Raw genomic sequence first — 56,705 nt, 5'->3', positions numbered from 1 at the left:
CTTTCTGTTACTCCGGGTAAGTTTCATTCGCGGGCAAGCCTCGCTCCAACGGCAGATCCGGACGTTCCGGGTTCATCTGGCCTGGCCGCAATCGGCTTGGGCAGCGCAGTCGGGCGATGGCTGCGCACCGACTGGTGAGCCAGAGCGGTAAGGATCAACAGGGTCGAGCCGACCACCACGGCATACACGCCGATATCAAAAAACAACGCGCTGGCCACGTGAATCTCACCCAGCAGCGGCAGGGTCAGATGCGCGGTATGGGTGGTCAGGAAGGGGTAACCCATCAACATCGCGCCAATACCGGTAAACAGGGCGAACAGCAGCCCCGTCCCCATCCAGCGCAGCGGCCGCAGGCTCATTTTCGCTTCGACCCACTGGGTTCCGGCAACCATGTATTGCAGGATGAACGCCACCGACATGACCAGACCGGCGACGAAACCGCCGCCCGGTTGGTTATGTCCGCGCATGAACAGGTACATCGACACCACCAGGGCAATAGGCAGCAGCAGGCGTACCAGTACGGCCGGGACCATCATGAAGCCCAGGGCGGTATCGCTGGCGCTGCGCGGATTGACCAGGTCGGTGACCACATCCTTGGCCAGCAGGCGTTGCTGGGCGGGCAGGGCGATGCTCTCGCGGGGCGGACGGAAGCGGCGCAGCAGGGCGAATACGGTCAGGGCCACGGCTGCCAATACGGTAACTTCACCAAAGGTATCGAAACCGCGGAAGTCCACCAGCATCACATTGACCACGTTGCTGCCGCCGCCTTCGGGCAGGGCGCGGCTCAGGTAGAACGAAGAGATGATATTAGGCGTGGCCCGGGTCAGCATGGCGTAGGACAACAGCGCCATGCCGCCGCCGACCAGGGCCGACAGCGCCAGGTCGCGGACTCGGCGGGTGCGGGCGTTGAGGCGGCTGCTGATCGTTGGCGCCACCTCTTCGTTACGGCGCGGCAGCCAGCGCAGGCCAAGCAGGATCAGCACCGTGGTGACCACTTCCACCACCAGTTGAGTCAGGGCCAGGTCCGGAGCGGAGAACCAGACGAAGGTCACGCAGGTCATCAGGCCGCAGACCCCGACCATGATCAAGGCAGCGAGGCGGTGATATTTACCTTGCCAGGCCGCACCGAGGGCGCAGGCAATCGCAATCAGCCACAGACAGACGAACACCCCGGAACCGGGGATTTTCGGACGTTCGCCCCAGGTCAGGCCGCTGAAGTACATGGGAATGAAACCGGCAATGAGCGCGGCAAACACCATCATGAACAGCTGCGGTTGCAGGCGGCGCGTAGTGATCAGGCGTTCAAAACGCCGGGCAAGGCGCGTCATGATGACCAGACTGCGCTCGAACAGGCGCTTGCCGTTAAGCCGCGAAACCAGTGGCGGCCCGGCAAAGCGTTCGCGTTTCATGGGCCTGCGCAGCAACAGGAACAACAAAATGCCGCCGCCCATGGCGATCAGGCTCATGATCATCGGCGCGTTCCAGCCGTGCCAGATGGCCAGGCTGTACTCGGGCAGAGTGCCGCCGACCACCGGTTGCGCGGCAGTGGCCAGCAGCGGACCCACCGCTTGCGCCGGGAAAATGCCGACAATCAGACAGACCAACACCAACAGCTCAACCGGCGCACGCATCCAGCGCGGCGGTTCGTGGGGCGTATGGGGCAGGTTGCTCGGCTTGAGGCCGAAAAATACGTCCACGGTAAAGCGCAGGGAGTAGGCGACGCTGAAGGTCCCGGCCACGGTGGCAATGATCGGCAGGGCTATTTCGACCCAGGCGGTGGCCGAGATGAATACGGTCTCGGCGAAGAACATTTCCTTGGACAGGAAGCCGTTAAGCAGCGGCACCCCGGCCATGGAGGCACTGGCGACCATGGCCAGGGTCGCGGTGTAGGGCATCAGACGGATCAGACCGCTGAGACGGCGGATATCCCGGGTGCCGCTTTCGTGGTCGATGATCCCGGCCGCCATGAACAGCGAGGCCTTGAATGTCGCATGGTTGAGAATATGAAACACCGCAGCGACGGCGGCCAGCGGGCTGTTCAGGCCCAGCAGCAGGGTGATCAGGCCCAGGTGGCTGATGGTCGAGTAGGCGAGCAGGCCCTTGAGGTCATTCTGGAAGATCGCCGAATAGGCCCCGATCAGCAAAGTACAGGCGCCAGCCCCGCCGACGATCCAGAACCATTGTTCGCTGCCGGACAGCACCGGCCAGAAGCGCGCCAGCAGGAACACCCCGGCCTTGACCATGGTTGCCGAGTGCAGATAGGCAGACACCGGTGTGGGCGCGGCCATGGCATGGGGCAGCCAGAACTGGAAAGGGAACTGCGCGCTTTTGCTCAGGGCGCCGATCAGGATCAGGCTCAGCAACAGGGGATAGAGGGCGTGATTGCGAATCGCGTCGCCAGAGGCCAGCACCCGATCCAGATCGTAACTGCCGACCACGTGGCCCAGCAGCATCACCCCGACCAGCAGCGCCAGGCCGCCCGCGCCGGTGACCATCAACGCCATGTAGGCGCCGCGACGGGCATCGGAGCGATGGTGCCAGTAGCCGATCAGCAGGAAGGAGAAAACGCTGGTCAGTTCCCAGAAGAACACGATCTGGATCAGGTTGCCGGACAGTACGAGGCCGAGCATCGCGCCCATGAACGCGAGGAAAAAGGCGAAGAAGCGCGGCACGGGATCGTCGGGCGACATGTAGTAGCGGGCGTACAGTGAGACCAGAGTGCCGATGCCCAGTACCAGCATGGAGAACAGCCAGGCAAAGCCATCCAGGCGCAGGACGAAATTCAGGCCCAGGCTTGGCAGCCAGAAGAACTCTTCACGGATGACCCCGCCATGGGCGATTTGCGGATACCACAAGGCCATCTGAATGGTCCCGGCCAGGGCTATCACGCCTGCCAGGATGGATTCAGAGTTGCGTGCATTGTGTGGCAAAAGGGCTGCCAGACAGCTGCCAATAAATGGCAAAAGCAGTAGAACTATCAGGGACATAGGCTTCTAGTCTGCGGGGAAATGGCAAGAATCATACGTGCCATGGCGTAGATAGCCCAATGCCGTGGCTCGGATATTTCCTACAAAAAGTGTCAGGGGCAGACCAGTACTCTACACAACAATGCCTAAACGCCAGTTGCTCAATCCGTTTCGCCGGTGGCCTTGAGCGGATCTTCTTCTGCCTCGATCACCTTGCTGCGGCCTTTCATTTCACTGACGATGACCCCGGCGACGATCAGTGCCGCGCCCAGCAGGGCGATGCCTGGCAGGCGTTCACCGGCCAGGCGCCCGACAATCCCGGCCCACACCGGCTCACCGGCGTAGATGACCGTGGCGCGGGTCGGCGAAACGGTTTTCTGTGCCCAGTTCATGGCCACCTGAATCACTGCACTCATGGCCCCCAGGCCGATGGCGATAAACAACAATTGCCCGGAAAAGTCCGGCAGCCGCTCGCCGGTAGGGCCGACCATGAGGAAGGCCAGCACCGATGCGGTGGCCAGTTGCACCACGGTGACCCGGCGCACATCGACCTTGCCCGCATAGGCTCCGATCAGGATGATTTCGGCTGCAATGGCCACGGCGCTGACCACGGTGGCGATCTCCCCGGAACTGAACTGCAACGACGCACCGTTGGGTCCGGACAAGAGCATCAGCCCGATAAACGCCAGGGCAATGCCGATGCTCGGCATCAGGCCGGGGCGCCGCCCCAGCACCAGCCATTGCAACAGCGGCACGAAAGGCACATACAAGGCGGTGATAAACGCCGACTGGCTGCTGGGTATGGTTTGCAGGCCCACGGTCTGCAGGCCGTAGCCCAGCATGATGGCGGCGCCGATGGCGACGCCGGCCTTGAACTCGGCCAGGGTCAGGTCACCCAGGGTCTTCATGGAAAACAGCCCGACGAATAACGCTGCCGCCGCAAAACGCAGGCCGACGAAGAACATCGGGCCGCTGATGGTCATGGCATGTTGCACCAGCAGAAAGGTGCCACCCCAGAGGACAGTGATAAAGATCAGCACGGCTTCTGCTTTACTGATCCGGGGCACGAAGGCGTTGGTTTTTACGGTGTTCATCGGCTTGGGCCTTGCATAGGACAGTACGAGCGACGCAGAATGCGCCAAAAAGTGGGCAGTATACTGCGCAAACTATCCTGATGAGCAATATAGTGCACAAAGAAAATTCGCAACGCGCCCCGGTCCTGCAGCATGTCAGCCTCAATGTGCGTCGCCTGCGCAATGCCGCCGATCTCAGTCAGACCGCTCTGGCGGAAAAATCCGGGGTCAGCCGCCGCATGCTGGTGGCCATCGAGGCCGGAGAAACCAACGTCAGCCTGGCGACCCTCGACCGTGTGGCCGAGGCGCTGGAAGTGGCTTTCAGTGACCTGATTCAGGCTCCGGAAGCGAGCGATCACAGTCGTATCAACGAAGTGGCCTGGGCGGGTATCTCGCCGGGGAGCAAGGCGGTCCTGCTTTCCAAAGCCGTGGCGCGGCGGGAAGTGGAAATGTGGGAGTTTTCCCTGGAGCCGGGGGAGGCCTACAGCTCCGAAGCCGACCCCGATGGCTGGAGCGAGCAGATCTATGTGTTCACCGGTTGCCTGCATATCGAGCTGGCCGAGCAGATCCGTCAGGTTGGCGCGGGCGAGTTCTTCATGTTCCCCAGCAATCAGCCCCATGCCTTTCGCAATAACGGCCAGGTCGTCGTGCGCTTTGTGCGTAATATCGTGCTGTAAGCCTCATGCCAAAAAGATAGAGGCTTAGTACTTTCAGAGAGTTGCTGAACTACATTGATGACTTCAGGATTGCTGCCCTGATCGTCGCCCGGGAAAGGCCCTGTTAATGACTTTGAATGACGCTTCGTCCGCGCTTGTTGATGTCCTTATTGTCGGTGGAGGCCTGAGCGGCACGCTGCTGGCCGTGCAATTGCTGCGTCTCCCCGGTCGGCGGCGTATCGTGATTGTCGAGTCGCGCAGCGAGCTGGGCCGGGGCGAGGCCTATAGCGCCACCGAACTGGGCCATACCCTCAACGGCAATGCCGCGCGCATGAGCGTCGATCCCGACAACGCCGATGACCTGAGCCAATGGCTGGGTGAGTTCATCGCCGCCGGTGGCTGGCCCGAGTCGGACGAACAACACCTGCCGGTGGCAGAACTGTTTCCGCCGCGGGGTATCTTCGGCCTGTACGCGCAACAGCGTCTGGCCGAAGCTCAGGTAGTCGGTGCACAGTACGGTTCCACCGTGGAGCATGTGCGCGGTGAAGTGGTGGACCTCGAGACCCACGCCGGTCGTGTCGATATGCGTCTGGCCGATGGCAGCGCGCTGCAGGGCAAGGTCGCGGTGCTGGCTACCGGCATGTACGCCGCCGCGCGTACGCCGCAACGCCAGTCCAGCGGGCTGAATGCCGCCTCTGTCGACCCTTGGGACGTCGCTGCCATGCGCCGCCTTGACCCCGAGGCGCGGGTGCTGATCATCGGCTCCGGGCTGACCATGGTCGATGCCGTGGTGTCGTTGCAACAGGCCGGGCACCGTGGGTCGATCAATGTCTATTCCCGTCATGGCCTGCTGCCTCATGTCCGTCGTCAACCGCCAGCCTGGAGCGATTTCCTCGGCCAGGACCTGAGCATCCGCAGCACCCGGCAGCTGCTGCGCAAGGTTCGCGAGCAGTGCGAGCTGGCTATCGAAAGCGGCATCGACTGGCAGGCACCCCTGGACACCGTGCGCGTCCATATCGGCCGTCTGTGGAGCCAGGCCACGGATGTGCAGCGTCGGCAGTTCGTGCGCCATGTGCGGCCCTGGTGGGAAAGCCATCACCATCGTTCGCCGCCGACCAGCGCCGTGGTTCTGGCCCGGCAGGTCGAGCAGGGCCGCCTGACCATCGAGGCGGCCTCGTTGCAGGGCGTGGAAACCTTGCCCTCCGGGCAATTGCAGATCCGCCTGCGTTATCGCGGCGACGCGCAATTGAGCACAGTAGTGGGGGATGCCCTGATCAACTCCAGTGGTATCGAATACGACTGGCGCCGGGTGGACCGGCCATTGCCCCGGCAATTGCTGGTCAGAGGTTTGATCCAGCCCGGCCCCTTGGCGTTGGGAATTGCCGCCGATGCGGGCGGTGCCGTGCTCGATGCCCAAGGCCAGGCCGCCTCGCGGCTGTTTGCCCTGGGCCCGCCTTTGCGCGGTATGTGGTGGGAGAGTACGGCGGTGACCGATGTCGCCAGCCAGGCCAAGGCCCTGGCGGCGCGGTTGGTCGGGCAAGCCTTGCTGTAGGGCGCGATGTGGGACCGGCTTGAGCCGGGAAGACGCAGGCAGGAGCGATGAATTTTGCCGCCTGCTATCGTTTTCCCGGCTCAAGCCGGTCCCACAAAAAGCCATCCTGATTCCAACAAGTTGGCGCCTGCCCTTTAAGGGCGCGCCTCACTCCAGTAACTGCGGCCCCGCGCCCTGTTTGCCCAGTTCGTCGCCCCAGTTGCGCAACGGGCAGGCGTCCATGGACAGGCAGCCGCAACCGATACATCCAGTGAGTTGGTCGCGCAGGGCGCTCAGGCGGGCGATGCGGTCATCCAGTTCGGTTTTCCATTGCGCCGACAGTTTGTTCCAGTCCGCTGCCGTCGGGGTACGGCCCTGGGGCAGGGTCTGCAGTGCGGCATGAATCGACGCCAGCGGAATACCGAGTTTCTGCGCCACTTTGATCAGGGCCACACGGCGCAACATGTCCCGAGCATAGCGGCGTTGATTGCCGGCATTGCGTTGGCTGCTGATCAGGCCCTTGCTTTCGTAAAAGTGCAGTGCGGTGACTGCCACACCGCTGCGGGCGGCCAATTGGCCGACCGTCAGTTCGCGGCTGACAGGCGCCGAATCGGTGCTATTCATAGACGTCGTTCCCAATACATAACAATTGGATCAAGGAAAAGACGCTTGACCTCTAGTTAACTAGAGGTTTTACCCTCCGTGCCGCCGCATTGCAATGCCCGTCAACTATCAGAGGAAAACGTCATGACGATATCCGCCAGTCATCGTCCCTTCAACCAACTGGTCGAGTTTGCCGTCGCTCCGCACCATCAGGCCGATCTGGTCGCCGCCCTGATCGATCAGGCCGAACGCTTCACCTGCACCTATCCAGGGTTTCTCGGTGCCACTGTGCAAGCCAGTGAAGACGGCTGCCGCGTGCTCAACTACGTGCAATGGCAGGACCGCCAGGCGTGTCTGGATGCGGTCGCTAACGCAGAGCAGGGTGAGCAGGACATGCACGGCCTGATCCGTCGCTATCGGGCGACGTCGGTGACCTTTGGCGGGTTTGAGGTGATGGGGCGAATCGAACCGAACCGTTAGTTGGGTTTGGGCGAGTTCTGTGGGAGCGAATTCATTCGCGAAGAGGCCAGTATATCCGATGTATTTTCATCGATTGGAACACCGCTTTCGCGAATGAATTCGCTCCCACAATCATCTCCCGGATCGAACCTTACACCGACAGTTGCAAAGCCCGATCACCCTGCAGATGCTCGCCAGGACGGCGTTTGTTCACCGTCAACTCACCGATCCTGATCAGGTGGCTGCGGATGATATTGCGGCTCAGGCCCAGCAGGTTGGCGGTGTGTACCTGATTGCCGTGGCTGAAGCGGTAGGCGGCGCGTAGCAGGCTGTCCTCCACTTTCTCGTGAAGAGCGCCGGCCTGCTCCTCGAACAGGCGCTCGAAGGCTCGCGCCAGCAAGGTGTCGGCGCTGTCGTCGCTGGCAGAGGGCTGTTCCGTTCGATCCAGGCGCAAGTGGGACAGATGCAGGTCGTCGGGGCGGATCAGCTTGTCCCGGCAAACCAGCAGGGTGTGGTGGATCACGTTCTCCAGCTCACGGATATTGCCTGGCCAGCTATAGCCCTTGAGCCGGGCTTCGGCCTCGACGCTCAGTGCGACCGTGCCGTAACCCAGGCGCTGGCTATAGCGCTCGATGAAATGACGGGCCAGGGGCAGAATATCGCCGGGTCGCTCGCGCAGCGGGGCCAGGGGCAGGGTGACCACGCTCAGGCGGTAATACAGGTCCTCGCGAAAATGCCCGGCATTTATCGCTTGTTCCAGTTGCACATTGGTCGCCGCCAGTACCCGCACATTGATGGCGATGCTTTTGCGTGAGCCCAACCGCACCACTTCACGCTCCTGCAATACGCGCAGCAGCTTGACCTGGGTGGCCATGGGCAGGTCGCCGATCTCGTCGAGAAACAACGTGCCGCCATTGGCCGCCTCGAACCAGCCGGCCTTGGTCTGGGTGGCGCCGGTAAAGGCGCCTTTTTCATGACCGAACAACTCGGCTTCGACCAGGGTCTGGGCAAAGGCGCCGCAATTCACCGCCACGAACGGCTGGTCACGACGTTCACTCAGGGCATGGATATGCCGGGCCATCAGCTCCTTGCCAGTGCCGGTTTCGCCGATGATCAACACACTGGCTTCGCTCGGCGCCACACGCTGGACGTGGGCGAGCAAGGTTTGTGAGCGCGGATCTTCGAAAACCTGAGCCGTGGCCCTGATCGACGTCGCCAGGGCGGGCGAAGGGGCGAGGGTCAATAGCGACATGAGCGTTTCCCTTTCAGCGGATCACTTCTGTGGCGGCAGGTCGTTGGCGATCATCTCGCCGAATGGCCCGGTCAGGTTGGTGATGCCTCGTCCGGCCAGGCTGGCGTAGGGTTCGGGCAGCAGCGGGAAGACCAGTTCGGCGAAGCGGTAGGCCTCTTCCAGATGCGGGTAGCCGGAGAAGATAAAACTCTCGATGCCCAGGTCCGCGTATTCCTTGATGCGCGCGGCGACTTCTTCAGGATTGCCCACCAGTGCCGTGCCCGCGCCGCCGCGTACCAGACCGACGCCGGCCCACAGGTTCGGGGCAATTTCCAGATTGTCGCGGCGGCCATCGTGCAATGCGGCCATGCGTCGCTGGCCTTCGGAATCGAAGCGCGAGAAGGACTTCTGCGCGGCAGCGATGGTTTCGTCGCTGATGTGCTCGATCAGGGTGTTGGCGGCCTTCCAGGCTTCTTCGCTGGTTTCGCGCACGATCACATGCAGGCGGATGCCGAACTTCACCGTCCGGCCCTTGCGTGCCGCACGTTCGCGCACGTCGGCGAGCTTCTGTGCCACGGCAGCTGGCGGTTCACCCCAGGTCAGATAGACATCCACCTGATCGGCGGCCAGCTCGTGGGCAGCTTCGGACGAACCGCCGAAATACAGCGGCGGGTAGGGTTGCTGGATCGGTGGATAAAGCGCCTTGGCATTCTGCACTTGCAGGTGTTTACCTTCGAAGTCCACGGCTTCGCCTTGCAGCACCCGACGCCAGATCTGCAGGAATTCGTCGGTGACTTCGTAGCGCTCGCTATGGTCGAGGAAGATGCCATCGCCACGGTTCTCGTCGGGGTCGCCGCCGGTCACCACGTTGATCAGCAGGCGCCCGCCGGACAGTCGATCCAGGGTCGCGGCCATGCGTGCCGATACGGTCGGGGAGATGATGCCGGGACGGATCGCCACCAGGTATTTCAGGCGTTCGGTCAGGGGTACCAGGGCCGAGGCGATCACCCAGGAGTCCTCGCAGGAGCGGCCGGTGGGGATCAGCACGCCGTAATAGCCAAGGTCATCGGCAGCCTGCGCCACTTGCTTGAGGTAGTTCAGGGTCACCGGGCGGGCGCCTTTGCTGGTGCCGAGGAAGTGGCCATCGCCGTGAGTGGGGAGAAACCAGAAAACGTTCATCGCTGATCCTTTGGGCTGTCCAAGTCGTGTTGCTGGAGCAACAGTTTTAAATCCTGGGTCCCGTTATAAAGACTTCGATTTATTCCGTAAAAGAACCTTAATCCATATTTTTAGATCAATAGTGAATATATCCGGCGTGAAGGCTGACTTGGCCAAGTGCTATCCTGCGTCACCGGTTTAGCCCTTCCAACAAGAAAGAAACTGCATGAGTTCCAAGAAAGAAGCTGCGCCCTTGCCCGAGGATTTGCGGGTATTTCTCACGGTGATCCGCAAGGCCGGGTTCGCTGCGGCAGCTGACGAACTGGGCTTGTCGCCAGCCTATGTCAGCAAGCGCATCCAGATTCTGGAAAGCACCCTGAGCACGCGCCTGCTGCACCGCACCAGTCGCCGCGTGGCGCTCACCGAAGACGGCGAGCGGGTACAACGCTGGGCGGTCCGCATTCTCGAAGATTTCCAGTTGCTCCATGATGAACTCAGCGAAGCCCACGACGCCCCCCGTGGTCGTTTGCACCTGTGCAGCTCATTCGGCTTCGGCCGCAATCATGTGGCGCCTGCCGTATCGAAACTGGCGGAGCTGTATCCGGATCTGGAAATTCGCCTCGACCTGTTTGACCGCGTGGTGGATATCGTCAATGAAGGGTTCGATCTGGAAATTCGCGTCGGCGATGACATTCCCGGCCAGCATATCGGGCGGCAACTGGTGAGCAACCGCCGGATTCTTTGCGCGGCACCGGACTACCTGCAACGTCGCGGTACGCCTCAGACCCTGGCGGAGCTGGAACAGCACGACTGTCTGGTACTCAAGGAACGCGACAACGCCTTCGGTATCTGGCAGATGGAATGTGGCGATCAGCACGACAGCGTGCGGGTGCGCGGGCCGTTGTCATCCAACAGTGGTGAGATCGTCCTGCAATGGGCGTTGGACGGGCGCGGTGTGCTGCTGCGTTCGATGTGGGACGTCAAACCCCTGCTGGAGCAGGGGCGACTGGTGCAGATACTGCCGGACTACACCCAGAGCGCCAACGTCTGGGCGGTGTACCCGACGCGCCTGGCCAACTCCGGGAAGTTGCGGGTGTGTGTGGAGTTTTTGCAGGAACATTTTCGCCGGTTGTCTCTTTGATTACAGGGCTCATGTGGGACCGGCTTTAGCCGGGAAATCGCCTTCCCGGCTAAAGCCGGTCCCACAAGAGGGCATGGATCTGCGGAGCTGCGTTCAACTCAACCAGGGATTGGCCTGCAAATGCCGCTTCTCGAATTGGCGAATCTGAGCACTGCGCTGCAAGGTGCTGCCAATGGCATCCAGCCCCTGCGACAGTGCGTCCTTGCGTAACGCATCGATCTGGAACGGCAGGACGCGACCATCGTGCAGGCGGATTTGCTGGCGGGGCAGGTCGACCTCGATCTGCGCGCTTTCGGCCTCGCCCACTGTGCGTCCCAGTTCCTGAACCTGGTCCTGCTCCAGGGTGATCAGCAACACGCCGTTACGCTGGCAGTTGTCGTAGAAAATCCCGGCGAAACTGCTGCCGATCAAGGCCCGAATGCCCATCTGCTTGAGACCCCACACCGCGTGCTCGCGGCTCGAACCGCAGCCGAAGTTGGGCCCGACCACCATGAAACTTGCGCCCTGCCAGCCCGGCTGGTTGAGGATGAATTGTGGATTGGGTTCGCCTGTGGGCAGAAAACGCAGGTCGAAAAACAGTCCACGGTCCAGCCCGGCGCGGTCGATGCCCTTGAGGAACTGCTTGGGCATGATCACATCGGTGTCGATATTGGCCGCCAGCATCGGCGCGGCCTTGCCGCTGACTTGAGTGAAAGGCTGCAGGCTCATGGCTGGATGCTCTCCTGAAAGTGACGGACATCGGTCAAGTGCCCGGTAATTGCGGCCGCGGCGACCATCGCCGGGCTCATCAGGTGCGTACGTGCCCCGGCGCCCTGGCGGCCTTCAAAGTTACGGTTGGTGCTGGAGGCGCAACGATCGCCGGGGGCGAGTACGTCGTCGTTCATCGCCAGGCACATGGAGCAGCCGGACTGGCGCCATTCGAAGCCGGCATCGCGAAAGATCGTCGCCAGGCCCTCGGCTTCGGCCTGATCGCGCACTGCCGTGGAGCCGGGCACGATCATCGCCCGCACGCCACCTGCCACTCGCTTGCCACTGACAACTCGTGCAGCGTCGCGCAAGTCTTCGATCCGGGCATTGGTGCAGGAGCCGATAAAAGCGTGGCTGATGCGGATTTCACTCAGCGGCAGGCCAGCCTGCAAGCCCATGTAGTCGAGGGCGCGACGCATGTCCTGACGCAGGATCGGATCGTCGATGGCGGCCGGGTCCGGCACGCGCTCGCCGATGGCGGCGGCCTGATCCGGGCTGGTGCCCCAGGTGACCATGGGTTGCAGATCGCGGGCATCCAGATGCACTTCCTGATCAAAGTGGGCGCCGGGATCGCTGCGCAGCTCGCGCCAGACCGCCACGGCCTGTTCCCACAACTCGCCCCTGGGCGCGCGGGGTTTGTCCTTGAGGTAGGCGAAGACCTTGTCATCCGGGGCCATGAAGGCACCACGGGCACCGGCTTCTACGGCCATATTGCAGATGGTCATGCGCGCCTCGACACTCAGGGCATCGATGGTCGAACCGGTGAATTCAATGGCATAACCGGTAGCGCCGGACGCGCCGATGCGGCCGATCAGCGCCATGATCACGTCCTTGGAAGTCAGGCCGTGGCCGAGGGCGCCGTCGACGGTCACGCGCATGCTTTTCAGGCGCTTGTAGACCAGGGTCTGGGACGCCAGCAGGTGCTCGATCTCTGAAGTGCCGATGCCGAAACCAAAGGCGCCCAAAGCGCCATAAGTGGTGGTGTGGCTGTCGCCTGCGGCAATCACCATCCCCGGCAGGATAAAGCCTTGTTCCGGGGCGATCACATGTTCGATGCCCTGGCGCTTGTCCAATACATCAAACAGTTCGATGCCGAACTTCTCGCAGTTCTGCCCCAGGTACGACACCTGCAACGCGCCACCGGCGTCGGCCATGGCCGCGACCCGCAGCGGCGCCGTCGGGTTGACATGATCGACCACCGCCAGCGCCGTCTCCGGCCGCCAAACGTTGCGCCCGGCCTCGCGCAGGCCGCTGAAGGCTTGCGGACTGGTGTATTCGTTGATGACCTGGCGGTCGATATACAGCAGCACATGGCCCTGATCATCGAGCTGCGCCACGGTGTGGGAGTCGATGTGCTTGTCGTAGAGGGTTCTTGTTTTGGTCATGGCAACGCTCGCAGATAAATTCACAGGCTTGGTGAAGCATCTTAGGCGCGAGGCGCAAGCCATCAATGGCGGGACAGTGATGGCTTGGGTCATGGATCGTGTTTGATGGGCGACCACAGGTTTTGTGCTGGCTGCGCTACAACAAGCGGGCAAGAGATGAGCGCTTAGCTGTCCGAGGAAGCAAACACGCGCAAGCGGTGACCATCAGGGTCGAGGGCGACAAAGGTGTAGCCGAAATCCATCACTGTGGGGGCTTGCAGGATGGCCACATCCTTGGCTACCCAGCTGTGGTAAAGCGAATCTACCCCAGCGTTTTCGCCGATGCTGAAGGCAACCTCTCCCGCGACGCCGACCTGGGCAACACCCGGTTCTACCGTGTGTCTGGACCACAGGCCGAGCTTGAATCCCGAATCCAGGGCGAACATGGCGAAGGTCGGCGATAGCTCAATCGGCGCCTCACCCAGCAGATTGGCGTAGAAATCTGCGCTGGCCCGAGGGTTGTCGACGTACAGGATGAAGAAGTTGGGTTTGGTCATTTTGAGGCTCCTGAGGGTGGCTGGTTGCAGAGTTGTCTGCCGGTGCTGCCAATTCTAAGGATGCTGCTGCCAAAAAATGTCAGCAGTGATGACCGAAGAATCCATCTGTCTGGGCAAACTCAACAAATCGCCTGTTTGCCAACGACAGGTATTCATTCGCCCGCCAGCACAATCTGAAACTCATCACCTGCGCCGGTTTGAACGGTATGCCGACAAGCCCGGATTCAAGCTTCTGCACCGAGCGCAGCAGGGTTGAAATGCCCATGCCGTCATGAGTCGCCTGGGTCACCAGGGAGACGAAGTTGCTTTGCAGGGCGATGCGATAATTGACGCCCGCCGCCGCGCAGAACGCATCAAGCAGGTGGCGCTGCAGGAAGCTCTGGTCGAACACCACCATTTCGGCGTCCTGCAGGTGATGTGCTTCGAGGCAGGGTTCATGGGCAAGGGCATGATCCTCGCGCATGCACAGCACCATTTCGTCGCTCCCCAGCAGTACGCAATCCCAGGTGTTGGCGACCCTGCGGGATTCGAGCAGGGCAATATCGATCTCGCGATTTTCCAGGCGGCGACTGATGGCATCGGCGCTGCCTTCGACCACGGTCATGCTGATGCCAGGAAACTTCTGGCGGAAACTGCCAAGCAGGTTCGGGACATATTTGATGCCGAACATGGGCGGTACGCCGAGCTTTATTTCACCGCGCTGCAGGTGCGCCATGTCGTGCAGCTCCTGGCGTGCCATATCCAGTTCCAACAGGGCCGACTCGACTCGTGCCAGGAAGCACTGTCCTTCGGCCGTCACGGTGATTTGCCGGGCGGCGCGGTTGAACAGGACGACGCCCAGTTCCTCTTCCAGGCGCGTTACCGCCATGCTCAATGCGGGTTGGGCGATATGCAGGGTTTGTGCGGCCTTGGTGAAACTGCCTTGCCGGGCAATTTCAACGCAGCATTTGAGTGCTTTCAGATTCATTGCTGCGCGCCTCATGATTCATAACAATTTGTGATGGAAAATATAATAACAATATATTTCCCATTATCTGGCGGCGTTCCTAGTATGACGGCGACTGCCCGGGAGGCACTGGATATGAAAATTGCATTTATCGGCCTGGGCCAGATGGGGCGGCCCATGGCGATCAATCTGCTGCGTGCCTGGCCCGGCCTGTTGGTCAATAGCCACAGTGGCCGGGCTTACACCGAACTGGAAGGGTTGGGCGCAATGCCGACCGATGATCGTCGCGCCCTGGCAGCTTGCGATCTGGTGTTTCTGTCACTGCCCGATGACGAAGTGGTCAATAGCCTGCTGTTTGCCGATGATGGCATCGCACAATGGATGCGCCCCGGCAGTACGGTGGTCGATACCAGTACCATCGACTTCACGCAGACCCTGAATATCGCAGCAAGGCTGGCGGCCCTGGATATTCGCTTTATCGACGCCCCCGTATCCGGAATGGCTGCCCGGGCCATCGACGGATCACTGACTGCCATGTGTGGCGGTGATGAAGCGGTGTTCAACGAGATCGCCCCGTACCTGAAAGCCATGGCCAGCAACACGCTGTACATGGGCGCAACGGGGACCGGCCAGCTGACAAAACTCATCAACCAGTTGCTGTTCGATATCAACTGCGCTGCGCTGGCGGAAATTCTGCCGATGTCGGTGAAGCTTGGGTTGAACCCGGAAAAAGTAGCGGCCGTAGTGAACAGTGGAACAGGCCGTAGCCACGCTTCGGCGTTCTTTTTGCCGCACATTCTGGCCAACGAGTTCAGCAACGGTTATCCGCTCAGACATGCCTACAAGGATCTCGTCAACGCCGCGCGGTTGAGCGCCGGATCGGGCATTCCGCTTCCGGTTCTGGCGGCGGCTACGGCCACTTATCAGACGGCTTTGCTTCAAGGCCACGGCGACGAGGACAAGGGCGCGATGATCAAGGTGTACGAGCAGCTGCTGGATGTGAAATTTCGCGCGACACAAGCGCTTCTTTAAAAGGATATGCAGATGCAAACCACAGGATTTGACCCCGTCGCCACTTCAGCGGTTTTATTGCAGGCGTGGCGCAGTGGCGAGTTGCTCGATCATCTGCCTGCCGAGCTAAAGCCGGCAACGCTCGCTCAAGGCTATGACGCGCAGAACGCATTGTTCCAGGCTGTCGGAGGCGTTCGTGGTGGATGGAAACTGGGCGTCGGCAGCCCGGCCGCCATGCGCGCAGGCCAGCTATCGCGGCCATTGATCGGCCAGCTTGAACGGGCACGTCTGCACGGCAGCGGTGTCCACCTGCGACTGCCAGCCTGCACGCCGGTCACCATCGAATGTGAAATCGCCTTTGTGCTGGATCGCGACCTGCCACCGCTGCCTGGCCGGACCATTGACCCTCAGGATATTCGTTACACCTGCGTAACCTTCGAGGTGGTGCGCTCACGTTTCACTGACCGCAAGACCGTCGGCTGGCCCAGCTTCAGCGCCGATAACGTCGGCTTTGAGGCGCTGATCATCGGCGAGCCGGCATGCACAGGGCTCGACCTGAGCGTCCTGGGCGAGCTGGCGCATACGGCTGTGGTACATCTGGATGGCGCGCCGAGGGCAAAGGGACTGTTCGGTGACGCTGCAACCGATCCACTCAAGTCATTGGCCGCGCTCTATGAGCATGCGGCCGAGCGAGGAGAGACGCTGCGTGCCGGGGATATCGTGACCACGGGCGCGATGTGCGAGCCGTTTGATATTCAGGGGGAGGGCTATGCCCTGTCGGTGGAGTATTTCGGCAAGACGCTGGCGTTCTCGCTTTAACTCACGACACATCTGCACCCTGATGACTACGGCCCTTGATCGTCACAATCAAAATCCCCCCGACAATCGCCAGTACGCCCACCAGTAACGGCGTGGTCAGGGTCTCGCCGAGAAACATTACCGACATCACCAACCCCACTACCGGCACGCCGAGCATGGCCGAGGACATGCTGGTGGTGGACAGCCACATGCTGGCGGCATTGACCGCGCAGAAGCAGAAGGCCGTGGCCACAGGACCGACGAACAGGGCGACTTCCCAGAGGGTGCGGGAGTTGTCGCCAGTGAACGGGCCTTCGATGAGCCACGCCATGATCGTCAGAGGCACACTGGCCAGGAGCATCTGCCACGGCGCCAACTGGTAGGCGCTGGAACTGCCCTTGTAGTAGCGCAGATGCAGGATGCACAGGGCCCAGCAGAACGACGCGGCGAGGAGCATCAGGTTGGCTTTGATCAAGGTCCGGTTATCCCAATCCAGGGTCAGCGGATTGAGCAATACACCGACGCCAATCACCCCGAGCAAGGTGCCGATAAGCAGGCGGGCGGACAGGCGTTCGCCAAAAAACAGCAGGGCCGCCGGAGTCACCCACAAGGGGGTGGTGTAGGCCAGTACGGCCGAGCGCCCGGCCGGGATCTGGGTCATAGCAATGGCGCCAAGCACGGTAAAGGCCAGCATCTGCAACAGGCCGACACTGACGATCAGTGGCCAGTCGCGCCGGGATGGCAGGCGCAGGGTGCCGGTCACCCCTTGCAGGACAAACAGGCATACGGCGCCAAGGGCGAAGCGGGTGGCGGAGAACCAGATCGGGGTGATGTGGGCCAGGCCGGTTTTCATCACTGGCCAGTTGGCGCCCCAGATAACGATGGCTGCCAGCAACAGCGCAATGCCCTTGGCCTGGGGCGACAGCAGACCGCCGCGTCGTGTCGGGCTATCGAGGGTATTGCAGTCGGGGCCGTAATCCGCCATTGCGATTCTCCGGGAACAGAGGCTTCAAGTTGGGAAAATGTTAACCCTGTGCCCGGAGATTTATTTTCTGTTATTACTTGTTGGAAAGCTGGTTTGCAGATATTTATTCTTTATATTCGTATTTAGCGAGGGAATTTATCCATATGCGCAAACTTGATCGTACCGACATCGGCATCCTCAATCGTTTGCAGGAAAACGCCCGCATCACCAACGCCGAACTGGCCAAAAGCGTCAACCTGTCGCCCACGCCATGTTTCAACCGGGTCAAGGCGATGGAAGAACTCGGCCTGATCCGTCAGCAGGTCACGTTGCTGGCACCTGCGGTACTGGGCCTGCACGTCAACGTGTTTATCCACGTCAGCCTGGAAAAGCAGGTCGAAGATGCCCTGCATCGGTTCGAGGCGGCCATCAGCGAGCGCCCGGAAGTCATGGAGTGCTACCTGATGACTGGCGATGCCGATTACCTGTTGCGGGTACTGGTGCCGAATATCCAGGCTCTGGAAGGATTTATCCTCAATCACCTTACGAAAATTCCCGGTGTTGCCAATATCCGCTCCAGCTTTGCCCTCAAGCAGGTGCGCTACAAGACCGCGCTGCCGCTACCGGCCAATGGTTTGACGATCGGACTGTAAGGCTCAGGCAAAGCCTTGCTCCACGCTGGCAGTCAGCAGCTCATTGGCTTGTCGCAGGTTTCCCGGCCTGAGGGAATACGCTACCCAGATATCCACCTGCAGGGCAAAATCCCGGACCTCGACAATGGTCAGTTGGTCCTGCAGCGGGCTTTCCTGCAACAGCTTTTTCGGCAGCAGACCCAAGCCGAGCCCGGCGGCGATCATGCGCATCTGGATGGCTGCGCCGTGGGTGTCGATGCCCAGGCGCAGTTTTTGGCCGCGACCGCCCATGGCCGCTTCCAGCGCCGCGCGGTAACCGCAACCCCGGGGGTTGAGAATCCATTCGCTGCACGACAGGCTGTTGATATCGCTGGGCGATTCGACGATGGGGTGGTGCCTGCTTTGCACCACGACAATCTCCAGTGACGTGATCAATTTCCCCGCCAGCCCCTCGGGAAGCCGGCTCGGCGCAGGCAGGAGCAGGGTCGCCGCGTCGAGTTCGCCGCGACTGATCATCAGTTCAAGCTCCGAACTCCAGTGGGTTACCAGTTGCAGTTCCAGCTCGGAAAAGGCCTGGCGAATCCGCGTGACGGCCTCGAACACCACCACATCGGCTACCACCTGGGTAAACCCCACGCGAAATCGCCCGCTGGGCATTGCCGCTTCCTGGGGAATGCTCAGCAGATAATCCGCGTCGCGCAGCAGGGTCACGGCCTGCTCGTAAATCCGATGGCCCATTGCCGTCGGTAGCGGAGGGCGGCTGCTACGATCAAACAGGCTGGCATTGAGCGACTCTTCCAGGTGCTGCAGACGGCGGGATATGGCCGACTGGGTCAGGCACAGCTTTTCGGCTGCTTTGGTCAGAGAAGCACAGTCGATGACCGCGACAAACGCCTTCAGGTCTTCAAATAGCATGCTATTTACTCATTTAGTTTCTGAAAATTATGCGTTTGATGAATTATATGCCGAGGTCTAGGGTAGACCCAATACCCCACCCACCATCAAAAGGATCTGCACATGCCCTTAGCCCGAATTGATGTCGCCGCCGGCACCAGCGCACAAACCGTTGCGGCGATCAGCGACGTGATCTACGACGCCATGGTCAACACCGCCAACGTCCCGGCCCACGATAAATTCCAGATGATCAACCGCCACGCCCCGGACGAGCTGATTTATCCGGCGCAAGGCTATCTGGGCATCAACTACACCCCCGGCATCGTGTTCATTCAGATCACCTGGAATGCCGGGCGTACGGTTGAAGTGAAGAAAGCGTTCTACAAGGCCGTCGCCGAGGGTATCCACGCCCGGACCGGCCTGCGCAAGGAGGATGTCTGGATCAGCCTGATCGATGTGAAGCGTGAGGATTGGTCGTTTGGCAATGGGGAGATGCAGTACGCGCCGGTGGAGTGAGTTGTGTAGGGGTAAGGCCATTCGCGAAGGCGGATTGTGAGGCCAATGAATAGTTTGCATGCGCTAATAGGAAGCATTACTATTCGCGCCCTCCACCCCCCTCCAGCACACCGCCATGACTCTCAAGCTGCCAGGCAGTAAAGGCTTTCTTGAACACTATGAGGAGCTCATTGGCACATGGACCCGTCGCCTGAAGAGTCGTCATCAAGCGGAAGACCTGACCCACGATGCTTTCGTTCGTGTGCTGGAATCCGATCCTGAGGCTGTGCAGCCCCGTGCTTATCTGCACCAGACGGCGCGCAATATCGCAGTCGACACCTGGCGACGTGAAGACCGGCGGGCCTCGCTGGAGCTGGAGGCCAATGAGTATTGTGTCCCGCAGGCGGGGGATCCGGAGGCATTCATGCACGCCATCCAGCTGGCCGACTCCATCGAGCGGGCCCTGGCCGAGTTGCCCCTCAATTGCCGCAAAGTGTTCGTCTGGCAGAAGCTCGAAGGCCTGACCCAGCAGGAAATCGCCGAGCGCATGGGCCTGAGCAAGAACATGGTGGAAAAGTATATGATCCGCACCCTTCGTCATTTGCGTGATCGTCTGGATACCGCCAAGCCATGACTGCCCACATCCTCTCAAACCGGATCCTGCCATGACCACGGATCGTGATTGCGCCGACGCCGTGCGTGATGAGGCGGCCGCCTGGTTTGCCCTGAGCAGTGACCGGCCCCTTGATGTCGGGGAGCAGGCTCGTTTTGACGAATGGCTGGCTCAGGATTCGCGGCACGCCGAGGAGTTCCGGGCGCTGCAACAGATCTGGGGGGCGGCCGATCAGCTGTCGAAGGAGCGCTTGCAGACACTGCTGCGCGAAGATGCTCCAAGCCTCTTGCCATCGCGCTCGCAGCGCAAAAACACGGTGTTGCGTTACGCCGTGGCTGCCAGTGTGGTCGCGGTCGCTGTGAGTGCCGCGCTGTGGTTTGGTCTCCACTCTGGCAACAACTATGACGGGCAGTACGCCACTGCATTCGGCGAGCGCAAGCAGGTGACGCTGCCGGACGGTTCGGTGGTGGATCTTAATTCCCGAACGCAAATGGAGGTGCATTTTGTCCGTGGGCAGCGGCAGGTCCTGCTCAGCGAAGGCGAAGCCATGTTCAGCGTGCAGCACGACCCGTCCCGGCCGTTCGTGGTCGAAGCGGGCAAGGGCAGGGTAACGGTGACAGGCACCCGTTTCGACGTGCGCCGCGACCCGGCCCAGACTTTGATCGCAGTGGAGTCGGGCACGGTCAAGGTCAATGGCACGGACAGCGAGGGCGAGAGCGTCGTACTCACCGCTGGCCTGGGGTCCCGTATCGATGGCAGCGGCCGGGTGTCACCTGCCAGTGCTGTGAATACCGTCGCAGTCATCGCCTGGCGCAATGGCAAGCTGGTTTTCAACGACGCCCCCCTGAGCGAAGTGGTCGAGGAAGTCTCGCGCTATCGCCAGCGGCCGCTGCTGGTGGCCAATGGCAAGACCGCCAATCTGCGCCTGACCAGTGTGTTCAAAACTGATGACACAGACGCTCTGTTACGGGCCTTGCCGAGCATCCTGCCAGTGACGGTACGCACCCTCGGTGATGGCAGTCAGGAAATAATTTCACGCTAGATTCAGGTTTTTTTTCAGTTCTTCGTCTTCTTGTCCAACTGCGACTGGTTTGCATTACAGCCCGCAGACACAGCTCCGACTCTGGACCTCTCAGGACACCATTTGACGTGAACAACAATAAACCTGCCGCCCTTCAACCATTGCCTGCCGCGCCTTCGCGCTGGCTGCCGCTGTTTCTGGCCATCACCGTCGCCAGTGCCGCCGGTGCCGTCCAGGCGGCCGATACCTCGCTTGTCGTTCATATCCAGTCGCAACCGTTGGGCGCGGCCCTGAGCCAACTGGCCCAGCAGGCTTCGCTGCAATTGTTCTTCAGCCCGGAACTGGTGGCAGGCAAGCAGGCACCCGCAGTCGACGGCAAGCTGTCGGCGGAACAGGCCCTGCGTGCCTTGCTCAAGGGCAGTGGCCTGGAATACGAAATGTCCGCCGATACCGTGATTCTGCAACCCCAGGGCACCCGCGCCAGCACTACGCCGGGCAGCCTGGAAATCGCGGCTACCGACGTCAAGGTCGTGGGTGACTGGCTCGGCGATGCCGATCAGGCCGTGGTGCAGAATCATCCGGGAGCCCGCACCGTGGTGCGCCGGGAAAACATGGTCGAGCACGCGGCGACCACCGTCGGTGATGTGCTGCGTCGGATACCCGGCGTGCAGGTGCAGGAAAACAACGGCACCGGTGGCAGCGACATTTCCCTCAACGTCGGCGTGCGCGGCCTGACCTCGCGTCTGTCGCCGCGCTCGACGGTGCTGATCGATGGTGTGCCCGCGGCCTTCGCCCCCTATGGCCAGCCGCAACTGTCCATGGCGCCGATTGCCGTGGGTAACCTCGACAGCATTGATGTCGTCCGTGGTGCCGGTTCGGTGCGCTATGGACCACAGAACGTCGGTGGGGTGATCAACTTTGTGACCCGGGCCATTCCCAAGGACCTGAGCGGCGAAGTCAGTACCACGCTGGAGTCGAGCCGCTACGGCGGCGTGAAGAATATGGAGACCGGCTTTATCGGCGGCACCCTGGACAACGGCCTCGGTGCAGCCTTGCTTTACTCCAAGGTGGGTGGCGACGGTTATCGCGAAAGCAACAACCACAACGACATCAATGATGTGCTGTTCAAGACCCACTGGGCCCTGACCGACGATGATGATCTGTCGGTGAATTTCCATTACTACGATGCCACCGCCGATATGCCCGGCGGCCTGACCCAGAAGCAGTTCGACGCCAACCCGTATCAGTCGGTGCGCGATTACGACAACTTCACCGGGCGACGCAAGGACGTCTCGATCAAGTACAAGCGCCAGATCGACGAGTCGACCCAGTTCGAAGTGCTGACTTACTACTCGGACAGTTTTCGCGGCAGCAACATTGCCGCGCGCAACCTGCTGACCGAGGGCTCGTTCCCGCGCAGCTATCACACCTTCGGCATCGAGCCGCGGGTGTCCCATGTCTTTGACCTTGGCCCGACCACCCAGGAAGCCAGTCTCGGCGTACGCTACCTCAAGGAAGCGATGCATGAGCAGGCCAGCCAGTTGGCCCTGGTCAATAACGTGCTGACTCCAACCAAGGCGTCCGACGGCCATGTCTATCAGGACCGTACCGGCGGCACCGAGACGACGGCGGTGTACCTGGACGACAAGATCGATATCGGCAAATGGACCCTCACACCGGGTATCCGCTTTGAAAGCATCGATACCCACTGGCACGAACGGGCCGTCATGGGGCTGAACAATGTGCCCGTCACGGCCAAGGACCGCAGCGTCAATGAAAACGAGCCGCTGCCGGCCCTGAGCGTGATGTATCACCTGTCCGATAACTGGAAGCTGTTCGCCAACTACGAAACCTCTTTCGGCAGCCTGCAATACTTCCAGGTCGCCCAGGGCGGTAGCGGCAATAACACAGCAAACGGCCTGCAGCCGGAGAAGGCCAAGACTTACGAGATCGGCACCCGTTTCGATAACGGCATCTGGGGCGGCGAGCTGACGGCGTTCTACATCGACTTCGCCGACGAGTTGCAATATGTCAGTAACGACGTGGGCTGGACCAACCTCGGCGCGACCCGTCACGAGGGCATCGAGTCCTCGGTGCATTACGATCTGGGTAACCTCGACTCACGCTTGCAAGGGCTGACCGCCAATGCCGGTTTCACCTACACCAGCGCCACTTCCCAGGGTGATATCCCCGGCTTCAAGGGGCGCGACCTGCCTTTCTACTCGCGCCAGGTGGGTACGGTCGGGCTGCGTTATGAAATCAACCGCTGGACCTGGAATATCGACGGCTACGCCCAGTCGCAACAGCGCGCCCCGGGGACCGGCAGTAATGCCGACGGCAGCTTCAACGGCAATTACATCACCACCCCGACTGCTGATGGCCAGTACGGCAACATTCCCGGCTACATGACCTGGAACGTGCGTGGCGGCTATGACTTCGGTAAACAGCTGTCCAACCTGAAACTGGGCGCCGGAGTGAAAAACCTCTTCGACCACCAGTATTTCACCCGCTCCAGCGACAACAACGCCGGTATCTACCTGGGGCAGCCACGCACCTACTTTGTGCAGGCCAGCGTCGGGTTCTGAGGGTGTGAATGACGGAACTGTGGGACCGGCTTTCGCCGGGAACACGGCGGCACGGGCGCACTTTAATAGCGGCTGTTGCGGCCCTTTCCCGGCTAAAGCCGGTCCCACCATTGCACGATCGTTTATTTGCGTCAGCACAACGCAGGGACACGCCGGGATCTATAGCTAAACCGCCATCATTGCGCCTACCATAAAGCCACTCTCCGCATTCAGATATCACGCCATGATCAGAGCCAGCCTGCGCAGTCGCCTGACCCTCTGGTTTGCCGGCCTGTCATTGTTCACGCTGCTCAGCGTGGGCTTCTATGTGGGGCATATCGCCACTGAGCAAATGAAGCTGGCCAGTGGTAATGCGCTGCTGAACACGGCTCGCTCAGCGGCGGTGCTATTGGCTTCACAGTTTGCCGAGCGGCAGCTGGAAGTTTCCCAGCTCGCCCGTTCGCCGCTGTTTCGTCGCGGCAATCTCGACGATCCGGACATCCTCACCACCATGGATCTGCGCACTCAGTCCCGTGGCGAATATGCCTGGATGGGTGTCGCCGACGTCAATGGCCAGGTCAGACAGGCGGCCAAGGGCCTGTTGGTCAATCAATCGGTGAAGGCGCGGCCCTGGTTTCAGGCGGGGTTGCAGGGCAATTACTCCGGCGATCCCCACGAGGCGGTCCTGCTCGCCAAGTTGCTGCAAGGGACAAGCAATGGCGAGCCGCTGCGCTTCATCGATTTTGCCGCGCCGATTCGCAATGCCGAGGGGCAGGTTATCGGTGTGCTGGGCGCCCACGCTCACTGGAGTTGGGTGACCCGGATCGTCGAGTCGGCGGTGATGGAAAAAGGTCTGGCGCCGGGTGTTGAAGCCTTGATCGTCGATGCGGGCGGCAAAGCGCTTTATCCCGAACAGCTCGCCGGGCAGACAATGGATAACCTGTCGGCACAAATCAGATCGGGCTGGTCAGTGGGTGACGACGGCTATCTGACCAGTGTGGTGGTGGTGCCGACCCCGTCGAACTCCGGCCTGGCCTGGTATATCGTGGTACGTCAGCCGCTGGACATCGCCCTCGAGCCCGCGCACATCCTGTTCTACAAATTGCTCTTGCTCGGTGTTGTGGCCGCCATTGGCTTCGGCCTGGTGGCCTATTACCTGGCGTTGAGCCTGAGCCGGCCCATCGAGCAACTGGCCCGCTCGGCCAAACTGGTTCAGGACCAGCAACCCGGCGCGCAGTTTCCCCAGGATCATGCGATAACTGAGATCGCCCAGCTTGGCCATTCCATCAATGGCATGACCGACTCCTTGCTGGGCAAGGAGCGCGAGTTGCAAGAAGCCAACGCATCGCTGGAAGCCACTGTTGCTCTGCGTACTGCCGCGTTGACCCAGGCCAATGCCGAGCTGCGGCAACTGGCGACCCACGACGCCCTGACCGGTGTCTACAACCGCCGTCGCCTTGATGAAAAGCTCGCTGAGTGCAGCCAGCTGTTTCAACGTACGGGGCGGCCGTTTGCGTTGCTGTTGATAGATGCCGACCATTTCAAGCGCATCAATGACACCCACGGTCATGCCATAGGTGATGAAGTGTTGCAGCAACTGGCCCGGCTGATTCAGGCCAACATTCGCAGCACCGATTTTGTAGCCCGCTATGGCGGCGAGGAGTTCGCCGTGTTGTTGCCGGAGGCCAGCGCACCGTACAGCCCGGACTTTGTCGCCGAGAACATTCGCGCTGCCATTGCCGGAGCGCCGTTCGCTTCGGTTGGGCAGGTCACTGTCAGTGTCGGTATCGGGGTGGCGAGATCGGCTGACAGCAACACCATGGCCTTGATCAAACGTGCCGATGAGCAGCTGTATCAGGCCAAACACAAAGGCCGCAACCGGGTGGCCTGAGTGCTATCAAGCAACCGCCCGATGTTTTTAGCGATATCCTTTGCCTCACCCTGAACGAGGCGTCCCTTCATGCTGCATAAAAACCTCACTCGTCGCCTGGACCTGATCACCCTGCAACTGTTCGTGGCGGTGCATGAAGAAGGCACCCTGACCAAGGCGGCGGCTCGGGAGGCGATTGCGGTATCGGCAGCGAGCAAGCGCCTGATGGAGCTGGAGGATGCCCTGGGCATCGGCCTGTTCGTGCGCAACGCCAAAGGGATGGCCCTGACGGCGGCGGGGGAGACCTTGCTGCACCATGCCCGGCGCATGCTGTTCGATGTCGAGAAAATCGGCCTGGAACTGGGCGAACACAGTCAGGGCATACGCGGCTATGTGCGGATGCTGGCCAACCTGTCGGCGATCATCCAGTTCTTGCCGGAAGATCTGCATGACTTCGTCGAGGACCATGCCCAGGTCAAGGTCGATCTTGAAGAGCGGCCCAGTACCGGGGTGGTGCAGGGCGTGATCGATGGCGTGGCGGATATCGGCATCTGCTCGATGGACACCGACACTGCCGAGCTGATCAGCGTGCCCTATCGTCACGACCAACTGGTGGTGGTGATGCGCCCCGATCACCCTCTGGCCGGGCGCGAGCGGGTGGATTTTGCCGACACCCTGGACAGCGACCATATCGGTCTGCACTCGGCCAGTTCGATCAATATGCGCGCCCATGCGGCAGCCCGGGCCAGTGGCAAGGTCCTGCGCCTGCGCATTCATGTGCCCGGTTTTGATGCCGTGTGCCGGATGGTCCAGGCCAATATGGGCATCGGCATCCTGCCGCAGAAGGCCTTTGATCTGTTCGGCCAGTCCCTGGGGCTGACGGCGGTGACATTGAATGATGAGTGGTCGCGACGGACCCTGGTCCTGGTGATTCGTGATGAAGCGGCGTTGTCGCCGGTGAGCCGGTTGTTGTTTGAGCATTTGCGCCGCGAAATCTCGTAGAGCACCTGTGGGACCGGCTTTAGCCGGGAAGGCGTATTCCCGGCTAAAGCCGGTCCCACAGAATATTCCCAAGAAATCGAGCGTTCTCGTTTCGCGAACGCCCCTTGCCAACTGACGGTTGGCTTTGCCCGACGCTGTTCCTCTAGTCTTGGCCCAAATTCCAAGAAACATGAGGTACAGAAGATGACGGCGCCCCTGAGTGGTATCCGCGTGATCGAGATCGGCACCCTGATTGCAGCGCCTTTTGCTGCCCGCCTGCTGGGTGAGTTCGGTGCCGAGGTGATCAAGATCGAATCGATCGGGCAGGGCGATCCTCTTCGTAAATGGCGAAAACTCCACGAGGGCACGTCCCTCTGGTGGTACCTGCAATCGCGCAATAAAAAATCCCTGGCCCTGAACCTCAAGTCCGCCGAAGGCATCGCCATCGTCAAGCAACTGGCCGAAAGCGCCGATGTGCTGATCGAGAACCTGCGCCCCGGTGCCCTGGAAAAACTCGGCCTGGGCTGGGACGTGCTGCACGCCATTAACCCCAAGCTGACCCTGGTACGCATCTCCGGCTACGGCCAGACCGGTCCTTACCGTGATCGGCCGGGCTTTGGTGCCATTGGTGAGGCCATGGGCGGCATCCGCTACACCACCGGCACACCCGGTTCGCCGCCGGCACGGGTGGGCGTCAGCCTTGGCGATTCTCTGGCGTCCATGCACGCGGTGATGGGCGCATTGATGTCCCTGCTGCGGGTCAAGACCGGCCAGGGCGACGGGCAGATTGTCGATGTGTCCCTGGCCGAAAGCGTGTTCAACCTGATGGAAAGCCTGATCCCTGAATACGACATGCTCGGCCATGTGCGTGAGCGCAGCGGCGGCGCCTTGCCGGGTATCGCGCCGTCCAACACCTATCCTACCGCCGATGGCGCCTATGTGGTGATTGCTGGCAATAGCGACCCGATCTTCAAGCGTCTGATGCAGGTCATCGGTCGCGACGATCTGGGCGATAACCCTGAGTTCGCTCATAACGACGGTCGTGCCCGGCAGAGCGATCTGTTGGACCAGGCCATCGCTGACTGGACTTCCAGCCAGCCCATCGACGTCGTATTGCAGGCTCTGGAACAGGCGCAAGTGCCGGCCGGACGCATCTATTCGGTGGCCGATATCGTCGCCGACCCGCACTACCAGGCTCGGGACATGCTGCTCGATGCACAGTTGCCCGGCGGTGCCGCAGTGAAGATGCCGGGCATCGTGCCCAAGCTGTCCGAAACGCCGGGCCAGATCAACTGGCAGGGGCCGAGTCTGGGTCAGCACACCGACAGTGTGCTCAATGGCCTGGGCCTGACCCAGGGCGATATCGAACGTCTGAAACGTGCAGGGGTGGTGCAATGATCAATGACTTTTCCCAACGTCTTATCGTCCAGGAAGTCGCGCCACGGGACGGTCTGCAGATCGAGCCCAAATGGGTCGAAACTGCCGACAAGATCGCCTTGATCGATCAATTGTCCCTGGCCGGATTTTCCCGCATTGAAGCCGGTTCGTTCGTCTCGCCCAAGGCCATTCCGGCCCTGCGTGATGGTGACGAAGTGTTTCGCGGCATCCAGCGCCAGCCAGGGGTGATCTACGTTGCGCTTATCCCTAACCTCAAGGGCGCCGAACGGGCCATTGCTGCCGGGGCCGATGAATTGAACTTGGTGATGTCCGCCAGCCAGACCCATAACCTGGCCAATATGCGCATGCCCTGCGAACAGTCTCTGACCGCATTTGGCGATGTCGTCGCTGTGGCCCGTGACACGACTCTGAGCTTGAACGCCTCCATCGCCACCACCTTCGGTTGCCCCTTCGAAGGCAGGATCAGCGAAGACCGGGTGATGCAGATCGTCGATGCCTACCAGGAACTCGGCGTTGACGGCATCAGCCTCGCCGACACCACCGGCATGGCCAATCCGCGCCAGGTCTATCAACTGGTGCAGCGCGTGTTGAGCCAGGTGTCAGCGTCGCAACTGACCCTGCATTTCCACAACACCCGTGGCCTGGGCCTGAGCAATGTGCTGGCCGCTTATGAGGCCGGTGCGCGGCGTTTTGATGCGTCATTGGGCGGCCTCGGCGGTTGTCCGTTCGCCCCCGGCGCGTCGGGAAATATCTGCACCGAGGACCTGGTGAACATGTGCGAGGAGATGGGCATTCCTACCGGAATCGATCTGCCCCATCTGCTGGCGATGTCCCGTCGATTGCCAGCGCTGCTTGGCCACGAAATGCCGGGGCAGGTGGCCAAGGCCGGGCGTAACTGCGATCTGCATCCGGCGCCGGTTTCGGTTGCATGAATTAACCCTATGTAGAACACCCAACACGGATCTGTAGGAGCTGCCGCAGGCTGCGAAAGCGGTATGTCAGGTAGGCCCGATTCGCAGCCTTCGGCAGCTCCTACGAAATCTCATTCCAATTCAGACACGTTGTGTTTGATAGGAGCGAGATTATCCCTGCAACCCAGACAACAAAAACAATCGGACCCCCTCGGGAAGTCCGTCTGGAGACCACGCAATGACCATCTCTGCATTAACCGCGGACAGCACTCCCGCACAAGTCATAAGTGCCGAAAAAGCCCTGATCAGCAAAGTCGCCTGGCGACTGATGCCGCTGATCATGATCTGTTATCTGTTTGCCTTCTTCGACCGGATCAATATCAGCTTCGCCAAGTTCCAGTTGCAGGCTGACCTGAGTCTGAGCGACACCGCCTACGGCCTGGGCGCCGGATTGTTTGTGGTCGGTTATGTGCTGTTCGAAGTGCCCAGCAACATGATGCTGTACAAGGTCGGCGCGCGGCGCTGGATTGCCCGGATCATGATGTCCTGGGGCGTGGCCACGGCCTTGATGGTGTTCGTCAACAGCGAATGGCAGTTCTACGGCCTGCGTTTCATTATCGGCGCGATGGAAGCCGGTTTTGCCCCCGGCGTGCTGTATTACCTGACGCTGTGGTTCCCGCAGCACTATCGCGGCCGCATCACTTCCATGCTGTTCCTGGCCTCGGCTTTTGCCGGTCTGGTCGGTGCGCCTTTGTCCGGGCTGGTGCTGGGGCATCTGGATGGGGTGATGAACATGCGCGGCTGGCACTGGCTGTTTCTGCTCGGCGGCGTGCCGTGTGTAGGGCTTGGTCTGTTGGTGCTGCTGGTATTGAAAGACAAGGTCAGCGACGCCCATTGGTTGACCAGCGAGGAGAAAACCTACCTGGCCAGCCGCATCGCCCGTCATGAACCACACAAGGGTGGCTCGCTGTTGGCCGCACTGAAACTGCCGGGCTTCCTGATGCTGGGGCTGATCTACTTCCTTATTCAGGTGGCGTCCTACGGCCTGAACTTCTGGGCGCCGCAGCTGATTCGTAGCGCTGGTACCGAAAGCCCGGTCATCATCGGCCTGCTCACCGCCGTGCCCTATATCTGTGGGGCGATCAGCATGGTAGTGGTCGGGCGCCTGTCCGATGCCAGCGGCGAACGACGCAAGTTTGTCTGTGGTCTGGTGGTGATCGGTGCGATCGGCTTCTTCAGCGCCGGGATCTTTGCCCAGCACACGACCTTTCTGATCGTTGCCCTGGCCCTGATGGGCACCGGTATCGTCGCTTCCATCCCGGCCTTCTGGGCCTTGCCGCCAAAACTGTTGGCCGGCGCAGGTGCAGGCGCGGCGGGCGGGATTGCGGTGATCAATACCCTGGGTCAGTTCGGCGGGATTGTCAGCCCGGTGATGGTCGGCAGTATCAAGGACCTGACCGGCAGCACCACGCCGGCGCTTTATGTGATCGGTATTGCCAGTCTGGTGGCTGCGGCTTTGCTGCTGTGGGCGTTGCCGCAGAAGCTGCGCACTCTGGATAAGGTCGAGGGTTGATGGTCCTTGTGTGAGCGAATTCATTCGCGAAAGCTTTATTTCGGACGCCGCTAATGTGTTGGATGTACTGGCCCCTTCGCGGATGAATCCGCTCCCACAGATCCGACGATATGCACGCGCTACTGTGGGAGATTCTATGTTTGCTGTAAAGCCAGAGCAGCCTCTTCGCGAATGAGTTCGCTCCCACAGGTTGTTCGCTTACTCGTTGTTACGGCTTCCAGATCTGCACGTCCTTGGCATCCACTGCCTTGGGCAGCAGCCCCGCCTCAAAGAACGCATCGGCGATCTTCTGCTGTTCGCCCAACTGATCAGCCTTGACCGGTTCGACCTGATAACTGCGATGGGCGTTGGCAGCTTCGACTGTGGCCACGTCAAGGTTGCCCCACAACGGCCCCAGCACCTGGGCGGCGTCTTTGGGGTTGGCCTTGATCCAGGCGCCTGCCTGATGCAGCTGTTCATACACGCGCTTCAACACCTGCGGATGAGCCTTCGCGTAGTCATTGCTGGTCAGGTAATAGCGCTTGTAGCTGGCCAGCCCCGTGCCATCGGCGAGGGTGCGGGTTGGCAACTGGCGCTGCACGCTGGTCAGGAAGGGTTCCCAGGTGACCCAGGCATCGACCTTGTTGTTCTCGAATGCCGCCCGACCGTCAGCGGGTGACAGGTAGGCGGGCTGGATATCGGTGAACTTCAGCCCGGCCTTGGTCAAGGCGGCGATCAGCAGGTAATGGGTGCCCGCCGCCTTGGTCACGGCAACTTTCTTGCCCTTCAGATCCGCCAGTTGCTGGATCGGCGAATCCTTGGGCACGACGATGGCCTGGGCGCTGGGGGACGGCGACTCTTCGGCAAAGTAGGTCAATTTTGCCTGGGCCGCCTGGGCGAAGATCGGCACGGTATCGGCCACGTCGGCACTGATATCGACATTGCCGATATTCAGCGCTTCCAGCAGCGGCAGGCCACTGGCGAACTCATGCCAGGTGACGTCGATACCATCCTCACCCAGAGTCTTTTCCAGAGTGCCCTGGGCCTTGAGCAGGGTGATCAGAGTCGAAGATTTCTGGTAGCCAATGCGCAGGGTTTCACGGGCCTGGACCGGCAGGGCGATGGCGCAGGCCAGGGCGGTGAGCAGCCCGGCGCTGAACAGGCGGGTTTTTATAGTTCGAATGACGTTAGACATGGTGGGCTCATGGACAGAGGGTCGTGCCATCGATCATAAAGTTCTAAAAAATATTATTTAAATACCTTGTGCTTATTAGCTTATGCATTGACCACCCGTCGTCACCTTGGCCGAAACTTTGCTGCCCGGCGCCTTGTCATCCTTACACAGCTCAAAGGGAGTACAGCAATGGCGCGGGCAATCTGGAAGGGCGCAATCAGTTTCGGTCTGGTGCATATCCCCGTGGCACTGGTGTCGGCCACGTCGAGCCAGGGTGTGGATTTCGATTGGCTGGACAAGCGCAGCATGGACCCGGTGGGTTACAAACGGGTCAACAAGGCCACGGGAAAGGAAGTGACCAAGGACAATATCGTCAAGGGCGTGGAGTATGAGAAGGGCCGCTATGTGGTCATCAGCGAGGAGGAAATTCGCAAGGCTCACCCGCGCTCGACCCAGACCATCGATATCTTCGGCTTCGTCGACAGCAAGGACATTCCCTTGCAGAACATCGACACACCCTACTACCTGACCCCGGACAAGCGCGGCGAGAAGGTCTATGCCTTGCTGCGTGAAACCCTGCTGGATACCAAAAAGGTCGCGCTGGCCAATGTCGTCCTGCATACCCGCCAGCACCTGGCCGCAGTGATGCCGCTGGAGTCGGCCATGGTTCTGGTGATGCTGCGCTGGCCCGCCGAAGTACGCACCCTCGACAGCCTGGAACTGAGCGAGGCGGTGACCGAAGTGACCCTGAGCAAAAGCGAGCGGGACATGGCCAAACGCCTGGTGACCGATATGAGCGCCGACTGGCAGCCCGAGGACTACGTCGACACCTTCCAGGAAAAGATCAAGGAACTGGTAGAGACCAAGGCTCGGGAAGGCGAGATCGAGGACGTGGAAACCGAGGGTGGCGAAGAAGAGCGCAAAAGCGCCGATGTCATCGACCTTACCGAATTGCTCAAACGCAGCCTGGCGGGCAAGGCGGGCGTTAAAAAGGCACCGGCAGCGAACAAGGCCAAGGCGAAAAAGGCGCCGGCCAAACCTGCTGCGACTTCACGCAAAACCCGCAAGGCATCCTAGGCACGGAGGCAACTGATCATGGCCGGTACTGACAGTGAGTACACCCGTAAACGCAATTTCACCCTCACCTCCGAGCCGCCGGAAGCCCCGGCCAAGGGCGCGGGCAAGAACAAGTCGCTGAGCTTCGTGATTCAAAAGCACGATGCCAGCCATCTGCACTACGACTTCCGCCTTGAGCTGGACGGCACTCTGAAGAGTTGGGCGGTGCCCAAAGGCCCGAGCCTGGACCCCACCAATAAGCGCCTGGCCGTGCATGTGGAAGATCATCCACTGGGTTACGCCGGTTTCGAGGGTAGCATCCCCAAGGGCCAGTACGGTGGTGGCGACGTGATTGTCTGGGATCGTGGTATCTGGCAGCCCCACGGCGACCCTCGGCAAACCTACAAGGCCGGCAAGCTCAAATTCACCCTGATCGGCGAAAAGCTCAGCGGCGAGTGGGCATTGGTGCGCACTCATCTCAAAGGCAGCGGCGACAAGGAGCAGTGGCTGCTGATCAAAGAGAAAGACGAAGTGGCCCGACCCGGGGACGAATACGACATCCTCGTCGAGCAACCGCAAAGCGTGATCAGTGGCGCGCTGGTCGGAGAAGGCAAGGGCAAACCGAAAAACGCCAAAGTCTCCAAACCCAAACCCAAACCCAAGCCCAAGGCTGCTGCGCCGACAAAGAAGAAAGCCAGCGCCGTGCCGGAAACCCTTGCACCGCAACTGGCCACGCTGATGGACGAACCCGCCGGGGATGACTGGCTCTATGAAATAAAATTCGACGGCTATCGGCTGCTGACCCGTATCAAAGGCAAGGAAGTGCGGGTGTTCAGTCGCAACGGCAATGACTGGACCGACCGCCTGCCCATGCAAGTCAAGGCGCTGGCGGCCATGGGCCTGGAGGACACCTGGCTCGATGGCGAGATGGTCCTGCTCAATGACGACGGCCTGCCGGATTTCCAGGGGCTGCAAAATGCCCTGGATATCGGCCGCAGCAAGGACATTGTCTACTACCTGTTCGACCTGCCGTTTCTCAGCGGTCAGGACCTGCGCGAAACCCCGCTGGAACAGCGCCGCGATGCCCTGAAGAAGTTACTCGATCACCAACGCAGCCGCTTGTTGCGCTTCTCCGATACCTTCCGCGCCGGGCATCAGGACATCGTCGAGAGCGCCAGCGCCATGGGGCTGGAGGGGGTGATCGGCAAGCGCCCGGGCAGCGTCTACCAGTCCCGGCGCAGCCCGGACTGGATCAAGCTCAAATGCCGTCTGCGTCAGGAGTTCGTGATCATCGGCTACACCCAGCCCCAAGGCAGCCGCAGTGGTTTTGGTGCGCTATTGCTGGCGGTAAATGACGATGACGCGCAAGACGAACTGGTGTATGCCGGGCGGGTCGGTACCGGCTTCAGCGAAACCACCCTCAAGCAGCTGTTCGAGCAGATGCAACCGTTGCAGCGCGATTCTTCGCCCTTGTCCAGCAAACTCACTGCGGCCCAGAGCAAGGGCGTGCACTGGATCGAGCCCAAGTTGATCTGCGAGGCGGAGTTCGCCCAGTGGACCCAGGACAATATTATTCGCCACGCGGTGTTTATCGGCCTGCGCAGCGACAAACCGGTCAACCAGGTGAGCCACGAACGGCCATCCCGCGCCAAGCCCAAAGTCAAAGTGGCTGCAGCCAACCCGACCAACGCCAAGACCGCCCCCGCCGCCAGGCCTGTGGCCAAGGGCAAGGTCAGGGTGGCGGGCGTCGATATCAGCCATCCCGACCGGGTGATCGATAAGGAAAGCGGCGTGCAGAAGGTTGAGCTGGCGCAGTTCTATGAAGCCATTGCCGACTGGATCCTGCCGTTTCTCGATCAGCGCCCGGTGGCACTGCTGCGTTGCCCGGAAGGGGTTGGCGGGGAGCAGTTTTTCCAGAAGCATTCCGAGCGCCTGGCGATCCCCCATATCAAGCAACTGGATCCGGGCCTGGATCCCGGACATGCCCGGCTGATGGAGGTTGACAGCGTGCAGGCCCTGGTCGGTGCGGCGCAGATGGGCACCATCGAGTTGCACACCTGGGGCGCTACCCATGACAAGATCGAAACTCCGGATCAGATGGTCCTCGACCTGGACCCCGATCCCGACCTGCCATGGCGCAGCATGATCGAAGCTACGCAGATGGTGCTGGCGGTGCTGGATGAACTGGGCCTGCAATCCTTTCTCAAGACCAGTGGCGGCAAAGGCATGCACATTATCGTGCCCCTGGCCCGGCAGGCCGACTGGGACACCGTGAAGGGCTTCGCCAAGGCCATCGCCGAATTCATGACCCGCCAGTTACCGGAGCGCTTCACCGCCACATCAGGGCCGAAAAACCGCATCGGCAAGATCTTCATCGACTACCTGCGCAATACCCGTGGTGCCAGTACCGTGGTCGCTTATTCCGCACGTGCGCGTCCTGGGTTACCGGTGTCGGTGCCGATCAGTCGGGACGAACTGCCCGGGTTACGCTCGGCGGGGCAGTGGCATGTGGGCAATCTGCAGGAGCGTTTGCGGGGGCTCAAGGGCGATCCGTGGGCGGGATATCAGAACCGTCAGCGCTTGACCAAGAAGTTGTTGGCCAAATTGGGCTCATGAAATCAGGTGAACTGCAGTAAACAGATAGTGTGCGAGAGAATAATGTGGGAGCGAATTCATTCGCGAAAGCGGCATTCCAGGCGACGAATATCGATTGGATGTACCGGCCTCTTCGCGAATGAATTCGCTCTGTCTGCGTCAGGTGCTGCGGCCAGCGATTTACCTGACCGATTCAGGCTGCTGCACCGCCATCTGTTCTGATGAGGCGTAGATGTTGTGGGAGCGGATTTATCCGCGAAGAAGTGTGCACAATCACGACATTTTTCGCGGATGAATCCGCTCCCACATAATTCGCGATACCTCATACGCAACACTTAATGCAGACAGAGTCAATGAATTCGCCCCCGCAACGGGTTGCTGTAGGCTCGTCTTCTCCCTGCTTCAGGTGTGGTTTACAAAAGATCCGCCAACTCATCCTTCTCCAACGCCCGGCGCAACTTGCCGGGCGACAAGCCAAAGGCGCTCTGGAACTGGCGAATGAAATGCGGCGCGTCGGCAAAGCCGCATTCGAAGGCGATTTCGCCGATCTGCCGGTCCGAACTTACCAGCAGCCAGCGGCCGAACCGCAGGCGCACCTGGCGGTAGAACTGCGCCGGGGTATTGCGGGTTTCCACCACGAAGATCCGTTCCAGCTGGCGCTTGCTGGTGCCGACCAATTGCGCAATGGCCTCGATCTCCAGAGGCTCGGCCATGTGCTTCTCCATGAGCATCACCGCCTCGTGCAGGCGGCGGTTGGATGAACTGGCGTAGCCCAGGGCTTTGCGCCGGTCGACGAAGCTGCTGGAGGTGTTCTTGGCCACGGTCATCTGGTGTACCACCTTGCCCGCCCGGTCTGGTCCGCAGTGCAGGCCGATCAGGTGAATCGCCAGTTCCAGCACGGAAATGCCCCCGGCGCAGGTGATGCGATCCTTGTCGATCAGAAAGTCGCTGTTGGTGACGAAACGCAGGTTGGGGAAACGCTGTTTCCAGTCATCGCCATGATAGGCATGCACGCAAGCCGTGCGTCCTTCCATCAATCCATTTCGGGCTAATACGAAGCTGCCGGTGCACAGGCCGATCAGCGGCACTTTGGCCGCGACCGCCTGATGCAAAAAGGCGATATAGCTTTTGGGTACCTGATCCAGCGTATCCATCAGGCCGCCAATCACCGCGATGTAATCGAAACGCTCCGGCTGGGTCAGGTCACTGTCCACCGGCACGTCCAGGCCGCTGCTGGACGGCACGCGTTGGCCCGGTGTGCCCAGCACCTTCCACTGGCAGCGGATCGGCCGGCTCTGATCACCAATATCGGCGGCATGGCGCAGGGCGTCGGTCAGGCCGGACAACGACAGCAGGGGAAAGCGCGGCCACAGCAGGATACCGATGGACAGTTCGCTGCCGCCCTTGCGCTGGCCGCTGCCGCCAGGGCGGTCCTGATCCAGCTGGGCGACGAGCTTTTCCGGTGCGCCTTGCGGATGTCGCAAATGTTCAATCATTCGTGCAAACCGTCCAACCGTTAATGCCAGCGATCCTACTACGATGGGGCCACTGCCAAACGTCCTGTTGTCCATAAGAAATGATCGAGGAGCGGTTCATGAAAAAGTCCCCTGTACTAGGTTTCAGTGGTTTATGCGCCGGTTTACTGGTGTCTGTGCTGGCGTCGCTCCCCGCTTTTGCGGTGGAAACCGTGGAACCGGGCAGCCTGACCATTGCCTTTAGTGGCGATATGCCGGGTACCGGTTATCAAGATAGCAAGATGGTTGGCTATGATGGCGAGATCCTTCAACAAATTTCCGAAAAACTGGGGCTCAAAGTCAAACCGGCGTTGATGGAATGGTCCGGAACCATCGCTTCGGTGCAGGCCAGGCGCGTCGATGTCATGGCCGGCACCATGGGCTGGACCGAGCAGCGCTCGAAAATCATGGCCCTGAGCGATCCGATCCACTACTTCAAGAATGGGATCACCCAGACTGACAAGACCGACTGGCACAGCCTCAAGGACCTGGAAGGCAAGAAGGTCGGGACCATCACCGGTTTCTCCTTTATCCCCGAAATGCGCAAGATCCAGGGCTTGACGGTTTCCCTCTACGACACCTCGGACGCCGCCGTACGTGACCTGCTGTCTGGACGTATAGACGCGGTGATCGGCGATCCACCGGTCATGCAGTATGCCATCTCCCGCAACGAACAATGGCACCTGCGCTTCAACGCCTTTACCGATAACAACCCGGATTTCCCGCTGCTGACGGGCCTCGGTCAGGTGGTGTTCGGCTTCAACAAGGCCAACCCGGCCCTGGTGGCAGCGGTCAACGAACAGATCCAGGCCATGTGGAAAGCCTGCGAGATGCGCAAGATCGGCGCCCGCTACGGCCTGACCCAGGACGTCTGGTATGTGCCAGACGGCAAGGATCTGCGCCTTGGCGTTGATCGTCCTGCGGACTGGACGTTGCCGGGCTGTAAGTAAGCCATTGAATCGGTGAGGTTCCTCTGTAGGAGCTGCCGAAGGCTGCGAATGGTTTTCCTGACATACCGCTTTCGCAGCCTTCGGCAGCTCCTACGGGGTTATCGATGAATTCGAATTTATAAAAAGAGGTGAGCCAAGATGTCGATCCCGCCCGAACCGTCCTTGCTGCGCGTGCACGAACTGCACAAGAACTATGGCGACCTGGAGGTCCTCAAGGGTATCAGTCTGGACTTGAAACCCGGCGAAACCCTGTCCCTGATCGGCCCCAGCGGATCAGGCAAGTCCACTTGCCTGCGGTGCATCAACTATCTGGAAAAGCCCACGGCCGGGGAAATCTGGCTCGGTGAAGAGTTGATCGGCCAGGTCAGGAACGGCCAGCGCAGTCGCCTGTTGAGCGATCGCGAAATGGCTCCGCAGCGTCGCGAAATCGCCATGGTCTTCCAGCTGTTCTATCTGTGGCCGCACCTGAACGTGCGGGACAACGTCGCCCTTGGCCCGATCAAGGCCCAGGGCATGCCGCGCAAGCAGGCGTATGAACTGGCCGAAGCGATGCTGGAAAAGGTCCATTTGCGGCACAAGGCCGATGCTTTTCCCGAGCAACTGTCCGGCGGTCAGCAACAGCGTGTGGCGATTGCCAGGGCGCTGGCGCAACAACCGAAAGTTATCCTGTTCGACGAGCCGACCTCGGCCCTCGATCCGGAGCTGGTTGGTGAAGTGCTGGCGGTGATTCGCGAGCTGGCCGAGGAGGGCCGCAGCATGATCATGGTTACCCACGAGGTGCGCTTTGCCCGTGACGTGGCCGACCGGGTGATCTTTATGGACGGTGGTCATATCGTCGAACAGGGCCCTTCGGTGCAGGTCATTGATCATCCCCAGCATGAACGCACCCGCAGCTTTCTCGGGCGCGTGGCCCTGGAGAGTGCTTGATGGCCAACCTGCAAATCTTTCTCGGCCTGTTGCCGTTGCTGCTCAAGGGCGCGCTGACGGCACTGGAAATTGCCTTGTGTACGCTGGTTCTGGCCAGTGTCGGCGGCTTGCTGCTGGCCATCAGCATGACGTTCAGCCGCTCGCGCATCGTCCACGGCCTGATCGCCTGCTTTATCGAATGGATGCGCAACGTCCCGGCCCTGGCCCATCTGTTTCTCATCTATTTTGGCCTGTCGTACCTGGGCATCAATCTGCCGGCCTGGCTGGCGGCGATTGTCGGGCTGAGCCTGGTGGGCAGTGCGGTGCTGGCCGATATCTTTCGCGCCGGGCTGCAAGCCCTGCATGTCGGCCAGCATGAGGCCGGGCTGGCGGTGGGGCTTGGTCACGGGCAGATCCTGCGTTACGTGCTGCTGCCCCAGGCCCTGCGCGCGGCGTTGCCGGCGTTTGCCAATTACGTCACGCAACTGATCAAGGACACCTCCATCGCCTCGGCCATTGCCGTACCGGAGATCATGTTCCTGGCCCGGAATCTGGTGACCTCGACCTTCCAGACCTCGCTGATCTATCTGGCGGTGATGTGTATCTACGCCGCTATGATCGTGCCCATCGGTTTGGCTTTCATCCGCCTTGAACGTCACTGGGGGGCGCCGCGATGATCAGTTTCTTCATGCAGTACCCGGAGTACTGGAGCGACTGGAGCGCACGGCTGTGGCAGGGCGCGCAAGTCAGCGCCGAACTGTCCCTGACCGGTTTCGTCCTGGCGGCGCTGCTCGGTTCGTTGTTGGCCTGGGCGATGAAAAGCTCCAGTGCCTTGCTCAAGCGCTGCGCGGTGTTCTTCATTCAGGCCATGCGCGCCGTGCCGCTGCTGGCCTTGCTGCTGGCGCTGTACTTCGCCTTGCCGAGCCTGGGCCTGACCCTGTCCGGCTACTGGGCCGGTGCCCTGGGTCTGGGCCTGCAAGGGGCGGCCTATATCGCGGAGATCCTGCGCGGCGGCCTGGATGCCTTGCACCGTGGCCAGCGCGAAGCGGCCATTGCCACCGGGCTGACACCCTTGCAGGCGTTCACTGCGGTGATTCTGCCCCAGGCCATTCGCGGCATGCTGCCGCCGTTGCTCAATGCCTATGTGTCGATCCTCAAGGACAGTTCCCTGTGCGCCCTGATCGCCACCGATGAGCTGATGCTGGCGGCCAAGGCCATCGCCTCGGAAAGCTTTCTGCCGATGCACATCTTCCTGTTGGTCGGGCTGTTCTATTTCGTTATCGCGTTCCCTCTGTCCTTGCTGTCCCGCGCTTTGGAAAAGCGCTTCTCACGGGGCCGCAAAACCCTTCGAGGTCACTCATGAGCCACCTGGATCACATCACCTCCTATAGCATCGGCCAGTTGCAACAGGCCCTGGCCAGCGGCGCCCTGAACAGTGAGGCGCTGGTGCGGGCACAACTGGCGCGTATCGAGCGTTTCGACAGCCAGCTCAATGCCTATGTCGAGACCTATGCCACACGCGCCCTGGCTGCCGCAATCGCCGCCGACCGCCAGCGCGCCGCCGGGATCAGCCTGGGGCCGCTGCACGGGGTGCCGGTGGCGATCAAGGATCTGTTCGAAATCGACGGCCAGGCCATTACCGGTGGCTCCCTGGCCGAGGCACCGCGTATTTCCAGCCTGACCGCCACCGCCGTGCGGCGTCTGGAACAGGCCGGAGCAATTGTGCTTGGTAAGACCCACACCGTGGAATTCGCCTTTGGCGGCTGGGGCACCAATGCGGTGATGGGCACGCCGTGGAACCCTTGGGACCGCAATGTCCATCGCGCGCCGGGGGGCTCCAGCAGCGGCTCGGCGGTGGCGGTGGCCAGCGGCCTGGCCAGCGCCGCGCTGGGCACCGATACCGGGGGCTCGGTGCGGATTCCGGCGGGCATGTGCGGTCTGGTCGGCCTGAAGACGACTCGCGGCCTGATCAGCCGCCATGGCCTGATTGAACTGTGCCCGTCACTGGATACCGTAGGGCCGATCACCCATACCGTTGAAGACGCCGCCTGGATGCTCGATGCTCTGGCGGGGCCGGACCCGCTGGATGCGGTATCAGCCCGGGCACCGGTGGTCAGTGCCAGTGCCGGGCTGAACAGACCGGTGGCCGGGCTGCGCCTGTGGGTGCTGCCCGAGGCCGAACGCGCACAGATCGCCCCTGGTGTACTGGTGGCCTACGATAAAGGCCTCAAGCAGTTGGCGGCGTTGGGTATGCAACTGGTCGAGCAGCCCCTGCCGTCGTCTCTGGACTACTGTATGGGCGTGGCGGGCGGGCTGATGAGTGCCGAGGGCTATGCCAACCTGGGCGGCCTGTTCGAGCGTGAGGGCCTGCGCTTCGACCCCCATGTGCAGCGGCGGGTACTGAGCGGCAAGGCCATCGACGCCGCCGCTTATATCAAGCTGCACAACCAGCGCCGCGCCGCTCGTCAGGCCATGGAAGATGCCATGCTCAATATCGACGCCTGTGTGTTCCCGACCAACGCCATCGGCAGCGTGCCTTTGGCGCAGGTGGATGAATACGGTACGCCCCTGGCCTTGCTCGGGCGCTTCGCCAATCTGTTGAACCTGTGCTCGGTGGCGCTGCCCATTGGTTTCGATGAACAGCACATGCCAGTGTCGATGCAGATCGTCGGTCGCGCCTTTGCCGAGCCGCTGATCCTGCGCATCGGCCATGCCTATCAACAGGTCAGCGACTGGCATCGGCAACGGCCTGCGGGTTGGGACCTGGCGGATAAGGATGTGGCGTAATGGATATTTGTGTGGTGGGTGCGGGCATCGTCGGGCTGAGCAGCGCCTGGTTCCTGCACAAGGCCGGGCACCGGGTCACGGTGATCGATCAGGCGGCGGGGCCGGGCATGGGCGCCAGTGCGGGCAATGGTGCGCAGTTGAGTTACAGCTATGTGCAGCCATTGGCCGATCCGTCCTTGCTGCCAGGCATTCCGGGGCTGTTGCTGGACCGGAGCGGACCGCTGAAATTCGCCCCGCAGTGGAGTGTCGAGCAATGGCGCTGGTGCATGGAATTTCTCGCCGCCTGTCGCACCTCGACCTCCCGCGAGACCACGGTGGAGCTGCTGCAACTGGCGCAAGAAAGCCGTCGGGCCGTCGATGCCTTCATGGCCGAGCAGCAAGTCAATTGCGACTTTGCCCGCACCGGAAAACTGGTGCTGTATCCAGACGCCGAAGGCTTGCACAAGGCTGGTGAACAGGTGAAATTCCAGGCCGCCCATGGTGCCCGGCAACAGGTCCTGAGTCCGGCCGAGACCCTGGCCGTTGAACCGGCCCTGGCAGGCTATGCCGGTCAATTCCATGGCGCGATTCATACCCCCGGCGAGTGTTCGGTGGACAGCCGCAAGCTGTGTCAGGAGCTGGCGCGTTTATTGGCAGAGCAGGGCGTGACGCTGTGTTTCGACACCAAGGTGCAGGCCATCGTCCGCGACAATCGACGGGTTCGGGCCTTGGCGGTGGAGCACGTCAGCGAAGGGCCGCGCCGCATCGAAGCCGATGTCTTTGTGCTGGCGGCAGGCGCCCTTAGTACGCGGCTGCTGGCTCAGGTCGGCACGCGCATCCCGGTTTACCCTCTCAAGGGCTACAGCATTACCCTGCCGATCGATGACAATGTGACGGCGCCTGTCGTCAGTGTCACCGATATGCGCCGCAAAACCGTGTTCGCCCGCATTGGTTCGCGCCTGCGGGTGGCGGGCATGGTCGAGCTGACCGGCCTCGATGCCTCGATCCCGCCCGCGCGTATCGAGCAATTGCGGGCTTCCACTCGGGCGCTGTTCGGTGCAGGCTGGCGCGTCGAAGATTGCCAACCCTGGACCGGCTGGCGCCCGGCGACCCCGACCGGTCGCCCGGTATTGGAGGTCAGCGGTTGTGACAATCTCTACATCAACAGCGGCCAGGGCGCCCTGGGGCTGACCCTGGCCTTTGGCAGCGCGCAGCGCCTGGTGCGGCTGATCGACCCTCATTTCAAGGAGTAGCACCCATGTCCAAGATTCAACGTCTGCAAAGCAATGCCCGTATGTCCGGCGCCGTGATTCACGCTGGCGTGGTGTACCTGGCGGGCCAGGTGCCGAACGACCTGAGCCTGCCGGTCAAGGAGCAGACCCGGCAGGTACTGGCCAAGATCGATGCCCTGCTGGCCGAGGCGGGCAGCAACAAGGGGCAACTGCTCAGCGCGCAGATCTGGCTCAAGGACATCGACCGAGACTTCGCCTCAATGAACGAAATCTGGGACGCCTGGCTCCCCGAAGGCGGCGCCCCGGCCCGCGCCACTGTACAGGCCGACCTGGCCAAGCCGGAGGTGTTGGTGGAAATCATGGTGGTGGCGGCGCTGGGCTGATTGCCTGAGACTGAGGTGGGTGAGACTCAGTAGGCGCGAACAGAGGACGTGAATTCTGTGGGAGCGAATTCATTCGCGAATAGGGCGGTACAGTCGGCACATCTCTGTCGCCTGAAATACCGCTTTCGCGAATGAATTCGCTCCCACAAAAACAACCGTCAGTTCCTGATGAAGCCGTGTCGACTAGAGTGAATAAGCCGCCGGCGATCTGCATTTGCGAGTTTCGGACAAGAAGTTGAGCGTATTGCGAAAGTTCGACAAGCGCCGTCGACGGACACTGTGTGTGTTGTCGATGCAGTCTAACTTTCTGGAGATACCCTCATGTTCAGCAACTGGTCCGATCTGGTTCTTACCATCAAAAAATCCTTTGGCGCACTCGCCAAGTCGAATCCGAAAATGGTTGCCGCCTATGGCGCACTCAGCGAAGCCGCTGCGGAAAACAATGTGCTGGATGCCAAGACCCGGGAGTTGATCTCCCTGGCCGTGGCTATCACTACCCGCTGCGACGGTTGTATCGGTGCCCATTCCGAGGCTGCGATCAAGGCTGGTGCCACCCGTGAAGAAGTAGCGGCTGCCCTGGCCACGGCGATTTCCCTGAATGCCGGTGCCGCCTATATCTACTCCCTGCATGCGCTTGAAGCCTACGACGCGCTGAAAAAGTGATGTTCTGCCACAGGGATATCAATGGGCGGCAGCGTTGATATCCCTGGCATACATCACCTGCTGCGGTGCGCCGCGTCGCACCACATTGAGCATGGCCTGGCCGATCACCCCTGTGCTCAGTACGGTGTTCGGCAGCAGCCAATGCAACAGCGAGAACAAAGGTCCAAAGACACTGATGATCAGACGGTACATCGGCGTCTTGGACTTTTGCCCGTGCAGCGGCTTGATTGCGCCGGGACGGAACAGGTACACCGCCTTGAAAGGCAGGCGCAGCAGGGCATTTTCCGCCTTGCCCTTGACCCGCGCCCACATGCTGCGACCCTGTTCGCTGCTGTCGGTGCCCGCGCCCGAGATAAACACGAAAGTCATCTGCGGATTGAGCCGTGACAGGGTCTGTGCCGCTGCCACGGTGATGTCGTATGTCACGCGGCTATAAGCGCTCTCGCTCATGCCCAGAGAACTGACCCCCAGGCAAAAGAAGCAGGCATCGATACCGCGCAGGCGTTCTTCAAGAGTGCTGTAGTCGTATAGATCCGCCTGCACGACGTCCTCGAGTTTGAGGTGCGACTGACCGACGGGGGTGCGACCGACCGTTATGACCCGCTCCACATCCGCCGCTTTCAGGCATTCATGCAAGACACCCTGGCCAACCATGCCGGTGGCGCCGAATAACAGGATTTTCATGGGAATGTTCCAATAACTGTCTGAATTGATGAAGTCCTGTGGGACCGGCTTTAGCCGGGAAAGGGGCGGAACATCCGCTGCATCTTTTCGATCACTAATGCGCCTTCCCGGCCAAAGCCGGTCCAACAGCCCACAGTTTTGTTATGCCGCCGGCAACTCGGGCACCAGTGCCGTGGCGCTGATATCCGTGAAGGTGGTCACTGCTTTCCAGCGCTCGGCCGCAGTGGTACGTGCTTCTTCTACCGGCGTCAGGTACTGCAAGGCATCACTGCCCAGCAGCAGGCGCAGCGGCGGTTGTGCGTGATCGGCGATCTTCAGGACGACCTGGGCCACGCGATCCGGATCGCTGTTTTCCTGACCCGCGATACTGCGTAACACCTCCTGTAAGGCACCGACGCTTGGCTGATAGTCGGCCATGACCGGCTCATCATGGCCACGGGCACGCACCGCCCAATTGGTGCGCATGCCGCCCGGCTCCAGGGTGGTGACCTGCACGCCCAGTGGCTTGAGTTCGGCTGCCAGTACATCGGAGAAGCCGCCCACGGCGAATTTCGCCGATTGATAAGCACTCAAGCCCGGCATGCCCATGCGCCCGCCCACCGAGGAAATCTGAATGATGTGCCCGGCGCGCTGCTGGCGCATGACCGGAACGGCCGCGCGGCTGAGATTGACCACACCGAAGAAGTTGGTCTCGAATTCCAGGCGGAAGGCGGCTTCGTCGGTCTGCTCGAAGGCCTGCATATGCCCGTAACCGGCGTTATTGACCAGTACATCCAGGCGGCCGAAAGCATCGACGGCCGCCTTTACCGCAGCCTTGGCGGCCTGCGGGTCGGTGACGTCCAGCTCGAAGGTGCGAATCTGCTCGCCATAGCGCTGCACCAGATCATCCAGACGTTGCGGATCCCGGGCCGTGGCCAGCAAACGGTCACCGCCGCTGAGTACCGCTTCGGCAATATTACGGCCCAGGCCACTGGCACTGCCGCTGATCAACCAGACTTTGGACATGAAGGTATCTCCTGTTGAATTGCAGTATATGAGTAAGTAATCACTCATTTATTGGGTAAATAAAAAGCGGGTGAAACGGTCAGTCCCTGGCAATTGCATTCCAGTACGCGACGAAACCGGCTTCGCGGTAGCGCTCGGCCTGTTCCGGTGCAAGGCTCATAAAGTCCATGGTGGTCTCGGCCAGGCTGCGCATGATGGCTGCGGTGAAATCCACCGGCTGGTCGCGCAGCACGCCGCAGTCGACGCTCATTTGCAAGGCCTGGCCCAGCTCCCTGAAACCTTCCTGCCCGGCTTCACGGCTCTGCGCTGTAAGGCGATCGGACATCATCAGCAGGGCCATGACCTTGCGTTTCTGTGGCTGGGCCACGCCCCAATCGACGTAGATACACCAGGTGTGATGCAGGCGCGCCTTGATGCTCTGATCCCTGGGGAAACCCGGCAGCATGATGTCGCGCAGCTCACGCTTGAGTTCCAGATACAACTGGTTGAGCAACTCGTCCTTGGTCTCGAAGTAGTTGAACAGCGTGCCCTCGGCCACGCCCGCGCCCTTGGCGATCTTCGCCGTCGGCGCACCCAGGCCCAGCTCGGCAAAGATATGCAGGGCGGAATCGAGGATGGCGTTGCGTTTGTCTTCGCTTTTCGGACGAGCCATGGGAAGGGTAGGACTTTTAATAAGTGAGTAGGCGCTCATTTATACGCCCGCCGATAAATAACTGCAAACTTAATCTGTCGCTGCGAGGTTTGCCCGCGAAGAGGCCGGTACACTCAATACATCTGCCCGAGCCTGGCAGATCGCTTTCGCGGGCAAGCCTCGCTCCAACGGAATAGAATCCCCGGGCATATCGGTATCGGAGCCCTCTGCAATGCCCATTTCCCGCTCGACCGCCATCGCCTCTCTGGTGGCCGTGACCTTCTTCATGGAAAACCTCGACGCCACGGTGATCGCCACGGCTTTGCCGGAAATGGCTCGGACTTTTGGCGTGGCGGCGGTCGATCTGAATATCGGCATGAGTGCCTATATGCTGGCCATCGCCATCTTCATTCCCATCAGCGGCTGGCTGGCCGATCGCTTTGGTTCGCGGCTGATCTTCGGCTCGGCCATCGTGCTGTTCACCCTGTCGTCGCTGTTGTGCGGATTGAGTACGGGGCTGGAAAGTTTTGTCGCCGCCCGGATATTGCAAGGCATCAGTGGCGCGATGATGGTGCCGGTAGGGCGGCTGGCGGTGCTGCGCGGTACCGAAAAGAAAGACCTGGTGCGGGCCATTTCGGTGATCACCTGGCCCGGTCTGGTGGCGCCGATTCTCGGCCCGCCGCTGGGTGGCTTTATTGTCACTCACAGCAGCTGGCCGTGGATTTTCTACCTCAATCTGCCGTTGGGCGTGCTGGCCCTGATCGCCACATTGATGCTGATCCCCAAACATAACGAAACTACGAGGCGCAGCTTCGACCTGTTGGGCTTCGTCCTCACCAGCAGCGCGGGAGGGGCTTTTCTCTATGGCGTCGAAATGCTCGGCCAGCGTCAGCACAGTCCGTGGACCGGCGTGGCCGTGACTGTCCTGGGCCTGTTGCTGGCGGCCATCGCCTGGCGGCATATGCGTCGTCGTGCGCAGCCGCTGCTCAATCTCGATGTGGTGGCGGTGCAGACGTTCCGGGTCAGTCTGGTCGGTGGTTCGCTGTTTCGCATTGCCATCAGCACCTTGCCGTTCCTGTTGCCGCTGATGTTTCAGCTGGGCTTCGGGCTGTCGGCGTTCGATGCGGGGCTGCTGGTGCTGGCGGTATTTGCCGGCAATCTGGCAATGAAACCCTTCACCACCGCGATCATGCAACGCTGGGGCTTTCGTCCGGTGCTGCTGGTCAATGGCGTGCTCGGGGTGTTGGCGATTGCCGCCTGTGCCTGGATCGACGAAGCCATGGGCTGGCCGCTGATCCTGTTCATCCTGTTTGTCGGCGGGCTGTCGCGCTCGATGCAGTTCACCGCCTACAACACCCTGGGTTTTGCCGATATCAGCAAGCCGCGGATGAGCGATGCCTCAACCCTGTTCAGCATGTTCTTCCAGCTCAGCATGGGCCTGGGCGTGGCCATCGGCGCGTTGTTGCTGCGCGGTGCCATGCTCGTTCATGGCAACAGCGGTGCAGTGGCCACCGCTGATTTCCAACTGGTGTTTCTCGGCGTGTCGCTGATCGCCGTGCTGGCGATGCTGGATAACCTGCGCTTGCCCAAAGATGCAGCGCAGGCCGTGCTACAGCGTGATTGACAGGCGCCGCCGGATCAGTAGGCCGGCGCCAGGGTCTCGCCTTCGCTCCACAGTTTTTCGAAGTCCTGGGTGTAGCTGGCGGCCAGGTCGGGCACGCCGCGCAGCAGCAGGGCGTTCTCGGCGTTCTTGGTGGCGGCGGCCTGGGTGTAGTTGAAGGAACCGGTCTCGACATCCTTGCCGTCGATGACCATGAACTTGTTATGCATGATCGCGTACTTGCCGTTCAGGCGTACCGGTACGTTCTTGTTGGCAACAAAAGTAGTGGCGGAGTATTTGCCGCTATTGCCGCGCTTGTCGGCGACCAGGCGCACATCCACGCCACGCCCCTTGGCTTCAACCAGCGCAGTTGCAATAGGCTTGCTGGTAAAGGAATAAGCAGCCATGACAATGCTGTGCTGAGCGTGGGAAATGGCATCAATCACCACGTCCTGGGCCGACTGTGCGCCGATTTTTGGCGAGAAACCGACCACCGCATCCGGGGCGGCGAACGCGGCAGGAATCAGGGAAAGCGACAGGGCAGCGGTGAACAGGACAGCAGAAAGGCGCATGGGGCAATCTCATGGTCGGGTGACGGAAAGGCATGGATCGATGCGCATGTAATATTTGCTTACATCCGCGTCGCCGCGCAGGGTAGCACTTTCCATCCCTGTATCAAGCGCGCCAGAGCCTCCTGAACTGCAGAAAAGGCTTACTTGCCGCGTCGCCTTTGCTGATTGATCAAGGCCCTTTGTTTCGATTCCGTTTTTCCAGTGTCAGCCACTTTTTTGCTCACTCGGACTACTGGAATATTGAACATGGCCAATGACCTCTCTGCGGATTCTTCGCACATTTTCGAACCCCTGCCAGCTATCGCTGCACTGACGGACTCCGTGCCTGATATGGCGAGCTGGAGCAGCATCGACAGCGCCGAATCGCTGTTCCAGACCCTGGGCCTTGATAACCTTGCACTCGCGTTGAGCCAGAGCGCCCATGACAGGTGGATTGCTTTGATGCAGACACAGCCATTCCAGCGCTTTTGCCAACCCCTGTTAAAGCGCATGGGCTGGTACAGCGATGAGCAGGCTTCTCCGCGGATCAGCCAGGCCTTGCTTGGCCGGGCAATCATCGAACGGTTTTGCATCGGCGCGCCGAGCGACGGCTTTCTTGAGCAATTGTTCGGGGGCAGGGATATCACTCAATACAACCATGTCAGGTTGCTCGAGGAAGTCGCTGACCACCTCGCCAGGCGCAACGCCGGGGCGAGTGCGCCGACCCTGGAAATGCTCAAGTATCTGCTGCTGCGGGAGTTGGCCCCGGAGCTGCTGATCCAGAAGGTTGCCGATCACTTCTGCTATGGCCGCTCGTTGCAGAGTGTGGCGCTGATCCATAGTGCGGGATTTGTGCAGGCGCTGGCACCGGGGGTAGTGGAGCGCCTGAGCGACGACGATCTGCTCGCCACAGGGCAGTTTCTCGCCCAGTCGGATGATCCTGTGGTGCAGAAAGCGTGGAGCACGGCCGCGATCATCCCGGCCCTGCGCTACGCCGCGGCGCACCGGGTCATCGTCGTCGATCAGGGCATCGCCAGGGCGAGCCCGACCCAGACAGGTCAGGCGCTGGAGTACCTGAAGACGCAACAGGATGCCCACGCCGAGGAAATGCAGCGCCTGCTTACTGTCAAGCCACCGGATCGCAAACAGCTCGCTCACACACTGCTGCGCAACGCCCAAGTGCCTGCGCTGCTATGGAAGCAAGGCGTGAAAATCGATCATTGGCCCGTGCTGCAAGGGCATGGCTTGAGCGTTGCGGCGTCCTACGAATGGGATCGCTGGATCTCTGGGCTGGCGGGCAAGCGTGAAGCCTCGGTGGAAGAACTGGTGATGATGGGCGAGGTGTACAGCGCGGGTGAACCGGCCGTACCGAAACGCTATGAGCAGGCGTTCTCTGCTTTCAAGGAGTCCCTGATCGCGGTGAAGGCCAAGGTCATCGAGCGCCTGCTGGCAGAGATGCCCGATGCCGATCAGGCGTTGCTTGCCCACCATACCTGTGAGGTCAGCCGGGTCATTTTCGATGGCGAACAAGCCCTTCACGGGCTGTTCATCAGGTGCCAGCCAGGTGATCGTCGCGTCGACTTTCATGACCACGCGCATCCTGTCGAAGTTTTTTTTGAAATTATCCCTGCCGCCGGCGTCGCGCGACGTATCGCCAATCGATTCGAATATCGTGTGGAGGACAGTGAGTCAACGGGCATCCTCAGTCCCATTCAGGCAATACATCATCATAACGAACACGCATTGCATGTGGCCCAGGCTGAGATGACTCCCCTTGTGGCGCTGGACAGTGATGCCTACCTGCATGGCACGGTTTCCCGCTCGGCGACGTCTCCACGTCATCCGCTTGAGGGCACACTGAAAGCAGCGCCGGACCTGGTTTTTGTCGAGGACGGCAACCTTCAGGGCATGCGTCAGCGCCTGGCCAGGGCCGCTGCCGAACATCTGCTGGCGCCGACGCTTGATCAGTTGCAGAGCCAGACCCGTCATCAAACCGACTGGGAGCAGCTGTGGGCCCATGAGCAGCAGGCCGCCGATCAGTTTGCCCGCCTGTTCGTACCCTTCTATGGCTGCATTGCCGATCTGCGCAAGGGCGATCACTCGGCAGGGGTGATCTTCAATTGCGCCCTGGACGCGCTGGTGACCCTGGTACCCATGGGCCAGTTTCTGCGTTCCACGGCGATTCTGTTGTTGCGGGCAGGAGAGTTGAGCGTGTTGTCGGCTGCCCGCTCGCTGGGCACAGTGCTCGGCCGCTTGGGTATTGATATTGCCCGACAGACCACGGCCCTTGGTTTCGTCGACCTGCTCAAGCCTGGGGTGCGCCTGTCGCGGTCGCTTTGGGAGAGTCTGTTCGTGGCGGTGCCGGCGCTCCGTCAGGCCATCGGGCGTCCTGAATTGCTGTTCGACGGTCTGGCGGTGGGCAACGGTCTTCGCGCAACCGTGGATGGGCTGCCCGACATCGCTGTGCGCAACATTGGCAGCGCCGAAGCCGCCGATTACCGTGCGCTGGACCCTTACACCGATCAGGCTTACGGCAAGCGCCTGGCGCTGATTGCGCAAAGGTCTGGCGTGGAATTGTCATCGGCTGATGGCATCACCCCTGGCCATTACCCGCCTGTAATACCGGCGCGACTGACGGAGGAGGGCTGTCATGAGATGTGGATCGGCCGAGGCTGCCAGACTCGCGTGATCGAGCGGCGCGAGGGCGTGTTCGACGTTCTGGTGGATAACCGGGTTTACCGTCTTGATAACAGGGAAGAGCCTGTGGCGTTGCGTAGGCTGGATGTGGCGCCTTTGTCGGTGAGCGAATCCGGGCTTGAGGAGGCTGAAGTCCTCTGTCGTGCGAAGCGGGATCTTGAAGAAGTGGCCTGCGCAAGCGGGATCAAACTGGTCAGTAAGGTTGCGCAACTGCTCGATAGCGTGCGTGATCATCTGGGCACCAATATCAGCTGGGCGTTCGAGGGGCGCGAGTATCGTCTGTTCAGGCTGGAGCCGTTGGGAAATGCCGCACAGGCAATCGACGTATTGATCAGTGAAGGCAAGGTCTGCAAATGGGTACCGCCCGTTCGCCGATTGCCGGGGACTCTGGCTGCCCTGACCGCAGAAGAGCGTGAGATGTTTCTGTTGCCCGATACGGTGGTGTATCACGATACCTTCGGGGGGCGGCTGTCCATGCAATTGCGCCTGGGGTTTCGGCCCGACTTTCAGTTTGACGAGGCGGTCGTCAATCATGAAGTCCCCGTTATCGAACTGCCCGGTATCGCCACTGGCATTGCTGATGCTCGCACGTTAAGGGGGATCAGGCTGAACGTCGATTCTCATGATGTGATAGTCGTCGAGCCGGATACCGGAGTGTTCTATTGGGCGATGGAGCCACAGACCTCAGACGATACGGGACTGAAATTTTATCGATTGAAATTGGAAAGCGACACCGATCGGGGGCTGATCAACGAGTATCTGACAGTGCGCGACCAATACCGCATCGTTCGCAATCAGCCCGAAGCTATCCAATACCGCGAAAATCTTGCACGGTTGCTTTTCGAAATACTGACTCCTGAAGATAGAGTGGTGATGCCCTTTCTCCAGTTATACGGGCTTGATACATATGAGCAGTATGTCCAGTGGTGTAAATTCGAGGGTAAGGATAATGAGCTTCTTAGCTATGCCTCGCGGATCCTCACCGGCGAAATGGCCCAGAAAAACTTTGTCGGCATGACCAGAACGTTCATTGGTGATTTCAAACAGCTTGTCGAGCGATCGCCTGATGAACAGCAAGCGATCGTTGATGTACTTAACAATCTGCTACCTGTGCAGAACCCGAAAAAGCCTTGGGTGGAATTGAACCTGCAGAATATTGCAGTTGAAACGACACAGGAGCTGATCAGAAAGCAGACCGGAGGCAGTAACCTGGCTTTTATCTCTGTCACCACGCAAAGTGGTGACAAAGCGGTGTATTACGCATTGGCCGCGGGAAAAAAAGCAAAGCGCCTGAAGCTGCAGGCGGAGGCTGATTCCCCTGAAACATTAATCGACGGCGTTGCGTATCGCGATGCCCGCGCAATTACTCGCGATAGAGGTCCTGATCCGGATTTTGTCAGCTTGCCGGTGACGCGAAGTGCCGATTCGCTGGTCGTTGATGATTTTCCGCGTCACCTGGACGCCGAGCGCCTGCTGGCAACCGTTGTTCGAGCCGATATGGAGGGTAGACCGTTGCGCAGTATCAAGGTTTTTACCTTCCTGGATACCTGTCCATCCTGCGGCGGCTTTGTCCTGCCAAGACTGAAGCTGGATTTTCCGGGTGTGCCTTTTTCGGTCACCTACATGTCCGAATACCTGCCACGCAGGGCCTGATTCATGTGCCCCGGCTTTTTTGCCGGGGCACTTTTACCTTCAGGGTTTCTTCACGGGCGCAGGCAAGGTCACCAGTGACACATACTCATCCCAGAACTGCTTCTGATTGATGGCGAACACGACTTTGGCCTTCTGTGTTCCGACCGGCGCCCCTTTCTTGTAGCCCATGGAGCGGCCGTAGTCCGGGCCGAAATGGGCGTCGACATCGACCCACATATCCTTCGATTCGGTAACCAGTTCCGGGTGGACCAGGAATAGCGCGGGCAGGCTGTCCCAGGTGAAGCTGTGGTAGTTCGGGTCCTTGGCGAAGGTGGGGCCGAACACGCTTTTGTACAGGTCCGGGATCACGCCTTTGTTGGCGACGATGCGCTGATACACGGAAGCGTCGAAGTTCACCTTCTCGCATACATCGTTAGGGAAGATCACGTGCTCGATGGGCTGGCGCAGGACGATATGGGCCGCTTCCGGGTCGAACCACCAGTTGAATTCCGCAGCAGGTGTCGTGTTGCCGGGAATCTCGATGGCACCGCCCATGTACACGATCCGCTTGATCAACGGCACAATCTCCGGCGCGGTGCGGATCGCCAGGGCCAGGTTGGTCAGGGGGCCGACCGCCAGCAGGGTGACTTCGTGGGGGTTGCGCTTGACACTGTCGATGATGAATTGCGCAGCGGATTCACTACGCAGTTTGGTGTGGGTGGCCATGCCGTCCGGTGGCGCGACCAATTGGCTGGCGGACGTCGGTCGCGGGTTTTTGAAGGCTCCCGGCCAGCCCGAGCCAAACAGGGCCTTTTCCTGTTCATAGGTGGCGTAGTCATGCAACAACGGATAGGCGGCCCCGGAGTAGACGCCCACTTCCTTTTCCAGCCCCATGCGCTCCACGGCCTTGAGGGCGTCGACCTGTTCCTGATCGACCCAGGCATTGCCGCTGACCAGGGTCATGCCCAATAGCTCGATGCGTTTTTGCGCGTGCAACTGGGCCAGCATGATAAAGGCCTGTCCATCGTCGTTGAGCACGTTGAAATCGGTGTCGAAGATGACCTTTTCTGTCGCCTGTGCTGCGCTGGCGGCCAGCCCGACGGCAATGGCCAGGGCACAGCTTTTCAGAAAACCCTGCATGTTCTTTTCCTTTTTATAAATGCGATATACGGCTGACACGGCAAATTCTGTGGGAGCGAATTCATTCGCGAAGACGCCGTAACAGGCGATACGTCTTCATCGTATGAAATAGCGCTTTCGCGAATGAATTCGCTCCCACAGAACAGCGGTCATTCAGATGCCGATGATTCTTTAATCAGCGGTTAACCAACTTGGCAGGCAGTGCCACCACCAACAGGCTGCTGAGAATCAGGCACCCGGCAAAGAACCATAGCGCACCGGCACTGCTGCCGGTGACGTCGATGGCGATGCCCATCATCGAGTTGCTGACCAGCCCGGCGATATTCGCCAGCGAACAGGCGAGGGCGAAGCCGGTGGCGGCGGCGGTGCCCTTGAGGAAGGTCGCTGGCAGGCTGAAGAACACCGGTACCGCACCAATGATTGCCGCCGAAGCGATGGCGAACAGGGCCACGGTCGCCGCGACGTTATGGGTGAAGAAAGTGCTGGTCGCCATGGCCACGGAACCGATCAGGAACGGCACGATGATGTGCCAGCGGCGTTCACGATGACGGTCCGAGCTGGCGCCGATGAACAGCATGCCGAGCAGCGCGGCGATGCTGGGCAGGGCCGTCAGTACACCGATATGGAACGGGTCGACCACGCCGGCGTTGCGGATGAACGTCGGCATCCAGAAACCCATGGCGTAGGCGCTGAGCAGGATCGAAAAGTCTATGCCGCCCAGCATCCATACCTTGAGGTTGAAGAAACCGTCCTTGAAGCTGGTTTTGCTGTCCTTGCCATCGGCGTCGTCCAGGCGCAGTTCGCCTTCGAGCAGGACTTTCTCTTCACTGCTTAGCCATTTGGCCTGGGCCGGGCCGTTGGGCAGGGCCCAGAATGTACCGATCCCCAGCAGTACGCTGGGCACTGCCTCGACCAAAAACAGCCATTGCCAGCCGCGCAGACCGGCAGCCTGGTCGAAGTGGCCCATGATCCAGCCCGACAATGGCCCGCCGATCACGCTCGACAGCGGCAAGCCGATCATGAACAGGGCGATGATCCGGCCCCGACGATGGGTCGGGAACCAGGTGGTCAGGTAGAACAGCACACCCGGCAGAAAGCCGGCTTCAGCGGCACCGAGCAGGAAACGCAGGACATAGAACTGGGTCGGTGTAGTCACCAGCATGGTGCAGGCCGAAAGCAGACCCCAGGTGATCATGATCCGCGCGATCCAGATCTTCGCCCCTACTTTTTCCAGCACCAGATTGCTCGGCACTTCGAACAGGATATACCCCACGAAAAACAGCCCGGCGCCCAGGCCGAACGCGGTTTCGCTGAATTGCAGCTGGGAGAGCATTTGCAGCTTGGCGAAACCGATATTGATCCGGTCCAGATAAGCCGCCAGATAACAGAAGCACAGGAACGGAATCAGCTTCCAGGTGATCTTGTGGTACATCGCTTTGATCGGGTCCGTAACCGAAGTCACGGCAGAGCTGTTCGCAGAGGGCATGGTGGTCTCCTGGCGGTGATCTGTAGTCACTCGGCCTTTATGGTTTTTGTCTAGCCACGCATCAGGTGCTTTGGCAGCACCGGGATGGCGACTTCCAAAGGCAGTGTCAGAAGACTGCGAAGCAGCTGTTCAGCCCGCTTCGGCAGTGGTGACAGTGCTCTAGATGGCCTGGTTCCGGGTGTTGCAAAAAGCTGATTTTCGTAGGAGCTGCCGAAGGCTGCGAATGGATCTGTCTGACACATCGCTTTCGCAGCCTTCGGCAGCTCCTACAAAATCCGTTGTGTCATTGCAGCGCGAGAAACTGCGCCATCGCCTCGCTCTTGCTGACGACATCGCCATATTTACTGTCGATATCGAACAGGTTCGCCTCATGGGGAGCCGAGTGACGGTCGCCGACGCATTCGCGCACGACGATAGTCCGGAACCCGTGCTGCACGGCATCCACGGCGGTGGCACGAATGCAGCCGCTGGTGGAACAACCGGCCAGTACCACGGTGTCAATGCCCTGGGCGTGCAGCATCGACGCCAGGCTGGTGCCGAAAAACGAACTGGCGTATTGCTTGCTGATCACTACTTCATTGTCCTGCGGCAGCACCTCTACACAGAACGCCGCCAGTGGATTGCCTTCGACCATATCCGTCATGACCGGGGCTTTCTTCACCCAGATACCACCGTCGGCAAAGTGGCCGGGGTGATAACGAATATTGGTATGCACCACCACAATGCCGTGTTGCCGGGCACAGGCGAGCAATTCAACACTTTCCTTGACCGCGCTGACTACCCCCGGTGCATATAAAGGTGCGCCGGTGGTGGTATAGCCCTGCATGAAATCGATCATCAGCAGCGCCGGTTTCTTGCCGAAACCGATGCGCTGGCCCCACACGCCCTGGTAATTGGCGTCCGCGCTTTGCTCTTGGCTCATGGCGTGCTCCTGTATGTATTGTTGGAGTGAGTGGGCGGAGATCCGATTTGCCCGCGAAGGCGTTGTACCTGTTTCGAGAAACAGCTCGGATGTACCGACGTATTCGCGGGCAAGCCTCGCTCCAACGGGGTTCGTGTTCGGTTATCAATTAACGGGTTGTCCCAGGAAATCGCCAAAGGCAGTAAAGAAGCCTTCCAGGTTATCCCAGGGAATCATGTGCCCGGCGTCTGCCACATGGGCGATCTCGATCGCCGGTTGCAGCCCGGCAATTTCCGCCTCGTCTTCAGGCAGGATGACGCCGCCACGCTCGGCCACCATCAACAGGGCGGGTACTGGCAGGTGTGGCAGATCCTGATGGAAATCCACCTCATGGAAGTCATTGAAGGCACGGACGATGGCCGGTTCATAGCAGGTGTGCAGCCATTCGGCGCGCAGCTGCAATTGCTCTTCGGTCCAAGTGGCACAGAAGGCACGCATGGCCTCGGCATTCATGCCCTGTTGGGCCTGGCGAATCGAATCCACGTACCAGGGCAGCTTGCTCGGGTACTCGCGGCGACCGGGGCCGGAGACCGGCGGATCGATCAACACCAGGCGTTGCAGGCCACGGGGCTGGCGCACCGCGCTGCGCACGGCAAAGCGCGCGCCCATGGAGTGGCCGACCAGATGGTAGTGCTCGATGCCCATGGCCTTGACGAAGGCGCTGATATCGTCGGCGCAGCTATCGACGCTGTAATCCAGCTCGGGCCCGGTGGACGACAGGCCGCGCCCACGGGCGTCCAGCACATAGGTGTCGAAATGCTGGCCCAGGCGTTCGGCGACGAAGCCCCAGGTAATCGCCGGGCTGGTGATGCCGGGAATGAGGATCAGCGCCGGTTGCCCGGCATGGCGCGAGCCGCCGTAGCGCAGGTAGTGCTGACGGATGCCGTTGGCCTGGACGTTGCCGCCATGGATGAATGTGCTCACGCGGCCACCCCGGATTTCA

The 56,705-nt window shown here is 60.7% G+C and carries 51 protein-coding genes (1 of these 51 only partly in view); 28 read left to right on the top strand and 23 right to left on the bottom strand.

Going from position 1 to position 56,705, the window contains the following annotated elements; translation table 11 throughout:
• Positions 1–23: 23 nt before the first annotated feature.
• On the bottom strand, positions 24–2,987 hold the full coding sequence (locus ACCD02_RS20425; protein WP_413305711.1) for a monovalent cation/H+ antiporter subunit A: 2,964 nt from the start codon (positions 2,985–2,987) through the stop codon (positions 24–26).
• Between the two features lie 140 nt (positions 2,988–3,127).
• The gene (locus ACCD02_RS20420; RefSeq protein WP_413305709.1) at positions 3,128–4,060 is read right to left on the bottom strand and encodes a DMT family transporter; all 933 of its coding nucleotides are present in this window, start codon (positions 4,058–4,060) and stop codon (positions 3,128–3,130) included.
• Between the two features lie 92 nt (positions 4,061–4,152).
• Between ACCD02_RS20420 and ACCD02_RS20415 the strand changes: the two genes are divergently transcribed.
• Positions 4,153–4,716 carry a helix-turn-helix domain-containing protein gene (locus tag ACCD02_RS20415; protein WP_413305707.1) on the top strand — a complete coding sequence of 188 codons (564 nt, stop codon included), beginning with the start codon at positions 4,153–4,155 and terminating at the stop codon, positions 4,714–4,716.
• A gap of 106 nt (positions 4,717–4,822) precedes the next feature.
• Complete coding sequence (locus ACCD02_RS20410) at positions 4,823–6,247, top strand: FAD/NAD(P)-binding protein (protein WP_413305704.1); 1,425 nt, start codon at positions 4,823–4,825, stop codon at positions 6,245–6,247.
• Between the two features lie 147 nt (positions 6,248–6,394).
• On the opposite strand, the gene soxR is transcribed toward ACCD02_RS20410, so the two are convergent.
• Positions 6,395–6,850 carry a redox-sensitive transcriptional activator SoxR gene (gene soxR / locus ACCD02_RS20405; RefSeq protein WP_413305702.1) on the bottom strand — a complete coding sequence of 152 codons (456 nt, stop codon included), beginning with the start codon at positions 6,848–6,850 and terminating at the stop codon, positions 6,395–6,397.
• Positions 6,851–6,973: 123 nt separating this feature from the next.
• Between soxR and ACCD02_RS20400 the strand changes: the two genes are divergently transcribed.
• Complete coding sequence (locus ACCD02_RS20400; protein WP_413305699.1) at positions 6,974–7,309, top strand: antibiotic biosynthesis monooxygenase; 336 nt, start codon at positions 6,974–6,976, stop codon at positions 7,307–7,309.
• Positions 7,310–7,439: 130 nt separating this feature from the next.
• On the opposite strand, the gene ACCD02_RS20395 is transcribed toward ACCD02_RS20400, so the two are convergent.
• Together ACCD02_RS20395 and ssuD are read right to left on the bottom strand one after the other, a co-directional pair.
• Entirely contained in the window at positions 7,440–8,540 is a 1,101-nt protein-coding gene (locus tag ACCD02_RS20395) for a sigma-54 interaction domain-containing protein (RefSeq protein WP_413305696.1), read from the bottom strand.
• A 21-nt stretch (positions 8,541–8,561) separates the two neighbouring features.
• The gene (gene ssuD / locus ACCD02_RS20390) at positions 8,562–9,698 is read right to left on the bottom strand and encodes an FMNH2-dependent alkanesulfonate monooxygenase (protein ID WP_413305693.1); all 1,137 of its coding nucleotides are present in this window, start codon (positions 9,696–9,698) and stop codon (positions 8,562–8,564) included.
• Positions 9,699–9,903: 205 nt separating this feature from the next.
• Here ssuD and ttdR point away from each other — a divergent pair, with 205 nt between their 5' ends.
• Entirely contained in the window at positions 9,904–10,818 is a 915-nt protein-coding gene (gene ttdR / locus ACCD02_RS20385; protein WP_413305690.1) for an L-tartrate utilization transcriptional activator TtdR, read from the top strand.
• Between the two features lie 93 nt (positions 10,819–10,911).
• Here the strand turns inward: ttdR and leuD are convergent, their stop codons facing one another.
• The 4 genes from leuD to ACCD02_RS20365 all read right to left on the bottom strand — a co-directional run bounded on the left by leuD (position 10,912) and on the right by ACCD02_RS20365 (position 14,453).
• Positions 10,912–11,526 carry a 3-isopropylmalate dehydratase small subunit gene (leuD, locus tag ACCD02_RS20380; protein ID WP_413305687.1) on the bottom strand — a complete coding sequence of 205 codons (615 nt, stop codon included), beginning with the start codon at positions 11,524–11,526 and terminating at the stop codon, positions 10,912–10,914.
• Positions 11,523–12,950, bottom strand: coding sequence for a 3-isopropylmalate dehydratase large subunit (leuC, locus tag ACCD02_RS20375; protein ID WP_413305684.1), 1,428 nt, complete (start codon positions 12,948–12,950; stop codon positions 11,523–11,525). Before leuC ends, leuD begins: the two co-directional genes overlap by 4 nt.
• A gap of 164 nt (positions 12,951–13,114) precedes the next feature.
• The gene (locus tag ACCD02_RS20370) at positions 13,115–13,486 is read right to left on the bottom strand and encodes a VOC family protein (RefSeq protein WP_413305681.1); all 372 of its coding nucleotides are present in this window, start codon (positions 13,484–13,486) and stop codon (positions 13,115–13,117) included.
• A 79-nt stretch (positions 13,487–13,565) separates the two neighbouring features.
• Positions 13,566–14,453, bottom strand: a complete 888-nt coding sequence (locus ACCD02_RS20365) for a LysR family transcriptional regulator (protein ID WP_413305678.1) — start codon at positions 14,451–14,453, stop codon at positions 13,566–13,568.
• A 114-nt stretch (positions 14,454–14,567) separates the two neighbouring features.
• Here ACCD02_RS20365 and ACCD02_RS20360 point away from each other — a divergent pair, with 114 nt between their 5' ends.
• Entirely contained in the window at positions 14,568–15,464 is an 897-nt protein-coding gene (locus tag ACCD02_RS20360) for an NAD(P)-dependent oxidoreductase (RefSeq protein ID WP_413305674.1), read from the top strand.
• A gap of 12 nt (positions 15,465–15,476) precedes the next feature.
• A complete protein-coding gene (locus ACCD02_RS20355) occupies positions 15,477–16,262 on the top strand; it encodes a 2-keto-4-pentenoate hydratase (RefSeq protein WP_413305671.1) in 786 nt (261 codons plus the stop codon).
• A 1-nt stretch (position 16,263) separates the two neighbouring features.
• On the opposite strand, the gene ACCD02_RS20350 is transcribed toward ACCD02_RS20355, so the two are convergent.
• Entirely contained in the window at positions 16,264–17,226 is a 963-nt protein-coding gene (locus ACCD02_RS20350) for a DMT family transporter (protein ID WP_413305668.1), read from the bottom strand.
• A 143-nt stretch (positions 17,227–17,369) separates the two neighbouring features.
• Here ACCD02_RS20350 and bkdR point away from each other — a divergent pair, with 143 nt between their 5' ends.
• Positions 17,370–17,858, top strand: a complete 489-nt coding sequence (bkdR, locus tag ACCD02_RS20345; RefSeq protein ID WP_413305665.1) for a Bkd operon transcriptional regulator BkdR — start codon at positions 17,370–17,372, stop codon at positions 17,856–17,858.
• A 3-nt stretch (positions 17,859–17,861) separates the two neighbouring features.
• Here the strand turns inward: bkdR and ACCD02_RS20340 are convergent, their stop codons facing one another.
• Positions 17,862–18,752 carry a LysR family transcriptional regulator gene (locus tag ACCD02_RS20340; RefSeq protein WP_413305662.1) on the bottom strand — a complete coding sequence of 297 codons (891 nt, stop codon included), beginning with the start codon at positions 18,750–18,752 and terminating at the stop codon, positions 17,862–17,864.
• A gap of 102 nt (positions 18,753–18,854) precedes the next feature.
• On the opposite strand from ACCD02_RS20340, the gene ACCD02_RS20335 reads away from it, so the two are divergent.
• The 9 genes from ACCD02_RS20335 to ACCD02_RS20295 all read left to right on the top strand — a co-directional run bounded on the left by ACCD02_RS20335 (position 18,855) and on the right by ACCD02_RS20295 (position 30,157).
• Complete coding sequence (locus ACCD02_RS20335) at positions 18,855–19,247, top strand: tautomerase family protein (RefSeq protein ID WP_413305660.1); 393 nt, start codon at positions 18,855–18,857, stop codon at positions 19,245–19,247.
• Positions 19,248–19,362: 115 nt separating this feature from the next.
• Positions 19,363–19,860: an RNA polymerase sigma factor gene (locus ACCD02_RS20330; protein ID WP_413305657.1), complete on the top strand. Its 498-nt coding sequence runs from the start codon at positions 19,363–19,365 to the stop codon at positions 19,858–19,860.
• Positions 19,861–19,891: 31 nt separating this feature from the next.
• Positions 19,892–20,881, top strand: coding sequence for a FecR family protein (locus ACCD02_RS20325; RefSeq protein WP_413305654.1), 990 nt, complete (start codon positions 19,892–19,894; stop codon positions 20,879–20,881).
• Between the two features lie 107 nt (positions 20,882–20,988).
• Positions 20,989–23,445: a TonB-dependent siderophore receptor gene (locus ACCD02_RS20320; RefSeq protein ID WP_413305652.1), complete on the top strand. Its 2,457-nt coding sequence runs from the start codon at positions 20,989–20,991 to the stop codon at positions 23,443–23,445.
• 223 nt (positions 23,446–23,668) lie between these two features.
• Positions 23,669–25,315, top strand: a complete 1,647-nt coding sequence (locus ACCD02_RS20315; protein WP_413305649.1) for a diguanylate cyclase — start codon at positions 23,669–23,671, stop codon at positions 25,313–25,315.
• Positions 25,316–25,384: 69 nt separating this feature from the next.
• On the top strand, positions 25,385–26,296 hold the full coding sequence (locus ACCD02_RS20310) for a LysR substrate-binding domain-containing protein (RefSeq protein WP_413305646.1): 912 nt from the start codon (positions 25,385–25,387) through the stop codon (positions 26,294–26,296).
• A 183-nt stretch (positions 26,297–26,479) separates the two neighbouring features.
• Entirely contained in the window at positions 26,480–27,673 is a 1,194-nt protein-coding gene (locus ACCD02_RS20305) for a CaiB/BaiF CoA transferase family protein (RefSeq protein ID WP_413305644.1), read from the top strand.
• Positions 27,670–28,605 (top strand): hydroxymethylglutaryl-CoA lyase, encoded by a 936-nt coding sequence (locus tag ACCD02_RS20300; protein WP_413305642.1) that lies wholly within the window; start codon positions 27,670–27,672, stop codon positions 28,603–28,605. The genes ACCD02_RS20305 and ACCD02_RS20300 overlap by 4 nt, the downstream gene beginning before the upstream one ends.
• A gap of 217 nt (positions 28,606–28,822) precedes the next feature.
• Positions 28,823–30,157 (top strand): MFS transporter, encoded by a 1,335-nt coding sequence (locus tag ACCD02_RS20295; protein WP_413305638.1) that lies wholly within the window; start codon positions 28,823–28,825, stop codon positions 30,155–30,157.
• A 208-nt stretch (positions 30,158–30,365) separates the two neighbouring features.
• Here the strand turns inward: ACCD02_RS20295 and ACCD02_RS20290 are convergent, their stop codons facing one another.
• Positions 30,366–31,331 (bottom strand): aliphatic sulfonate ABC transporter substrate-binding protein, encoded by a 966-nt coding sequence (locus tag ACCD02_RS20290; RefSeq protein ID WP_413305635.1) that lies wholly within the window; start codon positions 31,329–31,331, stop codon positions 30,366–30,368.
• Positions 31,332–31,499: 168 nt separating this feature from the next.
• On the opposite strand from ACCD02_RS20290, the gene ACCD02_RS20285 reads away from it, so the two are divergent.
• Positions 31,500–32,387 (top strand): Ku protein, encoded by an 888-nt coding sequence (locus tag ACCD02_RS20285; RefSeq protein WP_413305632.1) that lies wholly within the window; start codon positions 31,500–31,502, stop codon positions 32,385–32,387.
• 18 nt (positions 32,388–32,405) lie between these two features.
• Positions 32,406–34,982, top strand: coding sequence for a DNA ligase D (gene ligD / locus ACCD02_RS20280; protein WP_413305629.1), 2,577 nt, complete (start codon positions 32,406–32,408; stop codon positions 34,980–34,982).
• Between the two features lie 392 nt (positions 34,983–35,374).
• Here ligD and ACCD02_RS20275 read toward each other — a convergent pair whose 3' ends face one another.
• Positions 35,375–36,457, bottom strand: coding sequence for a GlxA family transcriptional regulator (locus tag ACCD02_RS20275; RefSeq protein WP_413305627.1), 1,083 nt, complete (start codon positions 36,455–36,457; stop codon positions 35,375–35,377).
• A gap of 98 nt (positions 36,458–36,555) precedes the next feature.
• Here ACCD02_RS20275 and ACCD02_RS20270 point away from each other — a divergent pair, with 98 nt between their 5' ends.
• The 8 genes from ACCD02_RS20270 (at position 36,556) to ACCD02_RS20235 (ending at position 43,375) form a co-directional block, all read left to right on the top strand.
• A complete protein-coding gene (locus ACCD02_RS20270) occupies positions 36,556–37,425 on the top strand; it encodes a substrate-binding periplasmic protein (protein ID WP_413305624.1) in 870 nt (289 codons plus the stop codon).
• 138 nt (positions 37,426–37,563) lie between these two features.
• Entirely contained in the window at positions 37,564–38,352 is a 789-nt protein-coding gene (locus ACCD02_RS20265; protein WP_413305621.1) for an amino acid ABC transporter ATP-binding protein, read from the top strand.
• A complete protein-coding gene (locus ACCD02_RS20260) occupies positions 38,352–39,008 on the top strand; it encodes an amino acid ABC transporter permease (protein WP_413305618.1) in 657 nt (218 codons plus the stop codon). Before ACCD02_RS20265 ends, ACCD02_RS20260 begins: the two co-directional genes overlap by 1 nt.
• The gene (locus tag ACCD02_RS20255) at positions 39,005–39,694 is read left to right on the top strand and encodes an amino acid ABC transporter permease (RefSeq protein WP_413305616.1); all 690 of its coding nucleotides are present in this window, start codon (positions 39,005–39,007) and stop codon (positions 39,692–39,694) included. Before ACCD02_RS20260 ends, ACCD02_RS20255 begins: the two co-directional genes overlap by 4 nt.
• The gene (locus tag ACCD02_RS20250; protein WP_413305613.1) at positions 39,691–41,118 is read left to right on the top strand and encodes an amidase; all 1,428 of its coding nucleotides are present in this window, start codon (positions 39,691–39,693) and stop codon (positions 41,116–41,118) included. Before ACCD02_RS20255 ends, ACCD02_RS20250 begins: the two co-directional genes overlap by 4 nt.
• A complete protein-coding gene (locus ACCD02_RS20245; protein ID WP_413305610.1) occupies positions 41,118–42,350 on the top strand; it encodes a D-amino acid dehydrogenase in 1,233 nt (410 codons plus the stop codon). The genes ACCD02_RS20250 and ACCD02_RS20245 overlap by 1 nt, the downstream gene beginning before the upstream one ends.
• 5 nt (positions 42,351–42,355) lie before the next feature.
• Positions 42,356–42,712: a RidA family protein gene (locus ACCD02_RS20240; protein WP_413305608.1), complete on the top strand. Its 357-nt coding sequence runs from the start codon at positions 42,356–42,358 to the stop codon at positions 42,710–42,712.
• 321 nt (positions 42,713–43,033) lie between these two features.
• Positions 43,034–43,375, top strand: a complete 342-nt coding sequence (locus tag ACCD02_RS20235) for a carboxymuconolactone decarboxylase family protein (protein WP_413305605.1) — start codon at positions 43,034–43,036, stop codon at positions 43,373–43,375.
• 18 nt (positions 43,376–43,393) lie between these two features.
• Here ACCD02_RS20235 and ACCD02_RS20230 read toward each other — a convergent pair whose 3' ends face one another.
• The 3 genes from ACCD02_RS20230 to ACCD02_RS20220 form a co-directional block, all read right to left on the bottom strand.
• Complete coding sequence (locus ACCD02_RS20230) at positions 43,394–44,059, bottom strand: NAD(P)H-binding protein (RefSeq protein WP_413305603.1); 666 nt, start codon at positions 44,057–44,059, stop codon at positions 43,394–43,396.
• Between the two features lie 141 nt (positions 44,060–44,200).
• Positions 44,201–45,064 carry an oxidoreductase gene (locus ACCD02_RS20225; protein ID WP_413305601.1) on the bottom strand — a complete coding sequence of 288 codons (864 nt, stop codon included), beginning with the start codon at positions 45,062–45,064 and terminating at the stop codon, positions 44,201–44,203.
• 79 nt (positions 45,065–45,143) lie between these two features.
• Complete coding sequence (locus ACCD02_RS20220) at positions 45,144–45,716, bottom strand: TetR/AcrR family transcriptional regulator (protein ID WP_413305598.1); 573 nt, start codon at positions 45,714–45,716, stop codon at positions 45,144–45,146.
• A gap of 211 nt (positions 45,717–45,927) precedes the next feature.
• Here ACCD02_RS20220 and ACCD02_RS20215 point away from each other — a divergent pair, with 211 nt between their 5' ends.
• Positions 45,928–47,319, top strand: a complete 1,392-nt coding sequence (locus ACCD02_RS20215; protein WP_413305596.1) for an MFS transporter — start codon at positions 45,928–45,930, stop codon at positions 47,317–47,319.
• Between the two features lie 14 nt (positions 47,320–47,333).
• Here the strand turns inward: ACCD02_RS20215 and ACCD02_RS20210 are convergent, their stop codons facing one another.
• Positions 47,334–47,867 (bottom strand): phospholipase D family protein, encoded by a 534-nt coding sequence (locus ACCD02_RS20210; protein WP_413305594.1) that lies wholly within the window; start codon positions 47,865–47,867, stop codon positions 47,334–47,336.
• 480 nt (positions 47,868–48,347) lie between these two features.
• Entirely contained in the window at positions 48,348–48,686 is a 339-nt protein-coding gene (locus ACCD02_RS20205; RefSeq protein WP_413305591.1) for a hypothetical protein, read from the bottom strand.
• Between the two features lie 36 nt (positions 48,687–48,722).
• On the opposite strand from ACCD02_RS20205, the gene ACCD02_RS20200 reads away from it, so the two are divergent.
• On the top strand, positions 48,723–52,196 hold the full coding sequence (locus ACCD02_RS20200; protein ID WP_413305588.1) for a deaminase domain-containing protein: 3,474 nt from the start codon (positions 48,723–48,725) through the stop codon (positions 52,194–52,196).
• 39 nt (positions 52,197–52,235) lie between these two features.
• Here ACCD02_RS20200 and ACCD02_RS20195 read toward each other — a convergent pair whose 3' ends face one another.
• From ACCD02_RS20195 to ACCD02_RS20175, 5 genes are all read right to left on the bottom strand, one after another.
• Entirely contained in the window at positions 52,236–53,315 is a 1,080-nt protein-coding gene (locus ACCD02_RS20195; protein WP_413305585.1) for a nucleoside hydrolase, read from the bottom strand.
• A gap of 175 nt (positions 53,316–53,490) precedes the next feature.
• Positions 53,491–54,801 carry an MFS transporter gene (locus tag ACCD02_RS20190; protein WP_413305583.1) on the bottom strand — a complete coding sequence of 437 codons (1,311 nt, stop codon included), beginning with the start codon at positions 54,799–54,801 and terminating at the stop codon, positions 53,491–53,493.
• Positions 54,802–55,084: 283 nt separating this feature from the next.
• Entirely contained in the window at positions 55,085–55,723 is a 639-nt protein-coding gene (locus ACCD02_RS20185) for an N-carbamoylsarcosine amidohydrolase (protein ID WP_413305580.1), read from the bottom strand.
• Between the two features lie 144 nt (positions 55,724–55,867).
• Positions 55,868–56,686 (bottom strand): alpha/beta fold hydrolase, encoded by an 819-nt coding sequence (locus ACCD02_RS20180; protein WP_413305577.1) that lies wholly within the window; start codon positions 56,684–56,686, stop codon positions 55,868–55,870.
• Positions 56,683–56,705 carry the final stretch of an FAD-dependent monooxygenase gene (locus tag ACCD02_RS20175; RefSeq protein ID WP_413305574.1) on the bottom strand. Its footprint extends 1,126 nt past the window's final position, so 23 of the gene's 1,149 nt are visible here — the last part of the coding sequence; its start codon lies off the right edge, out of view; its stop codon occupies positions 56,683–56,685. The genes ACCD02_RS20180 and ACCD02_RS20175 overlap by 4 nt, the downstream gene beginning before the upstream one ends.

The organism is Pseudomonas sp. Pseusp88 (assembly GCF_047303955.1).
Lineage (GTDB): Bacteria > Pseudomonadota > Gammaproteobacteria > Pseudomonadales > Pseudomonadaceae > Aquipseudomonas.
Note: the sequence above shows the minus strand (reverse complement) of the source record. Positions and strands in the feature narration are given on the sequence as shown.

Bases quoted from the DNA above. Each gene is read 5' to 3' on its own strand.
- ACCD02_RS20325 (WP_413305654.1), top strand. From the start codon at position 19,892: ATGACCACGGATCGTGATTGCGCCGACGCCGTGCGTGATGAGGCGGCC.
- ACCD02_RS20240 (WP_413305608.1), top strand. From the start codon at position 42,356: ATGTCCAAGATTCAACGTCTGCAAAGCAATGCCCGTATGTCCGGCGCC.
- ACCD02_RS20360 (WP_413305674.1), top strand. From the start codon at position 14,568: ATGAAAATTGCATTTATCGGCCTGGGCCAGATGGGGCGGCCCATGGCG.
- ACCD02_RS20225 (WP_413305601.1), bottom strand. From the start codon at position 45,064: ATGTCCAAAGTCTGGTTGATCAGCGGCAGTGCCAGTGGCCTGGGCCGT.
- ACCD02_RS20270 (WP_413305624.1), top strand. From the start codon at position 36,556: ATGAAAAAGTCCCCTGTACTAGGTTTCAGTGGTTTATGCGCCGGTTTA.
- ACCD02_RS20350 (WP_413305668.1), bottom strand. From the start codon at position 17,226: ATGGCGGATTACGGCCCCGACTGCAATACCCTCGATAGCCCGACACGA.
- ACCD02_RS20310 (WP_413305646.1), top strand. From the start codon at position 25,385: ATGCTGCATAAAAACCTCACTCGTCGCCTGGACCTGATCACCCTGCAA.
- ACCD02_RS20250 (WP_413305613.1), top strand. From the start codon at position 39,691: ATGAGCCACCTGGATCACATCACCTCCTATAGCATCGGCCAGTTGCAA.
- ACCD02_RS20295 (WP_413305638.1), top strand. From the start codon at position 28,823: ATGACCATCTCTGCATTAACCGCGGACAGCACTCCCGCACAAGTCATA.
- ACCD02_RS20285 (WP_413305632.1), top strand. From the start codon at position 31,500: ATGGCGCGGGCAATCTGGAAGGGCGCAATCAGTTTCGGTCTGGTGCAT.
- ACCD02_RS20425 (WP_413305711.1), bottom strand. From the start codon at position 2,987: ATGTCCCTGATAGTTCTACTGCTTTTGCCATTTATTGGCAGCTGTCTG.
- ACCD02_RS20300 (WP_413305642.1), top strand. From the start codon at position 27,670: ATGATCAATGACTTTTCCCAACGTCTTATCGTCCAGGAAGTCGCGCCA.
- ACCD02_RS20315 (WP_413305649.1), top strand. From the start codon at position 23,669: ATGATCAGAGCCAGCCTGCGCAGTCGCCTGACCCTCTGGTTTGCCGGC.
- ACCD02_RS20370 (WP_413305681.1), bottom strand. From the start codon at position 13,486: ATGACCAAACCCAACTTCTTCATCCTGTACGTCGACAACCCTCGGGCC.
- ACCD02_RS20410 (WP_413305704.1), top strand. From the start codon at position 4,823: ATGACTTTGAATGACGCTTCGTCCGCGCTTGTTGATGTCCTTATTGTC.
- ACCD02_RS20365 (WP_413305678.1), bottom strand. From the start codon at position 14,453: ATGAATCTGAAAGCACTCAAATGCTGCGTTGAAATTGCCCGGCAAGGC.
- ACCD02_RS20330 (WP_413305657.1), top strand. From the start codon at position 19,363: ATGACTCTCAAGCTGCCAGGCAGTAAAGGCTTTCTTGAACACTATGAG.
- ACCD02_RS20220 (WP_413305598.1), bottom strand. From the start codon at position 45,716: ATGGCTCGTCCGAAAAGCGAAGACAAACGCAACGCCATCCTCGATTCC.
- ACCD02_RS20185 (WP_413305580.1), bottom strand. From the start codon at position 55,723: ATGAGCCAAGAGCAAAGCGCGGACGCCAATTACCAGGGCGTGTGGGGC.
- ACCD02_RS20420 (WP_413305709.1), bottom strand. From the start codon at position 4,060: ATGAACACCGTAAAAACCAACGCCTTCGTGCCCCGGATCAGTAAAGCA.
- ssuD (WP_413305693.1), bottom strand. From the start codon at position 9,698: ATGAACGTTTTCTGGTTTCTCCCCACTCACGGCGATGGCCACTTCCTC.
- ACCD02_RS20275 (WP_413305627.1), bottom strand. From the start codon at position 36,457: ATGATTGAACATTTGCGACATCCGCAAGGCGCACCGGAAAAGCTCGTC.
- soxR (WP_413305702.1), bottom strand. From the start codon at position 6,850: ATGAATAGCACCGATTCGGCGCCTGTCAGCCGCGAACTGACGGTCGGC.
- leuD (WP_413305687.1), bottom strand. From the start codon at position 11,526: ATGAGCCTGCAGCCTTTCACTCAAGTCAGCGGCAAGGCCGCGCCGATG.
- ACCD02_RS20260 (WP_413305618.1), top strand. From the start codon at position 38,352: ATGGCCAACCTGCAAATCTTTCTCGGCCTGTTGCCGTTGCTGCTCAAG.
- ACCD02_RS20245 (WP_413305610.1), top strand. From the start codon at position 41,118: ATGGATATTTGTGTGGTGGGTGCGGGCATCGTCGGGCTGAGCAGCGCC.
- ACCD02_RS20215 (WP_413305596.1), top strand. From the start codon at position 45,928: ATGCCCATTTCCCGCTCGACCGCCATCGCCTCTCTGGTGGCCGTGACC.
- ACCD02_RS20195 (WP_413305585.1), bottom strand. From the start codon at position 53,315: ATGCAGGGTTTTCTGAAAAGCTGTGCCCTGGCCATTGCCGTCGGGCTG.
- leuC (WP_413305684.1), bottom strand. From the start codon at position 12,950: ATGACCAAAACAAGAACCCTCTACGACAAGCACATCGACTCCCACACC.
- ACCD02_RS20255 (WP_413305616.1), top strand. From the start codon at position 39,005: ATGATCAGTTTCTTCATGCAGTACCCGGAGTACTGGAGCGACTGGAGC.
- ACCD02_RS20190 (WP_413305583.1), bottom strand. From the start codon at position 54,801: ATGCCCTCTGCGAACAGCTCTGCCGTGACTTCGGTTACGGACCCGATC.
- ACCD02_RS20400 (WP_413305699.1), top strand. From the start codon at position 6,974: ATGACGATATCCGCCAGTCATCGTCCCTTCAACCAACTGGTCGAGTTT.
- ACCD02_RS20355 (WP_413305671.1), top strand. From the start codon at position 15,477: ATGCAAACCACAGGATTTGACCCCGTCGCCACTTCAGCGGTTTTATTG.
- bkdR (WP_413305665.1), top strand. From the start codon at position 17,370: ATGCGCAAACTTGATCGTACCGACATCGGCATCCTCAATCGTTTGCAG.
- ACCD02_RS20230 (WP_413305603.1), bottom strand. From the start codon at position 44,059: ATGAAAATCCTGTTATTCGGCGCCACCGGCATGGTTGGCCAGGGTGTC.
- ttdR (WP_413305690.1), top strand. From the start codon at position 9,904: ATGAGTTCCAAGAAAGAAGCTGCGCCCTTGCCCGAGGATTTGCGGGTA.
- ACCD02_RS20340 (WP_413305662.1), bottom strand. From the start codon at position 18,752: ATGCTATTTGAAGACCTGAAGGCGTTTGTCGCGGTCATCGACTGTGCT.
- ACCD02_RS20335 (WP_413305660.1), top strand. From the start codon at position 18,855: ATGCCCTTAGCCCGAATTGATGTCGCCGCCGGCACCAGCGCACAAACC.
- ACCD02_RS20290 (WP_413305635.1), bottom strand. From the start codon at position 31,331: ATGTCTAACGTCATTCGAACTATAAAAACCCGCCTGTTCAGCGCCGGG.
- ACCD02_RS20395 (WP_413305696.1), bottom strand. From the start codon at position 8,540: ATGTCGCTATTGACCCTCGCCCCTTCGCCCGCCCTGGCGACGTCGATC.
- ACCD02_RS20235 (WP_413305605.1), top strand. From the start codon at position 43,034: ATGTTCAGCAACTGGTCCGATCTGGTTCTTACCATCAAAAAATCCTTT.
- ACCD02_RS20305 (WP_413305644.1), top strand. From the start codon at position 26,480: ATGACGGCGCCCCTGAGTGGTATCCGCGTGATCGAGATCGGCACCCTG.
- ligD (WP_413305629.1), top strand. From the start codon at position 32,406: ATGGCCGGTACTGACAGTGAGTACACCCGTAAACGCAATTTCACCCTC.
- ACCD02_RS20210 (WP_413305594.1), bottom strand. From the start codon at position 47,867: ATGCGCCTTTCTGCTGTCCTGTTCACCGCTGCCCTGTCGCTTTCCCTG.
- ACCD02_RS20265 (WP_413305621.1), top strand. From the start codon at position 37,564: ATGTCGATCCCGCCCGAACCGTCCTTGCTGCGCGTGCACGAACTGCAC.
- ACCD02_RS20205 (WP_413305591.1), bottom strand. From the start codon at position 48,686: ATGGATCAGCGCCACACTCTGCAACGAGCGGCCATAGCAGAAGTGATC.